At 36.7% G+C, this 57671-nt stretch carries 51 protein-coding genes and 1 tRNA gene (1 of these 52 running past the window's edge); 26 read left to right on the forward strand and 26 right to left on the reverse strand.

Translation table 11 applies throughout. The annotated features are described in order from the left end of the window. A partial coding sequence (locus BUC21_RS12515) for a fibronectin type III-like domain-contianing protein (protein WP_175550521.1) occupies positions 1–471 on the forward strand: 471 nt, incomplete at its 5' end. Between the two features lie 397 nt (positions 472–868). Here BUC21_RS12515 and pulA read toward each other — a convergent pair. Genes pulA through BUC21_RS12530 form a run of 3 tightly spaced genes read right to left on the reverse strand, consistent with a single transcriptional unit; the run spans position 869 to position 3762 of the window. Beyond that, positions 869–2863, reverse strand: coding sequence for a type I pullulanase (gene pulA, locus BUC21_RS12520; RefSeq protein WP_073402937.1), 1995 nt, complete (start codon positions 2861–2863; stop codon positions 869–871). Between the two features lie 30 nt (positions 2864–2893). Next, a complete protein-coding gene (gene ruvC / locus BUC21_RS12525; protein WP_073402939.1) occupies positions 2894–3460 on the reverse strand; it encodes a crossover junction endodeoxyribonuclease RuvC in 567 nt (188 codons plus the stop codon). After that, entirely contained in the window at positions 3457–3762 is a 306-nt protein-coding gene (locus tag BUC21_RS12530; RefSeq protein ID WP_073402941.1) for a DUF4286 family protein, read from the reverse strand. Before BUC21_RS12530 ends, ruvC begins: the two co-directional genes overlap by 4 nt. Before the next feature lie 71 nt (positions 3763–3833). On the opposite strand from BUC21_RS12530, the gene BUC21_RS12535 reads away from it, so the two are divergent. Continuing rightward, positions 3834–3907 (forward strand) — tRNA-Ala (locus BUC21_RS12535). Between the two features lie 13 nt (positions 3908–3920). Here the strand turns inward: BUC21_RS12535 and BUC21_RS12540 are convergent. Together BUC21_RS12540 and BUC21_RS12545 are read right to left on the reverse strand one after the other, a co-directional pair. Next, complete coding sequence (locus BUC21_RS12540) at positions 3921–5555, reverse strand: leucine-rich repeat domain-containing protein (RefSeq protein WP_073402943.1); 1635 nt, start codon at positions 5553–5555, stop codon at positions 3921–3923. Positions 5556–6014: 459 nt separating this feature from the next. Further along, positions 6015–6200 (reverse strand): hypothetical protein, encoded by a 186-nt coding sequence (locus BUC21_RS12545; protein WP_073402945.1) that lies wholly within the window; start codon positions 6198–6200, stop codon positions 6015–6017. Positions 6201–6297: 97 nt separating this feature from the next. On the opposite strand from BUC21_RS12545, the gene BUC21_RS12550 reads away from it, so the two are divergent. Then, positions 6298–6891 (forward strand): DUF4468 domain-containing protein, encoded by a 594-nt coding sequence (locus BUC21_RS12550; protein WP_073402946.1) that lies wholly within the window; start codon positions 6298–6300, stop codon positions 6889–6891. A gap of 46 nt (positions 6892–6937) precedes the next feature. On the opposite strand, the gene galB is transcribed toward BUC21_RS12550, so the two are convergent. The 3 genes from galB to BUC21_RS12565 all read right to left on the reverse strand — a co-directional run bounded on the left by galB (position 6938) and on the right by BUC21_RS12565 (position 13321). Then, positions 6938–9433 carry a beta-galactosidase GalB gene (gene galB, locus BUC21_RS12555; protein WP_073402948.1) on the reverse strand — a complete coding sequence of 832 codons (2496 nt, stop codon included), beginning with the start codon at positions 9431–9433 and terminating at the stop codon, positions 6938–6940. 356 nt (positions 9434–9789) lie between these two features. After that, positions 9790–12291 carry a sodium-translocating pyrophosphatase gene (locus BUC21_RS12560; protein ID WP_083547707.1) on the reverse strand — a complete coding sequence of 834 codons (2502 nt, stop codon included), beginning with the start codon at positions 12289–12291 and terminating at the stop codon, positions 9790–9792. A 325-nt stretch (positions 12292–12616) separates the two neighbouring features. Beyond that, on the reverse strand, positions 12617–13321 hold the full coding sequence (locus BUC21_RS12565) for an SIMPL domain-containing protein (RefSeq protein WP_073402950.1): 705 nt from the start codon (positions 13319–13321) through the stop codon (positions 12617–12619). Positions 13322–13461: 140 nt separating this feature from the next. On the opposite strand from BUC21_RS12565, the gene BUC21_RS12570 reads away from it, so the two are divergent. Beyond that, positions 13462–14181 carry a hypothetical protein gene (locus BUC21_RS12570; protein ID WP_073402952.1) on the forward strand — a complete coding sequence of 240 codons (720 nt, stop codon included), beginning with the start codon at positions 13462–13464 and terminating at the stop codon, positions 14179–14181. On the opposite strand, the gene BUC21_RS12575 is transcribed toward BUC21_RS12570, so the two are convergent. From BUC21_RS12575 to BUC21_RS12600, 6 genes are all read right to left on the reverse strand, one after another. Beyond that, positions 14175–14837 (reverse strand): B3/B4 domain-containing protein, encoded by a 663-nt coding sequence (locus BUC21_RS12575; protein ID WP_073402954.1) that lies wholly within the window; start codon positions 14835–14837, stop codon positions 14175–14177. The genes BUC21_RS12570 and BUC21_RS12575 overlap by 7 nt on opposite strands. A 9-nt stretch (positions 14838–14846) precedes the next feature. Further along, the gene (gene pgeF / locus BUC21_RS12580) at positions 14847–15659 is read right to left on the reverse strand and encodes a peptidoglycan editing factor PgeF (RefSeq protein WP_073402956.1); all 813 of its coding nucleotides are present in this window, start codon (positions 15657–15659) and stop codon (positions 14847–14849) included. Positions 15660–15661: 2 nt separating this feature from the next. After that, positions 15662–16816: a GTPase ObgE gene (gene obgE, locus BUC21_RS12585; protein WP_073402958.1), complete on the reverse strand. Its 1155-nt coding sequence runs from the start codon at positions 16814–16816 to the stop codon at positions 15662–15664. Positions 16817–16836: 20 nt separating this feature from the next. Beyond that, positions 16837–17406, reverse strand: a complete 570-nt coding sequence (locus BUC21_RS12590) for an adenylate kinase (protein ID WP_073402960.1) — start codon at positions 17404–17406, stop codon at positions 16837–16839. A gap of 25 nt (positions 17407–17431) precedes the next feature. Then, positions 17432–17968: a hypoxanthine phosphoribosyltransferase gene (hpt, locus tag BUC21_RS12595; protein ID WP_073402962.1), complete on the reverse strand. Its 537-nt coding sequence runs from the start codon at positions 17966–17968 to the stop codon at positions 17432–17434. A gap of 112 nt (positions 17969–18080) precedes the next feature. Beyond that, complete coding sequence (locus tag BUC21_RS12600) at positions 18081–19619, reverse strand: peptide MFS transporter (RefSeq protein WP_073402964.1); 1539 nt, start codon at positions 19617–19619, stop codon at positions 18081–18083. A gap of 129 nt (positions 19620–19748) precedes the next feature. Here BUC21_RS12600 and BUC21_RS12605 point away from each other — a divergent pair, with 129 nt between their 5' ends. The 4 genes from BUC21_RS12605 to BUC21_RS12620 all read left to right on the forward strand — a co-directional run bounded on the left by BUC21_RS12605 (position 19749) and on the right by BUC21_RS12620 (position 25933). Beyond that, positions 19749–21272 (forward strand): bifunctional ADP-dependent NAD(P)H-hydrate dehydratase/NAD(P)H-hydrate epimerase, encoded by a 1524-nt coding sequence (locus BUC21_RS12605; RefSeq protein ID WP_073402966.1) that lies wholly within the window; start codon positions 19749–19751, stop codon positions 21270–21272. 79 nt (positions 21273–21351) lie between these two features. Continuing rightward, positions 21352–22419 carry a DUF4831 family protein gene (locus BUC21_RS12610; RefSeq protein WP_073402968.1) on the forward strand — a complete coding sequence of 356 codons (1068 nt, stop codon included), beginning with the start codon at positions 21352–21354 and terminating at the stop codon, positions 22417–22419. Between the two features lie 1505 nt (positions 22420–23924). Further along, positions 23925–24530, forward strand: a complete 606-nt coding sequence (locus tag BUC21_RS12615) for a YqiA/YcfP family alpha/beta fold hydrolase (protein WP_073402970.1) — start codon at positions 23925–23927, stop codon at positions 24528–24530. A 182-nt stretch (positions 24531–24712) separates the two neighbouring features. Then, the gene (locus BUC21_RS12620; protein ID WP_073402972.1) at positions 24713–25933 is read left to right on the forward strand and encodes a PD-(D/E)XK nuclease family protein; all 1221 of its coding nucleotides are present in this window, start codon (positions 24713–24715) and stop codon (positions 25931–25933) included. Positions 25934–26128: 195 nt separating this feature from the next. Here BUC21_RS12620 and BUC21_RS12625 read toward each other — a convergent pair whose 3' ends face one another. The 5 genes from BUC21_RS12625 to BUC21_RS12645 form a co-directional block, all read right to left on the reverse strand. Continuing rightward, a complete protein-coding gene (locus BUC21_RS12625) occupies positions 26129–26476 on the reverse strand; it encodes a PqqD family protein (RefSeq protein WP_073402974.1) in 348 nt (115 codons plus the stop codon). Between the two features lie 3 nt (positions 26477–26479). Then, a complete protein-coding gene (locus tag BUC21_RS12630; protein WP_073402976.1) occupies positions 26480–28504 on the reverse strand; it encodes an OPT family oligopeptide transporter in 2025 nt (674 codons plus the stop codon). Between the two features lie 200 nt (positions 28505–28704). Further along, a complete protein-coding gene (locus BUC21_RS12635) occupies positions 28705–29706 on the reverse strand; it encodes a class II fructose-bisphosphate aldolase (RefSeq protein ID WP_073402978.1) in 1002 nt (333 codons plus the stop codon). A 245-nt stretch (positions 29707–29951) separates the two neighbouring features. Further along, entirely contained in the window at positions 29952–30983 is a 1032-nt protein-coding gene (locus BUC21_RS12640) for an endonuclease/exonuclease/phosphatase family protein (protein WP_073403082.1), read from the reverse strand. 298 nt (positions 30984–31281) lie between these two features. Beyond that, on the reverse strand, positions 31282–33672 hold the full coding sequence (locus BUC21_RS12645; RefSeq protein WP_083547703.1) for an endonuclease: 2391 nt from the start codon (positions 33670–33672) through the stop codon (positions 31282–31284). Positions 33673–34036: 364 nt separating this feature from the next. Here BUC21_RS12645 and BUC21_RS12650 point away from each other — a divergent pair, with 364 nt between their 5' ends. Next, positions 34037–34291 (forward strand): type B 50S ribosomal protein L31, encoded by a 255-nt coding sequence (locus tag BUC21_RS12650; protein WP_073402981.1) that lies wholly within the window; start codon positions 34037–34039, stop codon positions 34289–34291. A 396-nt stretch (positions 34292–34687) separates the two neighbouring features. Here the strand turns inward: BUC21_RS12650 and BUC21_RS12655 are convergent, their stop codons facing one another. The 4 genes from BUC21_RS12655 to BUC21_RS12670 are packed head-to-tail and all read right to left on the reverse strand — an operon-like array spanning position 34688 to position 37693. Then, positions 34688–35326, reverse strand: a complete 639-nt coding sequence (locus tag BUC21_RS12655) for a DUF3256 family protein (RefSeq protein WP_073402983.1) — start codon at positions 35324–35326, stop codon at positions 34688–34690. A 9-nt stretch (positions 35327–35335) separates the two neighbouring features. Then, positions 35336–36235 (reverse strand): DMT family transporter, encoded by a 900-nt coding sequence (locus tag BUC21_RS12660; RefSeq protein WP_073402985.1) that lies wholly within the window; start codon positions 36233–36235, stop codon positions 35336–35338. A gap of 1 nt (position 36236) precedes the next feature. Further along, positions 36237–36989: a tRNA pseudouridine(38-40) synthase TruA gene (gene truA / locus BUC21_RS12665; protein WP_073402987.1), complete on the reverse strand. Its 753-nt coding sequence runs from the start codon at positions 36987–36989 to the stop codon at positions 36237–36239. A 53-nt stretch (positions 36990–37042) separates the two neighbouring features. Further along, positions 37043–37693 (reverse strand): DUF5715 family protein, encoded by a 651-nt coding sequence (locus BUC21_RS12670; RefSeq protein ID WP_073402989.1) that lies wholly within the window; start codon positions 37691–37693, stop codon positions 37043–37045. Positions 37694–37943: 250 nt separating this feature from the next. Here BUC21_RS12670 and BUC21_RS12675 point away from each other — a divergent pair, with 250 nt between their 5' ends. The 16 genes from BUC21_RS12675 (at position 37944) to miaA (ending at position 53568) form a co-directional block, all read left to right on the forward strand. After that, complete coding sequence (locus BUC21_RS12675; RefSeq protein WP_073402991.1) at positions 37944–38927, forward strand: PhoH family protein; 984 nt, start codon at positions 37944–37946, stop codon at positions 38925–38927. Continuing rightward, a complete protein-coding gene (locus BUC21_RS12680) occupies positions 38927–39871 on the forward strand; it encodes a phosphoribosylaminoimidazolesuccinocarboxamide synthase (protein WP_073402993.1) in 945 nt (314 codons plus the stop codon). The genes BUC21_RS12675 and BUC21_RS12680 overlap by 1 nt, the downstream gene beginning before the upstream one ends. Before the next feature lie 101 nt (positions 39872–39972). Next, positions 39973–40710, forward strand: coding sequence for a bifunctional demethylmenaquinone methyltransferase/2-methoxy-6-polyprenyl-1,4-benzoquinol methylase UbiE (ubiE, locus tag BUC21_RS12685; protein WP_073402995.1), 738 nt, complete (start codon positions 39973–39975; stop codon positions 40708–40710). A gap of 20 nt (positions 40711–40730) precedes the next feature. Then, the gene (locus BUC21_RS12690; RefSeq protein ID WP_073402997.1) at positions 40731–41471 is read left to right on the forward strand and encodes a shikimate dehydrogenase family protein; all 741 of its coding nucleotides are present in this window, start codon (positions 40731–40733) and stop codon (positions 41469–41471) included. Positions 41472–41479: 8 nt separating this feature from the next. Next, complete coding sequence (locus tag BUC21_RS12695; RefSeq protein WP_073402999.1) at positions 41480–42442, forward strand: alpha/beta hydrolase; 963 nt, start codon at positions 41480–41482, stop codon at positions 42440–42442. Positions 42443–42634: 192 nt separating this feature from the next. Next, complete coding sequence (locus BUC21_RS12700) at positions 42635–43561, forward strand: TPM domain-containing protein (protein ID WP_073403001.1); 927 nt, start codon at positions 42635–42637, stop codon at positions 43559–43561. A 25-nt stretch (positions 43562–43586) separates the two neighbouring features. After that, a complete protein-coding gene (locus BUC21_RS12705; protein WP_073403004.1) occupies positions 43587–44168 on the forward strand; it encodes a LemA family protein in 582 nt (193 codons plus the stop codon). 75 nt (positions 44169–44243) lie between these two features. Then, positions 44244–45410, forward strand: coding sequence for an AIR synthase-related protein (locus tag BUC21_RS12710; RefSeq protein WP_073403006.1), 1167 nt, complete (start codon positions 44244–44246; stop codon positions 45408–45410). A 3-nt stretch (positions 45411–45413) separates the two neighbouring features. Continuing rightward, positions 45414–46529: a peptide chain release factor 1 gene (gene prfA / locus BUC21_RS12715; RefSeq protein ID WP_073403008.1), complete on the forward strand. Its 1116-nt coding sequence runs from the start codon at positions 45414–45416 to the stop codon at positions 46527–46529. A 13-nt stretch (positions 46530–46542) separates the two neighbouring features. Then, entirely contained in the window at positions 46543–47367 is an 825-nt protein-coding gene (pyrF, locus tag BUC21_RS12720) for an orotidine-5'-phosphate decarboxylase (RefSeq protein ID WP_073403084.1), read from the forward strand. 8 nt (positions 47368–47375) lie between these two features. Next, positions 47376–48602: an HD domain-containing protein gene (locus BUC21_RS12725; RefSeq protein WP_073403009.1), complete on the forward strand. Its 1227-nt coding sequence runs from the start codon at positions 47376–47378 to the stop codon at positions 48600–48602. A 139-nt stretch (positions 48603–48741) separates the two neighbouring features. Next, complete coding sequence (lpxD, locus tag BUC21_RS12730; protein WP_073403011.1) at positions 48742–49782, forward strand: UDP-3-O-(3-hydroxymyristoyl)glucosamine N-acyltransferase; 1041 nt, start codon at positions 48742–48744, stop codon at positions 49780–49782. A gap of 3 nt (positions 49783–49785) precedes the next feature. Continuing rightward, the gene (locus BUC21_RS12735) at positions 49786–51171 is read left to right on the forward strand and encodes a bifunctional UDP-3-O-[3-hydroxymyristoyl] N-acetylglucosamine deacetylase/3-hydroxyacyl-ACP dehydratase (RefSeq protein ID WP_073403013.1); all 1386 of its coding nucleotides are present in this window, start codon (positions 49786–49788) and stop codon (positions 51169–51171) included. Between the two features lie 8 nt (positions 51172–51179). Next, the gene (gene lpxA / locus BUC21_RS12740) at positions 51180–51947 is read left to right on the forward strand and encodes an acyl-ACP--UDP-N-acetylglucosamine O-acyltransferase (protein WP_073403015.1); all 768 of its coding nucleotides are present in this window, start codon (positions 51180–51182) and stop codon (positions 51945–51947) included. Between the two features lie 155 nt (positions 51948–52102). Further along, positions 52103–52663, forward strand: a complete 561-nt coding sequence (locus BUC21_RS12745) for an IS1096 element passenger TnpR family protein (RefSeq protein ID WP_073403017.1) — start codon at positions 52103–52105, stop codon at positions 52661–52663. Continuing rightward, on the forward strand, positions 52663–53568 hold the full coding sequence (gene miaA, locus BUC21_RS12750) for a tRNA (adenosine(37)-N6)-dimethylallyltransferase MiaA (protein WP_073403020.1): 906 nt from the start codon (positions 52663–52665) through the stop codon (positions 53566–53568). The genes BUC21_RS12745 and miaA overlap by 1 nt, the downstream gene beginning before the upstream one ends. 9 nt (positions 53569–53577) lie before the next feature. Here miaA and BUC21_RS12755 read toward each other — a convergent pair whose 3' ends face one another. The 3 genes from BUC21_RS12755 to BUC21_RS12765 form a co-directional block, all read right to left on the reverse strand. Continuing rightward, a complete protein-coding gene (locus BUC21_RS12755) occupies positions 53578–54102 on the reverse strand; it encodes a DUF1648 domain-containing protein (RefSeq protein ID WP_073403022.1) in 525 nt (174 codons plus the stop codon). 168 nt (positions 54103–54270) lie between these two features. Beyond that, on the reverse strand, positions 54271–55233 hold the full coding sequence (locus tag BUC21_RS12760) for an SPFH domain-containing protein (protein WP_073403024.1): 963 nt from the start codon (positions 55231–55233) through the stop codon (positions 54271–54273). Between the two features lie 372 nt (positions 55234–55605). Further along, positions 55606–56103 (reverse strand): hypothetical protein, encoded by a 498-nt coding sequence (locus tag BUC21_RS12765; RefSeq protein ID WP_073403026.1) that lies wholly within the window; start codon positions 56101–56103, stop codon positions 55606–55608. Between the two features lie 198 nt (positions 56104–56301). Here BUC21_RS12765 and BUC21_RS12770 point away from each other — a divergent pair, with 198 nt between their 5' ends. Further along, on the forward strand, positions 56302–57671 hold the 5' portion of the coding sequence (locus tag BUC21_RS12770) for an AAA family ATPase (protein WP_073403029.1). 643 nt of this gene lie beyond the right edge of the window; 1370 of the gene's 2013 nt are visible here — the first part of the coding sequence; its start codon is at positions 56302–56304; the stop codon falls past the right edge of the window.

The following is a 57671-nucleotide window of genomic DNA, read 5'->3' on the forward strand; positions in this document are numbered from 1 at the left end:
CCGGGCGATGGTAAGGAAGAGACCTATAAAGAAGATATTTTTGTGGGATACCGTTGGGCTGATAAGCAGAAAGCCAAACCATTGTTCAGCTTTGGCCATGGACTGAGTTATACAACCTTTGCTTATGGAAAAGCAGAAATAGACAAATCAAAAATATCTGCAGATGAGCAGCTTACCGTTAGTATAAAAGTTAAAAACACAGGTAAACGTTCCGGTTCGGAAGTTGTTCAACTATACATTAGTGATTTAAAATCCTCTCTTCCTCGTCCGGTAAAAGAGTTGAAAGGCTTTAAGAAGATTCAGCTAAATGCAGGCGAAGAGCAAAAGGTTTCATTTACTATCTCTAAAGAAGAGCTAAGCTTCTTTGATGATGCTAAGCATTCATGGATAGCCGAACCAGGAGTGTTTGAAGCCCTTGTAGGAGCTTCTTATACAGATATCCGATCAAAAGTTTCTTTTGAATTGAAGTAATGATTATTAATGAAAGCAAGCTATAAAGCTGCTTAGAATTGCAGAGAAAAGTAAAATAGCAATAAACTAGTGGTACAAGTTTATATAATAAAAGAATCAAGGGTTATTAGATGTTTTTTCAAGGGTACTAAGATTTTTATTCAGGTTAATTTATTTATTTTACGTACAGCTAAATTATAAAAGGTGTACAGCTTATATAATTAAACTGTACTACTTATTATATTTAGCTGTACTCTATTTAAATATTGTAATCTGAGCCGCTTGTTTAAATTAAGCCATATATTACTTAAACCTTTTTGTAGCATATACTACTTCCATAAATGGAATAAAAAATAGGAGACTGTTTTCGCAGTCTCCTATTTCTATTTAATATTGCAATAATTATTCTAAATAAAATCTATTTATGGAATATCAATGCCGAAAGACCGGGAACATACACTTCTCCGCCATACATTGTTCCTAAGCCATATTGATTAATTATTCCATTCTTGCATACAACGGTGTATTTACCTGGGTCAACTGCAAACTTACGGGGAGCTCTGTCTCCATTCAATGCCACATAAATATCATCCCAGCTATCACCGTTACTATATCCCTTTAAGCGGAAAACAATAAGATTGCTTCCGGCAACCGGAAGGAACTCCATGTTTTTACGGACTAAGTCAGCATTTCCCATGTGGAAGGCTGGATGTGCTTTGCGCATGGCAATAAGTCCTTTATAATAATCAAAAACATCCTTATAAAGCGTCTTATTATTCCAGTTTATTGCATTTACAGCATCGGGGCTTTCAAAGCTGTTATGTACCATTTTCTTATCCCTCATAATTTCTTCACCGGCATATATAAACGGTACACCTTGGGAAGTAAAGACAGCCGTAACAGCTAATTTATCAATTGCGGCAATAACTGCAGGCGAAGCATCTGGCATAGACGATTTTATACGGTCTACCAAACACATATCGTCGTGACAGCTTACATAGCTAATCATCTGAGTGGGTTGCAAAGCCCATGGAGCTTTACTGTAATTAACAGAATCGTTCAGTATCTGCGGATGCTTGATGGCTCCTACCAAACCGAACTTCACACTCATTTCTTTGCGAGAAATACCTGTCATAAAACCACCTTTCTTGTCATCATTGAAAGGTCCGCGAAGACCGTCACGAAGTTCATCACTAAAGGCTGCAATACGCGGCATCTTAGTAATGTTTTCCTTCATTGCCAGTTTTTCTTTTGGTAACTGAGGTTGTTCGGCAGCCCATCCTTCACCATAAATATAGATGCTAGGGTCGACTTTATCCAGAGCTGCACGTATCTGATTCATGGTTTCAATATCGTGAATTCCCATCAAATCGAACCGGAAACCGTCAACATGGTATTCCGTTGCCCAATAAACAACCGATTCAATCATGAACTTACGCATCATTCCTCTTTCGGAAGCCGTTTCATTACCACATCCTGAACCGTTTGCCCACTTACCATTCTTCTTCATGCGATAGAAATAGCCGGGAGCAGTCAGTTCGAAATTGCTGCCTTGAATACTGGAAGTGTGATTATAAACCACGTCCATCACCACACGAATGCCGGCTTTGTGCAGACTTTGTACCATTTTTTTAAATTCAACAATACGTACTGCAGGTTCTTTGGGGTTTGTTGAATAAGAACCCTCGGGTACATTATAGTTTAACGGATCGTATCCCCAATTATATTTATTAGCTTTCAAATTTGATTCATCGATTGATGCAAAATCAAACGATGGCATAAGGTGCACATGGGTAACACCAAGCTCTTTTAAATGATCTATTCCGGTTGCATCACCAGCAGTATTCTTTGTACCTTTCTCAGTCAATGCCAGGAATTTCCCCCGATTCTTTATGCCCGAAGTAGTATCCACCGAAAAATCACGATGATGCATCTCGTACAGAATAATATCGGCGTCACTCTTTAAAGGCGGACGTTGATCGGACGACCATCCTTGTGGATTGGTATCCGCCAAATCTATAACAGCTGCTCGTTTACCGTTCAGTCCCACAGCTTTTGCCATAATACCTGGAGTTTCTCCCAGCCATTTTTCTTTGATCTTCACATTAAATGCATAGAACTTACCTTTAAGGTTCTGGTTTACAGAAGCACTCCAAAGACCATCTTCCTTAGGTTCGAGCGTAACCGACTGATAAGCCGAGCCCTCGTCGCCCGAATCAAATAACATTAATTCCACCTGCTCGGCCGTTGGTGACCAAAGCGTAAAGGTTGTCTGAGAAGGCGTGTAAACCATCTCATTAATAGGTGCCGAAGGAACCGGATATTCATCAAACGATTTATAGGCTCTCTTCTCCGGTGTACAACTCATTGCAAAAATAGCTAATCCCATCAGGACAATTGATTTTAACTTCATAATGGTTGTTTTTTATAAATATCTCACTCTTTATTTTACTCTGTCGGGATTCTTACTAATAAAATCCTTCCAGCCATGATAAGCATTATCCAGCTGAGGACGGCCGGATTGTAGAAAATGACAATAAGCTGCAGCCAGTCCATCCGTAGCATCCATGTAAGGAAGCATATTATCATTGGAAATTCTGAGCATTCTTTGCAGCATATCAGCTACCTGCTCTTTGCTTGCCTTACCGTTACCGGTTATTGCCATCTTAATTTTAAGCGGAGCATATTCGGTTATCGGGATATCCCTTCCAAGAGCAGCTGCCATAGCAACACCTTGTGCACGCCCAAGTTTAAGCATAGACTGCACGTTTTTTCCAAAGAAAGGTGCTTCGATAGCCAACTCATCGGGCAGATAAGCATCAATAATTCCAATTACACGTTCATAGATATGACCCAGTTTAAGATAATGATTTTTATATTTCCGCAAATCGACTATTCCCATGGCAATCATCTCCGGTTTTGTGCCAACAATTTTCAGCACGCCATATCCCATCAGATTGGTACCTGGGTCGATTCCCAGAATAATCTTTTCCTTTACCGGTTTAATCATTCCATTACCTCCAGTAATGTAGGGAATCCAACGACTTTATTTCCGAACATTTTTGTTAGTTCTCCATTCAGCCTGATTCCTATTTCCGTATGCCAACGGTGCAGCAGAGCACTACTTTCCACTTCCCATTGAATAGAAAAGCATTCAGTTGTCTCGTCTCTATGACTCAGCACTCGCAGTAACCTATGATTCTTTAAAATTCCATTATTTTCGGTTTCAGGAACATAAACCTCGTTTATCCAGATAAGAAAGTTACTTAAAACTTCTTCGTCAATATTGTAAGTTGTATTATAAACCAGCATATTCTAATATTCTTTTTGGCAAAGATAGTTTATAATTCGAAATAAATATCTATATTCACACCGTAATTATTGGGGTATTAGCTCATCTGGCTAGAGTGCGACACTGGCAGTGTCGAGGTGATCGGTTCGAGTCCGATATGCTCCACAAGAAAAGGATGTTACAACAACTGTAAATCCAGATCCTTCACAAAGAGAACAGATAAAGTGGCTGAGCTATTAACTGAAGTTGTTTTAAAGTTGCCATTTTGCAACAATCCGGTAACATCTTTCTCATTAAAAATAACTTTTCCAATATGATAACCTTTTTTGGGAGAGATATTAAAAGTAAGCTCTTCACCGGCAGGCACTGTTATTGCTTGTCCACTCAACAGAGTATTGTTTTCACAGAGTACAACTCCCCCTGGATTCTTCTTGATTGTTAAAACATACTCGCTCTCAATTCTTTGTTCTATTACATCCGAAAATTTGCCCCACACTTTATTTGTCATATAAACTGTAGATGAATTCTCGGGCACAATTAGTCTGCAACTTTTTCTATCTACACCTTCCCAAACATCATCCAAAATCATCTGAGGAACTGAGTTGAAATTTTTAATTTCGGATATGCTGCTGCAATTTTTAAAAGCAGAAGGGTTTATTTTTGCAACTTTAGCCGGAAGAGTAATCCTGGTAAGACATGTACAATCGGCAAATGCTTCTTTACCGATGGTAGTTAGCGTAGATGGGAAATTAAGTTGTTTCAAACCTCTGCAATTTTTAAAGGCACAATTTCCTATTGAAACCAATGACAATGGAAGATCAATATTCAACAACTTTTTATTAATAAAAAGAGAATCTGGTATAGTCAGCATCTTAGCCGCACTTAAATTAATAGAAATCAAATTGGGCATATGAGATTTTATCACATGAAAATCATTCTTATCCAGCTTTCCTTCCAGAATAAGGGAATTCACCTTATTAAGAACAACGCCAGCAGCAAATATTTCTGAAGCCAGTGTTCCGGCTTTATCAATATTTAAACGAAGCGCATTCCCATCACCTTCAACAATGGCTTTTCTATTCCAGTAAAAAGCCGACTGATAAAGGTCTCCCGCTCCATCCGGAACATATATTGCAACCACTCTTTTATCCAAAGAACCAGAATGCATAATCGGAGGAGTAGTAGCCTTTATTTTACAGGTTGAAGCACTACAGCCATAAAACGTATCATCACCTAACATAGACAGAGATTTAGGAAGAGTTATACTAGTCAGACTAGAGCAACCATAAAAAGCACAATCACCTATGCTTGTAAGCGCATCAGGAAAAGCCACATCAGTTAAATTAACGCAACCATCAAAAGCATAATTACCAATATTCTTTAGAGTAAAAGGGAACGTTACTTTGGTTAATGACGTACATCCTGAAAAAGCACTAAATTCAATTGAAGTTATTGTGAATGGTAATTTTATTGATTTAAGGGAAGTTTTCCCTCTAAAGTTTCCATCATTACTACTAAAAGCATATCCAGGAATAACATTTGCATTATAATCTAGACTATTAGAAATAACAGTGGTAGCCTCAAGATCAATGTTTGCAAGCGCAGGCATGCTATCTCTCATTGTTTCAAAGTCTCTTTGGTCTATTTTACCAACCAAAGTTAAATTAGTTATAGTTTTTAATTCTTGAGGAGTAAGTAGACTACTCAATTTCCCCGAAGTAGCTATATAAACTGTTTTATTTACTTGTGCACCAAGTGGTAACACAAAAGTTATTTGTACTAAAACAGCAAATAAGTATTTAAAATTAATCATCTTATTATATTCAATATTTCCTTTCTGAAATCAAATAATTTGCAAAACTAATTTATTTAATTGGATAAAAGAAATATTCTTAATCCTTTAACTTAAAAAAGATAGACAAATTTACCAATATAACTAGAGTGAAATTTTAAATACAACCTATTTTCAGGAATAATCCACTATAAAACCCGAATATATACAATTGATATACTGAATATTAAAAGCAAACATATATAAAGTAGAGAACAAACAGCTTAATAGATAAAAGTAGTCTATAAATAATTATATCAATTTCTATTTATACAATAATCCAATAAAAAATATGATTAATCAACATTAAACTTAATAATATGTAATTTATAAATCAATATAACAATCTTTCAAATACACACATTTAAACTCAAATAAAATAAGTTACAAAAATTAATTATTTTATTTACTAAATTATAAATCAAGCTATTAGAGCATTTTTTATTGAATTTCAACAATCGATTTAAGACGTATATCAACTGAAGAGGCACCAACCTCCAATACAACTTTTCCTTTCGTAAGAACAAAAGAATGGTTCTCCTCACTCCAATGCATCAATTCCGTTGCAGCAACCAACAAAGTAACTTCTTTCCGATCTCCTTTTTGGGTTAGTTTTTTTATCGACAATTCATAAAACTATTCATTAAAGTAGATTGTTACATATAAAAATAGTATAAGTAACAGAATCATTTAAATAAAGGAAGAATATAAAATGATATCAGTGATGAGAAAGTTATTACTTCTTGTATTATTCTTGCCGGTTATGGTTTTTGCACAAACAAAACAAGACCTATTCTACCTGATTGATAAATTTCCGGTTAATAAATCAGGAGATGTAAATTTCTGTATAATCGATTCAATTAAAAACTCAAGTAAAGGAGTTATTTATATAAAAGCTATTCAGGCTACTGATTATAGCTTTAAAAATGCGCCATCAACAACTATACCTCTTTATGATGACGTAAATAATATAATAATATATAAAGGAAAGTTTATTCGCATTGACAGAATACAAAAAACATTTTCAACAGTGCTGAATACATACATATATCGTTTTACAATAAAAATTGAATGTATGGATAATGCTTACAAATTAAGTATTTACGATATTTCTGAAAGTGAAGGAGACTTCACAATTATGCTGTCCGACTTGCTTAAAAAAGAATATTACGAGAAGATGAAATTATCTGCCGGTTCATTAAAAGCAAAATACAATTCTATTTTATTCATTTATAACTATCTGACGAGCAAAATTAAATCTGTGCGCGAATATATGCTAAAAGAAAATGTGCAAATAAAAAGCAAACAGCCGGAATAAGATTTTCATTCCGGCTGTCTCTTTTTAATTCGTATATTAAATCTGCTTATTTACTATTCAGAATTACTTTTCCATTCTTTAAATCTTTTGATGTTGCTTCAAGAATAATCTCACCAGCTTTATCTGTTGTTTGAACAATTGCAGTAAGCATTCCATTAAACAAAGTCATCTGAGGTAAATGGAACAAATCCATAGATATAGGATCGCCATTCGCACCGGCACGATAAGTTCCGGCACCTTTCACCTTAATTTTTACCAATTGATTGACATTCGGACAAAGATTTCCATCTTTATCAACCACTTTAACTGTAACATAAGCCAAGTCTTTTCCATTAGCTATTAATGAAGTTCTATCGGCTACCAACTCAATATGATGAGGTTTACCTGCTGTATGAATTTCTTTTTCAGCTACAGCTTTACCATCTTTATCATAAGCTACAACCTTTACAGTTCCCGATTCATATTTAGTATCCATCCACATCAGACGATAACGTTTCTGACGTTTCAGTTCCTTCATAGAAGCATCATCACCACTGTTATCAACAGTAACCGACATATCTTTTGTTCGTTTACCCTGACTTTTACCGTTAATAAATAACTCTGCAGAAGGATAATTGGTATATACAAATATTGGAGTAACCTCTCCTTCACGACCTGCCCAATTCCAGTGAGGAAGAATATGCAAAGTCTCCTTAGTAGGATTCCAATGACTACGATACAGATAATATCTGTCTTTTGGAAGACTGGCAAGATCTACAATTCCAAACAATGAACTATGACTTGGCCAGTTTGTATAATACGGAGTCGGCTCCCCTAGATAATCAAAACCGGTCCATACAAATTCACCCATGCAGTAAGGTAAATCATCATGCTGAATAAAATCATCTTCCGGAAGATTTGACCAGCTACAATATTCCACATCGTATGAAGAAGACTGATGATCATCATATACTGCCATAGCTTTACGCTCAACCGGGAATTTATAAGTACCACGAGAACTTACTGTTGAAGCAGTTTCACTACCTAAAATAAGCTCCTGCGGAAGCTTATCGTAGCTTTCTTTGTATTTAAACGGGCGATAATTAAATCCGGCAACATCCATAATTGCCGCAAAGTTATTATTAACAACAGCTCCCGGATTATCCATTCCTTGAGTAACAGGACGGGTAGGATCTTCGCGATGACAAATATCCTGCAAGAAACGAGCCACCTTAACTCCACCCTTAGAACCTTGTTCAGGAACCTCATTACCAATACTCCACATTACTATACTAGGATTGTTACGGAAATTATGTATCAGATTGACCAAATCCTTTTCAGCCCACTCATCAAACAGATGATTATAGCCATTCTGACATTTAGCAATCTTCCATTCATCGAAAGATTCGGCCATAACCATCATACCCATCTCGTCACAAACCTTAATCTGCTCAGGAGAAGGCATGTTATGGGAAGTACGAATTGCATTACAACCCATATCTTTTAATATTGTAATCTGGCGACGAAGTGCAGCTTCATTTATTGCTGCGCCCAAAGGACCTAAATCATGGTGCAAACAAACACCTTTGAATTTAGTAAGCTTCCCATTCAGAAAGAAACCTTTACCTGGAATAATTTCAATAGAACGAATACCAAATGTTGTAGTATATTCGTCTTTCAAAGAAGATCCATCATAGAGTTTAGAGACAGCCTTGTAAAGATATGGATTTTCAGTATCCCATAACTTTGGTTGATTTACAATTAAGTTCTGTTCAAAAACGTCACCATCATATTTTGAGAGCTTTTCTTCACCTGTTGCTACAACTCTATTATTAGCATCCTTTATTTCAGTAACCAGACGAAAGTTATCAACTTTAGAATCAACGGGACGCACTACCTTAGTCTTTAAATTCACTTTTGCAAATTCAGAAGTAATCTTAGGAGTAGTCAATTGAGTTCCCCAAACAGGAATATGTGCATCTTCTGTAACAATGACATGAACGTTTCTATATAACCCAGCTCCGGGATACCAGCGTGAAGACTCTGTGAGGTTTTCCAAACGAACAGCCAGCAGATTTTCTCCACCTTCAATTAAATAAGGAGTAATATCAAATTTAAAAGAATTATATCCGTATGGCCAATATCCAACTTCCTTTCCATTCAAATAAACACGAGCATGACTCATTGCTCCATCAAAAAGGATTGCAGCCTTTTTACCATTGTTGAATTCGGGCACTTTAAAGTTTATTCTGTACCAACCAACACCAACAAAAGGAAGTCCACCGGTACGTCCCGCATGTTCCATTGCTGCTTTCTGGCCATCTTGTGTAATAGCAACTTTTTGCATATCGTTCTTAGAACTAAACGGACCGTAAATTGCCCAGTCATGTGGTACAACTACAGATTGCCATTTGCTATCATTAAAACCGGTGAGATACGATTCGGGATTGTCTGTTCTTGCAAACTTCCAACCTTTCTCCAATAAGAATTCGGTTCGGGTTTGCGCTGAAATTAAACAAAGAGAACAACACCATACCGACAATAGAAACAAGAGTTTTTTCATAAGTCTTCGTTTTAATTTTATAATTTGAAGCAAAAATAAGAAATAAAAAGGAATACTAAAAGTTAAGATTACCCAATACCAGAATAAACATATAAAATACAAAATAAGACTATATTAAAAAATATATTTCCTTTATTTAATTAAAGTATAATATATTTTTAAAAAGACATCCACACAAATATAAAATTTCACTTTTCATCCGACCAATTTAGATATAAAAACAAGTGATAAAAACGTTCAATTCAGAGATGTCTTTTTTAATAATTTAATAAGGTTAATTCTATTTCAAGACATATATCAACAAAAAAGGCTCCTTGTTCAGAAAAACAAAGAGCCTTCAAATTATAAATAATGTTTTATGGTTTTACTTCCTCTCTACATGGAGCCACAACTACAGAATCGTCAGCTATAGCCTCATCAACAGAAGATTCATCTGTAACACTATCATCAGCAGTATCAACACTTTCCACAGGGATTCTCATTCCGTAGAATGAACGCCATACAAAAACAAGACTTAAAATCAGGAACGGAACAGCTATATACATAGAGTAGTCCATAGCAGGATTCATTTTCATCTCAATACAAATTTCTGTAGCCAGAAGTCCAAATAAAGTAGAGAACTTAATAATTGGATTTAACGAAACAGATGATGTGTCCTTAAACGGATCGCCTACAGTATCGCCAACAACAGCAGCTTCATGAAGCGGAGTATTCTTTGCTTTTAAATCAACCTCAACTACCTTCTTAGCATTATCCCAGCTACCTCCGGCATTTGCCATAAAGATTGCCTGGAACAAACCAAATACAGCAATAGATACCAGATAAGCTACAAAGAAATTAGGATCCATAAATGCAAAAGATAATGTGAGAGAAATCAGTGCAATGAATATGTTCCACATACCTTTCTGGGCATATTGAGTACAAATCTTCACAACCGATTTAGAATCTTCAATATCCGCCTCCTTCTTGCTCATATCAAAATTCTTCTTGATAAACTCAACCGCACGATATGCACCAGTTGTTACAGCTTGCATAGAAGCTCCACTGAACCAGAAAACAACTGCACCACCACAAATAAATCCTAGAATAACAGGTGCATCAGTAAGAGAAAGCTTTAACATTCCCACCTTTTCCAATAACAAAATAATGGAGAAAATCATTGTTGTAGCCCCTACTACAGCTGTACCGATCAGTACTGGTTTAGCAGTAGCCTTAAATGTATTACCAGCCGAATCATTTGCTTCAAGGAAATGCTTTCCTACTTCAAAATCTGGTTTAAAATTAAATTCTTTCTCAATTGATTCACTAATTCCTGGAATTTGTTCTATTTGTGAAAGTTCAAATACAGATTGTGCATTATCAGTTACCGGACCATAACTATCAACCGCAATAGTAACAGGACCCATACATAAGAAACCAAAAGCAACCAATCCAAATGCAAAGATAGAAGCATGAGGACCTAGAATTTCAACCAATCCTTGCTCTGAAGTAAAATATGCAATTGTCATTAAACCAACAATTAGCAAACCTGTCCAGAAAGCACTCAAATAACCAGTAACAATACCTTCAAGTATATTTAAGGATGAGCCACCTTCGCGTGAAGCTGTTACTATTTCCTGCACATGGTTTGATTTTGAACTGGTAAATAACTTAGTAAATTCAGGAATCAACACAGCAGCCAATGTTCCACAACTGATTATGATAGCCAATTTCCACCAAAGAGTTGTATTAGGCAGATCACCTAGCAGCAAATGACTCATAAAGAAACTAACCGAAATACAAAGAATTGCAGCGATCCAAATTAATCGCATAAGCGGGTTCTCAAAGTTGAAATCCTTTTTATTTGCATATAGTTTTTTAGAAATAGCCTGGTTGATAAAAAAAGAACATCCGGAAAGGAAGTCCATCAAAAAACGCATACCAAAAATCCATACTATCAACTTAGCTTGTATTGTAGGATCATTTATAGCCAATGTTATAAATGTGATTAAAGCTACACCAGTTACACCATAAGTTTCAAAGCCATCGGCAGTAGGACCTACACTATCACCTGCATTATCACCAGTACAATCGGCAATAACACCTGGATTACGAGGATCATCTTCTTTAACTTTAAATATAACTTTCATCAAATCCGAACCAATATCTGCAATCTTGGTAAAAATACCACCGGCAATACGCAAAGCACTTGCACCTAAAGATTCACCAATGGCAAATCCAAGGAAACAAATACCGACTCTGTCTCGTGGTACAAACAACAAGATAATCACCATCATCACTAATTCCAGAGAAATAAGGAATAAACCCACACTCATACCGGCTTTCAAAGGAATATTCACCACATCCAGTGGTTTTCCACGTAAAGAAGCGAAAGCAGTACGCGCGTTTGCAAAGGTATTTACACGTATACCATACCATGCCACACAGTAAGATCCGCCCATACCAACAATAGAGAATAGCAGAACCTCCAGAACCACTTCAAGTGGTTTCCCCAATAATCCAAAGAAATATATACATAGAATAGCAGCAACAATAGCAAAAAGCATCAAAAGAAATCTACCTTGCTGCAACAAATAAGTTCGGCATGTTGCATAAATTGTAGCAGCTACTTTTAGCATAGAATCATGAGCCTTTAACTTTTTAATCTGATGGAACAAGATCAAGCTGAATCCCAACGTTCCGACAATAATTAAAGCTCCATAGAAAAGAAAATCCCAAGAGGAGACAGTTCCACCAAAAATGTGGTAAGTACCTTGATGCAGATCAGGTATAGCTAAATCAGCTTCACTCGCCTGCATATTCAAACAAAGTCCAAATAACGAAAACGTTAAAAAGAAAAATTTCATGAGTTTATTCATGGCATTCATTGTTTAAGATTTAAGATTCGTGTTTCAAAAAAACAGCCTAATATACATATTTTTTAATTTAAAGATAACATTTTAATTAAATTTAATTTTTGCCTACATTAGTAAATATTTGTTTATATATCGAATCTATGTTTAACGACATAAAAGCATAAATAAAAAACCGGTCAGGAATTAAAATCCAAACCGGTTACAGTTTTATATATCAGGAAAACTAACTATCATAAAAAGCCTTTCTATAAATAGAAATATTACAGTTACAAATCTGATAGTCTGTAAGTAACAAGAATATTATCAAAAGAAATAAGTATACTACATACTAATCCTGCAAATAATAATCCACAGTTGTTACTACACGAACACTTTTAATATAAGGAGTGTTTGCATCACGATCTACAATAGAGAATTGTCCTTGATTAGCAGTCTTGATTTTTCCCAGTTTACTATCAGAATCCTTGGCAAATTTTTCAGCTGCTATTCGTGCATTTTTAGTTGCGTTCTCTATCATCTGAGGTTTAATTTCATTCAGTTTAGTAAAATCATAAGTCACATTATACCGATAGTCTCCTCCTGTAAGAGCGATACCTTGTTTCAGTAATTCGCTCTGCTCAGCCATCAAGCTTCTTACTTTATCCACTTTTTCAGAAGTGACAGTAATAACGGATGTTATATTGTAACGATATGGAGAAGTGTTATTACCAGTATATCGTTCTGCTTGCATATCTATGATTTCAGGAGCTGAAATGCTAATTTCCTTTTCTGTAATACCTTTTAATTTAAGAAAGTTCACAATAGTATTATTCTTAGCTTTAATATTATTGTAAAGGGTAGGAAGATCATCCCCCAAATCTTTAAACATCAATGGCCATGTAACTTTATTAGCCGGAGCTTCCATTTCAGCTAAACCTTTAACCGAAACGACCCGATCCTTATCTTTAAAATCATTTATACCAGCTCTAATACAAATGCCCAATAAAAATAGTCCAAGTGCCACAATAGCAGCTTCTTTCATCCAATTTTTCATAATTTACATCTTTTTAGTTAGATCTAATATTTTGTCAAACGTAATGAATTGAAATGATATTTCCAAATAAAGAAACATTAAGATTAAGATACATGAATAATTTATTTAATTATATTTGCATATAACTAAACATACTAATTATGAATACAGAATATAATGAACACAACGAAAAAGAGAATTCTGAAATTCAGGTTATGATTGACGAAAATTCTTCAGCCACTAAAAAGTGGAAAAATATAGTGATTGGAGTATTATGTATACTTACTCTATTCTCTGTATGGGCCGGATACCTTATTATAAATGGTTCTCTCACTTATATTACAAATCCACTGAGCATAAATATACTCGATGATGTGGCAATTCTTTGCATCCTGTGGTTTGTTGGTGTATTCATAGCATTGGCTCACAGACTGGGCATACTTGGATTTGGCAAAAAAGAGGTAAAAGAAGATATTTTGCCAGTTACAGACGACGAAACAGAACCGGAAGAAGAAAATAAAAGCAAACTTAAAAAATATCTTTTTCCCGGATTGACTATTTTAGTAATAATACCTGTTATATCGGCAGTAGCATTATACTACATAATATATTTCATCGTATTCCTGTTCCTGGGGATTCTTCCTTATCTGGTAGGGGTAGGTATGATTACAGGATTGATAATCTCCATAATTCGTTTGTCGAGAATGGTATATAAGCCTAAAAGAGCTAAGAAAATAATGACATACTCAACACTGATGATTCTTGCTTACGCATTTGTTATCTTTATGATGTACGAGTTCGATTCAAAGACAAAAGGAAATCAGCCCGGTCCTGCAATTGATCAACAGGAGGTGAGAGATAGTACGCTTGTTAATCAGTAATAAATAACCTCACCACCATCGGATTCAGTAAATTCCCTGAGCAGAGATTGCATGTAATCCACAGCTTCGGCCAATCCTTCACTTCCGCTGTAAGCATTGATTATAGCTAATAACTGAGTTGTTTCAACTGAAAGCTTTGTACGCTCATTATCACTGGTTGGTGTGCCAATTCCGCCAATTGCGTCACGGTAAACAGGTAACCCCTCAATATTAAGCATACCTCTGCCAATGCCTTCGAAAGGTTCATCAGCTTTACCAACACCTAGTTCCACGGTATCTCCTACTATCTTCGAAGCGTCAAAGCCACCTATTGAATATCCGGTGCGGATAGAAACCAGATTTATGAGATCCACCAAGGTATCTATTCTGTAAAGAGGTAAGTCCCTGACAATTCTTCTGCAAAGAGCTTCAGCCGACGGACGATAACGATTTGGGTCCTTACCAAATTTCTTATATGCATTACGCGTTGCAAGAATATGAGGATTATTCTTCACCTCGTCTATCTTGTGAGAAGTCTTGTACTCTGCAGCTACGGCATCTATCTGTTTCCACAAATCCTCGTTGAAAGATGAATTCTTTACCGTTGCAAGTATAGCCGCACCGTTATAATCAGGACAAGCCTTACGGACTTCTTCAGATACTTTGAGAATAAACATCAGATCTTGTTATTTTTTCAACATTATACCAGACAAAACACGTCCGGACTTAGTACCCAGACGTCGGGCTGAGAAAAAGCGTTCATGTTGTTCGTAGGTACAAACACCCGATACCTCAATATTATCCGGTAACACTCCGGCTTCAGTCAATTGAATTCGATTAGCTTCCCATAAATCAATATGATGCTTCTGAGTATCTTCGTTCCAGGAAGAAATCTTCGTCATATCATATCCAATCTTAAGAAAAGCACTATAAACTTCTTCACCAACTTCAAAGGCATCAAAAGAAATACTTGGGCCAATTGCAGCTAAAACATCCTTCGCATCAGTATTATATGTATTATCCATAAAGTCGAGAGTCTGTTTAACAATTTTAGCAACAGTACCTCTCCATCCTGCATGAATTACAGCTATCGCCTTATTAACCGTATCATATAAAAGAACCGGAACACAGTCGGCTGTAGAAACACAAAGACAATAACCCGGTATGTTGGTAATTAAAGCATCCACACCATGAAGTCTGCGCTGTTGTTCTTCCAAAGATAAGCTCACATAGAAAGGATCAATTGCCCTGATTGTATTTCCATGAGTCTGAAATGGAATTACCAACTGCTGTGGTTGGATACCCACTTTAGAACATAACACTTCCTGATTACGTTTTACCTTCTCTGGATCATCACCCGAAAAAGGCGCACAATTAAATGACGCGAAAGTATCTTCGCTATAACCACCTTTACGTGTGGTTACAAAATGAGAAATATTGGGAATTGAACATAGTTGTTCAAAACCCAATATTACTTTATCTTCTGTTAATTCTGTCATGATTATTCCCAGTCTTCTTCTTCATAATCATCGAAGATTTCCTCTTCTTCATCCTCATCTTCATAAGAATACTCGAAGTCTTCGTCTTCACCCATTTCCTTTAATTCAGCCTGAAGTTTATTCACATCTTTAGGACGGTGAACAATACTTTCAATCTTGTTTCCCTCTTTGTTCAGTTCTTCCCAAAGAATATCCTTCAAGGCTGCTACACCAAGGCCAGTGATTGACGAGATAAACACATGCGGAATAGATTCCGGAAGCGTTTTTTCTATTTCATCCATCAGTTCCTGATCCAGCATATCACATTTAGTTATGGCAAGAACACGTTGTTTATCGAGCATCTCCGGATTAAAGGTAGAAAGCTCGTTGAGCAGAATTTCATATTCCTTCTTAATATCATCTGCATCAGCAGGAACCATAAAAAGCAAAAGAGAATTTCGCTCAATATGTCGAAGGAAGCGGAGTCCCAGTCCCTTACCTTCACTTGCACCTTCTATAATACCTGGAATGTCAGCCATCACAAAAGATTTCCCATCGCGATAAGAAACAATCCCCAGATTAGGTTCAAGTGTAGTAAACGGATAATTGGCAATTTTTGGCTTAGCCGCCGACACAACAGATAGTAGAGTAGATTTACCCGCGTTAGGGAAACCAACAAGACCAACATCCGCCAGCAACTTCAGCTCCATAATAATTGTAAGTTCCTGCATCGGTTCACCAGGCTGAGCAAAACGAGGAGCCTGACGAGTAGCTGTTTTAAAATGCCAGTTACCCTGACCGCCTCTACCACCTTTCAGTAACATAACCTCTTGTCCGTGTTCCGTTACATCACAGATATATTCGCCGGTTTCTGCATTATAAACTACAGTACCGCAAGGAACTTCAATATATTTATCCTCACCGTCTTTACCGAAACTACGTTGCTTACCACCCGATTCACCATGTCCGGCCATAATATGACGGTCATATCTCAGGTGAAGCAATGTCCAGTAATTACGATTACCACGCAATATAATATGACCTCCTCTTCCGCCGTCGCCTCCATCGGGTCCGCCGTTAGGGATATATTTTTCTCTACGCATGTGCGTAGAGCCCCTGCCTCCCTTACCGGAGCGGCAATAGATCTTAACGTAGTCAACAAAATTCGATTCAGCCATAATAATATATTCTTCTTAAATTATAATTTTTCAACAGCAGTAACAATATCACCAAAGATGCTTTCTAATGTGCCAAGACCTTTGATGTACTGATATTTACCTTCTTTTTTATAGTAATCTTTCAATGGAGAAGTCTGAGTATTGTAAACAACCAAACGTTTTTTGATAGTTTCCATGTTGTCATCCGCACGACCACATTCTTGTCCACGTTTAATCAGACGAGTAATTAATTCTTCTTCTGGTACGTCAAGATCAAGCATGATAGAAACATCTTGTCCTCTTTCATTAAGCATAACTTTCAAAGCTTCAGCCTGAGGAATAGTTCTTGGGAAACCATCAAAGATAACTCCTTTGCTTTCTTTCAAATTATCAAGTACACTAGCAAGGATATCAATAATCAAAGAATCCGGAACCAATTGTCCCTGATCGATATACCCTTTAGCAGTTTTACCAAGTTCTGTATTGTTTTTGATTTCTGCACGAAGTACATCTCCAGTAGAGATATGATTAACACCAAATTTCTTAATAATAAATTCACTTTGTGTTCCCTTACCAGAACCGGGAGCACCAAAAATAACAATGTTCAACATTTCTTTTACCTTATTTTATTTATAATTATTCTGCTAAAGTGTAGATATCAGGATAATTTCTGCCATATCCATCATAATCCAGACCGTATCCTACAATAAAATCATTAGGAATTCTCATTGCGCAATATTTAATATCCAGTTCCACCTGTAGTTTGTCAGGCTTCACAAGTAAAGTTGCAATATGAATAGCTTTAGGATTTCTTGTTCCAAGTGTTTCAAGTAAACGTTGCATGGTTAGACCAGTATCAACAATATCTTCCACAATAACCACAGTTTTACCCTGGATATCTTCTGATAAGCCAACGACTTCCTTGATAACTCCGGTAGAAGCAACACCTTCATAAGAAGCAAGCTTCACAAAAGTTACCTTGCTAGGGATATTGATTTGTTTCATTAAATCAGCAGTAAACATAAAAGATCCGTTAAGAACGCTAATAAAAATAGGGTTCTCGTCTTTCAGGTCACGACAAATTTCGTCAGCAACACGAGTAACTTCTTTTTGAATGCTCTCTTCGTTAATAGAAAGAGCAAATGTTTTATCTTTTATCTGAATTGTTTTCATAACAATTGTTTTATTATATAATTGAAAGCGCAAAAGTACTACTTTTTATGGAAAGGGATGCAAGAATATACCCTCTTTTTCCATAAGAGATTCCTGTGAAATCTAAAAGTAACTATTTTACTCCATGCATTAACTTCTGCAGCCATTTACACAACAAGAATAATATTACAGCGGAAATTCCCGACATTACAACAAATACCATAAAGAAATCGTATAAAGAAACCACCTCGAAGCCTAAGATAACTTTAGATTTGCCTGCCTCCGGATATAAGCCGCTAAGTATACCTGCAAGCTTATTTGCCGCTGCATTCGAAAGATACCAAACACCCATCATTAAAGAGGCAAAACGAACCGGAGTTAATCTGTTAACCATGGATAAGCCGATAGGAGACAATGCCATTTCACCCATTGTATGAATAAAATATAAACCTGTAAGCCAAAGCATACTTACTTTAACACCTGGTTGAAGGTCTTTTACGCCAATGGCTATAAATAAATATCCTAAAGAGAGGAGGAACAAACCTATTGCTTGCTTCGCAGGAGAAGATGGTTCCATTTTTCTCTTGCTCAGGAAACCCCAGATAAACGGCATCACAAAAGCCAAAGCTACAACAAAAAGAGGATTAAATGCCTGAAAATAAGAAGCGGGCATTTCCCATCCAAAAATAGAACGGTTTGTTTGTTCATCAGCAAAGAGAGTAAGCGAAGCACCAGCCTGTTCATAAGCAGCCCAGAAGAAGATTACAAAAAAGGCGATGATATAAATAACAATGATTCGTTCTCTTTCTATTCTTGTAAGTGAACTGTCGAAAAGGATGTATGCCGGGATCCCAATACATGCAGCAAAGATACCTGCACTAATATATTCAGCATCAAAAACCCATTTAAATATAGCAAACAGAATCACTGTAACTCCGGCAAAGAAAAGAGCTTTCTTTATTGCATCTTCCTTAGAGATAGTTAACTGTTCTTGTTTATCTTCATCCTTCTTATGGTTTTGCGCATCAGGTATAATACCAATTTGCTCTCCTGAAGGTGAGACAAGATATTTATTTTTCTGAGTTTCAAATACTATAATGGTAAACAACACACCGATGGCTGCTGCCAGGAATCCCCATTTAAAATCTTCCGGAGTACCAGTATCGCCAAAATATCCACAAACAAGCGGAGCAATAAACGCACCCACATTTATCCCCATATAGAAAATTGTATATGCTGCATCCAAACGACTGTCGTTAGGCTCATATAATTGTCCTACCAAAGTAGTAATAGTGGGTTTAAAGAAACCATTTCCAAAAATAAGAAATCCCAAGCCACCATACATCAGCCAGTGAGACATCTCAACCGAATTTAAGAACGAGGCACTCAGGAATAAAAGGAACTGACCAAGCCCCATCATCACAGCTCCCCAGAATACAGAACGTCTGATTCCCCAATATTTATCGGCAACATAACCACCAATCAGGGGAGTCAGGTAAACCAGACCTGTATAACTACCATAGATAGACGAAGCAAGAACTTTATCCATCAACAAGGCTTTAGTTAAAAACAAAATGAAAATTGCACGCATACCGTAGTAGCTGAAACGTTCAGCGGTACCTGTTGCAAAGATGAGGTAAAGACCTTTGGGATGCCCTTTAGATTGACTCATAAATATTATATTATTCTTTATTTTTATTAATTGGATGCAAAAGTAGTGATTTTACATTTAGTTTAAGGTGAAAGAGTTGAGTTTTTTGAGAGCTTTTAGTACTTTTGCGCGACTAATAAAAAATAAGCAATGAAAATATTTCCAAGCATACAGATTAAACAGTTAGATGCTTACACTATACAGAATGAGCCAATCTTGTCCATAGACCTTATGGAACGTGCTGCCGTAGCATTAACAGGTGCAATTATAAAATATTACAGTAAGGAAACTCCGGTTATTGTATTTGCTGGTCCGGGCAATAATGGTGGTGACGCACTTGCTGTTTCTCGTCTTTTGGCAGAACAGGGCTACAAAGTGAAAGCATACTTGTTTAATACCGGCGACCATATATCGGAAGATTGCGAGATAAATAAAGAACGTCTGTTGCAAAACTCAGATGTAGAATTCACAGAAATCACCAGTGCATTTGAGCCTCCTGTGTTGAGTGAAGATTGCCTGGTTATTGACGGACTTTTTGGTTCCGGACTCAAAAAAGCATTATCCGGAGGTTTTGCCGCAGTAGTAAAATACATTAACTCATCACCATCAAAGGTGGTTTCTATTGATCTACCATCCGGATTAATGTGCGAAGACAATACTTATAATATCAAGAATCATATAATTCGCGCCGAAAGAACGCTATCTTTACAATTACCTAAACTTTCTTTCTTTTTCGCTGAAAATGAAGATTATTTGGGTGAATGGGAACTTTTAGACATAAATTTAAGTCAGGAAGGAATTGAAAACAATTTTACATCATGGCATCTTACAGAAGAGAGTGATATTAAGAAACTGATTAAGCCACGCAAGCGTTTCGCTCACAAAGGAAACTACGGACATGCACTGCTAATTGCAGGATCGTATGGTATGGCTGGTGCTTCTGTACTAGCTGCTAAGGCTTGCCTGAAAACCGGTGTTGGTTTATTAACCGTTCATACACCTTTAAAGAACAACGACATACTTCAGACTGCAGTTCCCGAAGCAATGGCTCAGCATGATATGCACGAAAACTACTTCACCACGCCCGTATATCCAGATAGTTATACTTCAATAGCCATCGGTCCGGGATTAGGACAATCGGAAGAGACTGCTGCAGCCTTAATGGAACAAATAAAACTTTGTCAGGAGCCAATAGTGCTCGACGCCGATGCCCTGAATATTATTGCAGAACACCGTCAGATTCTGCCTTCTATTCCAAAAGGTTCCATACTCACTCCTCACCCTAAAGAGCTGGATCGCTTGGTGGGTAAATGCGAAAGCAGTTTTGCAAGGATGATTAAGGCACGTGATTTGGCAACAAATTGTAAAATCTACATCGTACTAAAAGGAGCATACACCATTGTTGTTACTCCCGAAGGTAACTGCTTCTTTAACCCAACCGGAAATCCGGGAATGGCAACAGCCGGCAGTGGTGATGTGCTGACAGGAGTTCTGCTCTCTTTATTATCGCAAGGCTACACATCCGAAGAAGCATGCAAACTGGGAGTTTATTTACACGGACTCGCAGGAGATATTGCTAAGGAAAAGCTGGGAGAAAGAGGATTAACATCGGGCGATATAGCCGATAATATTCCATTCGCATGGCTTAAATTAACCCAAAACACAGATAAGTAACGCAAATAAATATGTTCTTAGAGAATTTTTCTCTACATTTGTGGTTTAATATATAGGTAAAGTTAAAACAGAGATTTATATGAAAAAATCAATAGCATTATTGAGCCTTCTTCTTCTTTCTGCAAATACATTCGCGCAGACAGAAGTTACTAAATATGGAGGAAAGGATCAGGAGTATGGAGTTACATACACACTCCCTAAAAGTGTAATTGAAATAGAAGTCGAAACTGTAAAATCCACTTATATACCAGGCGAATTCTGCAAATATGCCGACCGCTATCTCAGATTATCAAACATTTCCGACACAAAAGAAGAGCATTGGGAAATAACTGACGTAAAAGCTAAAAGCATTGGCATTCCGGATGCCGAAAAGACTTACTTCATAAAGCTGAAAGATAAAACTCTGGCTCCTTTAATGGAATTGACAGAAAATGGTATTATTAAAACTATCAATCTTCCGTTGAGCCCAAAGGTTGCTCCGGTAAAAGAGGTACCTGTTGAAAAGAAGGCAAAACCAAATGCACGCGACTTTATGACGGAAGAAATCCTGATGGCTGGTTCCAGCGCAAAAGTTGCCGAACTTGTAGCTAAAGAAATCTATAAAGTTCGTGATAGTAAAAGTTCACTTCTTAGAGGTGAAGTAGAAAGTATGCCAAAGGACGGTGCTTCACTGAAACTAGTACTTGAGAAACTGGACGAACAAGAAAAGGCACTAACAGAACTCTTCTCGGGAACAGTAGAAAAAGAGACCAAGAGCTATAAGTTCACCATCGCTCCTACTCAAGACGTAAACAAAGCAATTGCATTCCGTTTCTCAAAGAAACTAGGAGTTCTTGGAGTAAACGACTTAGCAGGATCTCCTGTTTACTATACACTGACTAATTTAAAAACAGTTCCAGAAAAAACACCTGAAACAGGTAAGCCTAAAAAGATTGAAGGAGTTGTTTATAATGTGCCAGGCAAGGCTCATTTCTCAGTATTTACTTCACAAACTAATTTGTTCGACAGTGATTTCATGATTACTCAATTCGGCAGTACCGATACATTAATGAAGGAATTATTCGAGAAGAAATCTGTAGTGAAGGTTACATTCGATCCTTCTACCGGAGGTTTGATTAAAATAGATAGGGAGACTCTTAGCAAATAGAATATTAAATAGGATATTTATTTTGTGCCGGCATTCAAGTATATTTGGTTATACCTTAATGCCGGTTTTTGTTTAAAAAACAATCATAAAAAACACTGAAAAGAATAACATTGTAGAAAAGCACAATCAGCAACGTAGACATAGAATTATTATATGATTACTACCGTAAACCGGAAGCTGATGAAGAAGGAATTTATCTTTCTGCAGCAAAACTGCGGAATCTATTTAAAGCAAGACGGGGATTGCAATTAGTAAGAAGATGATCGTCAAGCTTGGAAGGAACTTAAAATCAGTTAATTACAAGTTTAGAACAGATAAAGAAACCACTCAATACAAGGTTATTTTAAAAGACTGGGGTGGAGAGGGTGGAGAGAAATAGTCCTTTTTTCGTTTCCAGAAATTATTTTTTGAAAATTCCGCAATTTGCAGAATTTTCAAAATTTAATTTTCAGAAAGCAAAAACACTCTTTTTTACCCCACCCTCTCCACCCCAGAAATTACTTTTGAGAAGAAAGAGGCTATAAATCAGCCTTTAATAAAGAGAGTTAAAGACATTAGCAATCAAACATAGTCTATTTAATAAATGTGACTAAACAAATTAGTAAAAACAAAACGAGACATCAGCCCAAACATGTACAAGATTGCTCCAAAACATGTACATGATTGGATTCAAACATGTACATGTTTACCAAAACCATTAACCAATAAAACATTAATAATCTGAAGCATACCATATAAATCCAAGGGGATTAACGATAACTTGAGTAGAGACACAAACGAAAAAGGCGGTGTTCATCCCATAGTGAAAAGTCGCGAACAGTTAGACACAATGTCACTTGCCGAATACATTGCCGGAAGCAATACATAGCAAAGATATGAAGTAGGACAAGCAAAAGCCAAAACCTTCAATGCAATAGAAAGAGCTTTAAGTAATGGTTATACTGTTTCCATTACCAATTATGGTTCTTTTCCACTTTCTACTCAATCCGTGAAGATTTTGATCCCGAAAAATCTCATCGTGCCGAGAGTCTTGAGGTTAAGAGTGTGAATTTTCAGGCTTCTACCAAGATGAAGAAGTGGATTGAGGTGGCTGGGTTTGAGAAGAGTGAGAGGTGAAACGCATAATCTTTAGCACCCAACAAAAACTGTTACAATAAAAAACATTAACTTGATAAAATAGCAGTAGTTGTCTTTGTTATTAATCAGCCAATAGATAAAATTTAGCTATAAAAGTCTAAATTTTATTGACGGAAATTATCTTCTAACAATATAAAATTTGATCTTTATAAGAAATAAATTCTGTTAAGATGAAATTTATCAATTATTCTGTATATAATTTATCTGCATATTTATTGAATGTATTATTACCAGAGGAGCTGAAGGAGCAGATATCCTTGTGGCTGAATTTGCAAAAAGACATCTACTGCAAATAATTAAGTATATGCCCGAATAGGAAAAATATAAACCATTGATTATTACACCACAAGAACAATAAATAAAAAAATATGATAAATATACTTTATATTCATGGCTATAATAGCAATAGTGAATCCGAAACGGCAAGGGTGCTTGCATCAGAATTAGGTTCGTACGCTACAGTGTATCATCCAACATTTGAGGGTGATCCCTATAATATAGAGAAACAGATTAATGAGTATATAAAGGCTCATCACATCAATCTGATTGTAGCTTCATCACTAGGCGGATTCTTTGCATTGCGTATGAATAGTTATTTCAAAATTGTGATTAACCCCTGTATGGAGCCACATAAATGTTTGAATCAATCCCCTTTTGTGGATAAATACAAAGAAATGGAAAAGATGTTATTCACACTCGTTGATTGTGAAGAACGAGCATCAACTTATGGTATTTTCTCCAGAGCCGATGAGCTATTCTCATACTACGATGTATTCTGTAAGCATTATATGAAACAACATACAATACAAATCAATGATCGACATCAAATTTCAGCTCGTAGTATTAAGAATGTATTGTTACCATTAATTCATCAGATATTCGAAGTGAATTTCCCTATTCTAAAGAAACAGTTGGAATGTACTCCATTTCCAGCAAATCTATATGGCGAAGAAGACCTAGAACAAGGTGTATGACTTTCAAAAGGCGATAATTTTATTGAATTGATTTGATATTTATATAACAGTAGTCCGTTCAGTCGTTTTTTACTGCTATTAATTAGTTTATCTTATCAATTATATTTTACTTTATGGAAAAGTTTCAAAACTATGTGAGTTAATTAAATATATACCTTTTTAAAACCTCTAAACTAATTATTATGAGTAACTTTTTTAACCGAATAGGTTTAGCTGATATGGAGAAAATGCATTCAGCTATAATTGGATGGATTTTTTCAGATGAAAATAAAGCTTTTACTAAAAAAGAAAAATCTTCAATACTTAATTCTCTTTTTTATCAAAAGAGTTCAGAAGAATCTTTAGTAGAATATAATGAAATAAATGTTCTTGTTGAAACTGATAATATTGATATCCTTTTTCTTCTGGAGGATGTTTCTGGAAACAAGAAGGTCATAATCGTAGAAAATAAGATAAAATCTTCTCAACACAGCGATCAACTTAAGAAATACCAAAGTATAGTGAAAAAAAAATATCCGGAGCATAATCAGAAGAGATATATATTTCTAACTTATTCAAACGAAGAGGCAAAATGTGATAATAAAGAAATAGATTCTGAGTCATGGACGGAAGTAACATACGATAAAATTCATGATAAATTAAGATCTGTTTTACAGCCAAAATTATATGCTGATGCAATTATCTTAGATGAATATCTAAAATCAATAGAATCTTTCATTACAATAAAAAATAAGTTTTTAAAAGATCACACATCGTTTACTTCTGTTTTTACAGATGCTTCAAAAAAGAAATCAGTTAAACAAAATGAAGAAAAAGATAGTGATGATGCAAAATTTATTTCAGAAAATCAGTTGGAAACAATACTCCAAAAAATGCTAATCCAAGATATTGCTAAAAATGTAAGTTTTGGGACGCATAAATTTAATATAAGTGAAACACATGGAAAAGCACAAATCTCTATATTCTTAGGTTCCAATTTGGATAGCACTGACTCTGAAAATGAAAAAATCTATTTTGATTTTTCATTTCAAGATGGATCATTTAAAATAGCTATTTCAAAGAATTACTCTGGTAGTGAAGAAGAACAAAGACAAGGATTTAAAATTATTGAAAATAACTGGAAGCCTATAATGGAAAAATATTATAAAGAATTTAATTATAAACGATTTAACAACTCTAAAGGAAAGAAGCCTCGAATCTCCATATCACAAAAGATTGAGAGTGAATGGTATAAACTTAAAAAGGAAAAACTAATTGACCTATTCCAAGAAAAATTTGATGAAGCAATTGAGATTAAAAAGGAATTAGAAAATAGATACAATAAAGAACGTATACAAAAACAAATTATGCCAGATTCTGGGTTAGCCATAAGTATTGCATGTAATAACCTTCAAGAGAATTAAGGTCTTTAACTATGTATTTATCGCACTAAATATAAACTTACAATTCCGTCTGAGCCACATTTAAAATTGAGGAGGGCAATAAGTTTCATGATGAATGAAAAGATAGTACATGCTATAAACTAGCATAAACGCGAAAAAGAGGAAATGAAACAACTTCATTTCCTCTTTTTACATTTCAAAGCTCTTATATTTTATTTAAAGAGCCGTTTTATATTTTATAAACCCATTGGTATACAACTGAGATATATACGTGGTAATGCGATACTCATAATTTTCTTCATAATTAAAATGTTCCGCTAGTTGCTCCGTAATCTCTCTTACTGTACGATTTCCATCTATCAAACTCCATACCGCCGTACCATGCTCTTCGAGCTTTACATGAAGATTGGCCGACTTTCCGCATGGAGCAAAAACTTTCTGCATAAACTTATTACGAAAGCGAGGAAATACAATCACAAACAAATCGTCTTCCTTTTCCGTCGTAACATGTTCGCTGATATACGGAATTACATCAAATAGGTTTACTTGTTCTTTTTTCTTCATAAATTATTCTTTGATAGAATCGGCTTTCTTAAGTGGTACACGAACAAAGAAGTAACCGATTACCAACATAATAACCAAACCAACTACGTAGTTAGGACTAGCAAATGGAAGCATATCAGCGAAGAAGATGTTGAACATTGCAAAAATGGCAACTACCAACCCCATCAATGCTTCGCCGGCAATCAATCCGGAAGCAAGAAGCACCCCGGTATTTTCCACGGTAGCCAGCTGACCAACACTGTATTTGCGACGTGCTACATATAGATCGAGAACTCCTTTAATCAAGCCACCCACAAAAATAGCAAATACTGTGTTAAATGGAAGATACATTCCCACAAAAATTAGCATCGGACTTGTAATTCCCATTAAAATAAATGCTACTGCCATAACCATTCCGGCAATAATAAGTACCCAAGCCATTTGTCCGCCAATAATTCCTTGTGAAAGAGCTGCCATTAAACCAGCCTGTGGAGCAGAAAGGTTCTTGCTTCCGAAACCACCTTCGTAACCTTGCTGAAGTCCCATATTGATATCTCCCTGATTAAGGATAATCAAAACGCCGAACATTACAAAACCGGCAATAACAACACCAATCAAGTCGCCTACCTGCATTTTCCATGGTGTACCGCCAAGGATGTGTCCTGCCTTTAAGTCCTGGAACATTTCACCACCTACGGCCGCTGCCACACAAACAATGGCTGCAATTCCCAATACTGCTGCAACACCACCATTGTGAGAATCTACACCACAAGCTACAAGAATCAATGCTGTAACAACTAAAGCAGTAAGAGTCAATCCACTGATAGGGTTATTACTTGAACCGATGATACCAACCAAGTAACCAGAAACTGCTGCAAAGAAGAATGCAAGCACTATCATTATGGTTGAAGCAACAATGGCTACAAGGATACTTGTGTTGAAGATGAAATATGTAATTACGAATGTAGCGATGGCAGCAAAACAAATACCTAAAAGAATCCATGATGATTTAAGGTCTTTTTCAGTACGTTCTACATCAGATGCACTTCCCTGAGTTGCACGTTTCAAATCCTTTACAGAACGTTTCAATCCTGTTCCAAGACTTCCACGCATTCTGTACAAAGTAAAACATGCTGCAACCAACATACCACCGATAGCAATAATACGAACTACTTCTTTCCAAACTACATTTGCCGCATTCATCCATGCATCAGGAGAATCAACCGGCAAAGCTGCATTTTGAGGAAGAGATCCTACAAAAGAAGAGCCTAGTACGGTAAGCAACATAGGAACCATTAATCCCCATGCCATTACTGAACCACTAAAGTTGAGCGCTGAAAGGCGTGGACCGATAATGTAACCTACACCTAAATATGCAGGGCTGATAGATGGTCCGCCAGCAAGGAAACCTCCATCGAGTGTTTTGCCACCGGCAAACTTAGCGATAGATGATTTAAAGAAGGTAGTCCATTCTGTTGCAAAAAGGCGAAGATCACCGGCTATTTTAACAACAGCACCAACAATCATTGCAGAGAATAAATATTTTGAACCACCGGAACCGCTACGGCCACTTTTGTGAATTTCGGCTGCTGCCACACTTTCTGGGAAAGGAAGTTCTTTATCTTCCACCATTACCCTGCGAAGTAAAGCTACGAAGAGCACACCAAGAATACCACCGGTGATAAGAATCAATGAAGCAATAAAGTAACTGCCTATTGAACTGAATTGTTCGCCACTCCACACACCGGAAATATAAAATGCCGGTAAAGTAAAGATTGCACCTGCTGCAACCGACTCGCCAATGGAACCTACGGTACGGGTTATGTTTTCTTCCAGGATTGTTCCTTTAAAGAAACGCAAAATTGCCATACCAATTACTGCTGCCGGGTAAGTAGCAGCAATTGTCATACCGGCTTTAAGGCCAAGATAAGCATTCGCTGCTCCCAAAATAACGGCCAGTACCAAACCGATGAGCACTGCTCTACCGGTAAATTCTCTCATGCTTGCATTCGCCGAAACGAAAGGCACGAACTTTTTTTCATCCGCCATATTCTGCTTTTGTGATTAAATTGTATAATAAATTAAACTTATTTTTCTGTCCATAATTCACAAAGATACAACTTATACCTTTTTTAGCAATTAATACTTTCGTTTTTTATTTAATTAATATACAGGAGTAATCAACAAAAAAAAATCCTGCCCGAATAGTTTCGGACAGGATTCTGTCAATGCTATAATCTGTTAATTGATTACTTAGCTAATTTACCAGCTGAACCAAGAACATTTTCTAGTTTCAGTTTATAAAGAGCTTTCAAAGTATCACGAGCAGGACCAAGATATTTACGTGGGTCGAATTCTCCTGGTTGTTCTACGAATACTTTACGTACTGCAGCTGTCATTGCCAAACGACCATCAGAGTCGATGTTGATCTTACATACAGCAGAAGAAGCAGCTTTACGAAGTTGTTCTTCTGGAATACCGATAGAGTCAACTAACTTACCTCCGTATTGGTTGATTTGAGCAACCAAATCCTGAGGAACTGAAGAAGAACCGTGAAGAACGATTGGGAATCCAGGGATTTCTTTTTCAATTTCTTCAAGGATATCGAAACGCAATGGAGGTGGGATCAAGATACCATTAGCATCACGAGTACATTGAGCTGGAGTAAACTTGTTTGCTCCGTGAGAAGTACCGATTGAAATAGCTAATGAATCAACACCTGTGCGAGATACGAAATCTACAACTTCAGATGGTTGAGTATATGTATGGTGTTCTGCAACAACATCATCTTCAACACCTGCCAATACACCAAGTTCACCTTCAACTGTTACATCAAATTGGTGAGCGTATTCAACAACTTTCTTAGTTAATGCAATATTTTCTTCGTATGGGAAATGAGATCCGTCAATCATTACTGAAGAGAATCCCATATCGATACAAGACTTACAAAGTTCAAAAGAATCTCCATGGTCTAAGTGAAGAACGATTTCAGGATTTTCACAACCTAATTCCTTTGCATATTCCACAGCTCCCTGAGCCATGTAACGAAGTAAAGTCTGATTTGCATATTTACGAGCGCCACTTGAAACCTGAAGGATAACAGGAGATTTTGTTTCTACTGCAGCCTGAATAATAGCTTGCATTTGCTCCATGTTATTGAAGTTAAACGCTGCAATGGCATACTTTCCAGCGATAGCTCTCTTAAACATATCTTTTGTGTTTACGAGGCCTAAATCTTTGTAATTAACCATGTTTTTTTAATATTTATTGTTAGTGAATTAAAATTCTTCGCAAAATTAAAAAGAATAGTTTGAATAAAAATGTTCTGCGAAAGATTTTATCTTATAAAACGTTATATTTCATTACTAATGACACTTTTTCCCTATGAATAAATATCATATTGTAATCTCTATATGGCAATAAAAACAAAAAGGGCAAATTTTAGTTCAACTGAATCTGTTCCTTTAATATTTATTGAGCAATCAAAATTCTTTTTTTATTTAACCTCTTTAAGAAAGTAAATAATAGTTGGCAAGTGATCGCTATAACCATTTAGCCATACACTACCTCCAAAGGTTCTTTTGGGCGAGCCTTTATAATTACCTTCTTGCTGAATCATGAAATCACGATAGAATATCTCATTTTTACAGAATTTCAATGTGCTTCTGTCATCACCTAGCAAGTTGGATGATACTACAATCTGATCGAAAAGATTCCACTTTCCCCTGTAGGTTAGTGTTCCCATTCCTTTTACCTGCAAAGTATTCCACCATGGATTATACAATCCACCTACTTCTACGTCTGCAATTTCTCTGTGTGCACCTAAGGCTTTGCTCATACTTTGATCCATTGGGTCGTCATTCATATCTCCCATAATAACAATCTTTAAAGCTGGATTTTCTCGAAGCAAAGAGTCTTTAATGGCACGAACTTGCTTGCCAGCCAATATGCGGGCTGGAGAATCGGCTCCACGTGATGGCCAGTGATTAACAATCACAGTAACATTTTCGTCGGCCATTACTCCGTTTACAACCAAGAACCCACGTGTTTTATGAACTGTATCATCAGGATTTACATAAGGGAGAAGCTTGCTTGTTTTAACGTTAAACAAAGCAGGATTGTACAAAAGCGCACAATCAATGCCACGTTGATCTGGCCCTTCATAATGAATAAACTGATAACCAGTAGAAGCAAGTGCCGGTTGTTTAATCAAATCTTCGAGCACATGTCTATTTTCTACCTCGGCCAATCCGATAAAAGCCGGACCTTCGGGTTGTTTATCACGTGCCAGCATGCCAAGCACTTCTGACATATTCTTTAGCTTGGATACATATTTGGTTGAATCCCAATTGTTTTTGCCTTCGGGTAGATATTCATAATCATCTTTACCCTGATCATGGGTGTAATCAAATAAGTTTTCCATGTTATAAAAAGCTACGCTATAAAGCGCATACTTCTTTTTCTCCTGTGCATTAACTGATAAGGAAATAAGAAGAATTAAATTCAATGCTATCAGCAGTTTCTTCATATTAAATCTATTTTTATTATATTTATATATCACTAAATTTATAAAAGAAGGGCAATATGCCATTCACAGACAAAAGTCTTAAAAAAAAACGAAACAAGGACATATTCATAGAACTTTTATACCTAAAAAACCATAAAGCATTTAACATAAACAATATTTTATATTAGCGTCAAAAAAGAAATGCTTAAAAACAAAATAAGGCTAGAGAGGACAAATAAGTACTCTCTAACCTTATACAGTTATTTATATATTCCCCCTATTGTTCTAGAAACTAAAAGGAAATAAATCAGTTCTCTTATTACTTAATAATAATTTTCTTCACTACCCCATCTCCATTAAGTATATATATACCTTGAGGAAGTGCGACAGAAGTTACTCCGGGATTCAGTTTATGCTTATATACAATTTGCCCGGAAATATTATAGATACTAATATTCTGAACCTTATCATTCTGAATAACAAGCTGGTTACTTTCTACATAGAAACGGAATGAGTCGCTTTCATTCTTGGAAATAGCAGTTGAAGTATAATCTGTCATAGAGATATTATCAACATTTACACGAGGCTTTGTTCCAGAAGTTGTTAAATTTGCAACTTTGATTCGTATCGGACCAGATATATTTATTGAATACTTATACTCCTTTAATGAGTTAGATACAGCTACATTTTCAGCTACTGTATTCCATGTAGTTCCCGCATCAGAAGAGTAGTAAATTCCTATTGTAGTAGCTACATCTGTACCATAAGTTCCTGCATATAATGATAATGTACCTACACCATTCGCTTTATCTGATTTCATAGAAATTGCCCCAGCAGGTTTTATACGGGTAGACTTACTACCAATCTTCAAATCGCCTAAATCATTAATCATGATCAATGTATTAACAAAAGCCCAACTTCCTGTTGTACATATAGCATCACCTGTTGTATAACCATTTGTTACTTCCTTCTCAAAATCCTCTAAAAATGTTTTAGCCAACTCAGCAGCCCCAGTTACCGGTATTTCCTGATCGTCTGAAATTTCAGTGCACGAAAGAGAAAGTGTTGACTGATAACTACCTGCAGCAGAAGAGGCCATACGAACGTAGAACGTTCCTCCGGCAGAAGCAAGAGTGATAGCATTTGACCACGTCTGTTGATCTGATGACAATTCAAAAGGTGTACCAACCTTAACGGCAATATTACTATTGATATATTCTGTTGAAACTGTTACGCTTTTTACTGATGATGCAGCATTTGGTAATGTTACAAAATCAAGGTTTCCACCCTGCAAAGTTGCTGTTACAGCAGGTACAGCAACTAATGTTTTTGCACCAATAAGATTTGAAGAGAGTCCACCACCGGTAAGCTTATAATAATATTGTGTATCCGGTGTAAGATTTGTAACAGTTTGAGTCTCTGAAGAAGCATCAACGCTTACCGGATAACCTGTAACCAATGTTGTTTTATCCGATTGATAAAGACTAAAGTCGTATTTAGTAGACGCGTCGCTCACATTTTTCCATGAAGCAACGAACGATTTTGAAGTTACATTTGAAGCCGCGAGTACAGGTATGCCATCAACAGCTTCAGCCTTAAGATTTACAGAAACAGTTACTCCGCCTCCTGACAAGGTAAGTGTACCTGTTGCAGTTGCAGCTGAAGCAGAATTATACTGAACAGTAACTTTTGCACCGGCAGCCACCTGATCTTTCGTTAAAGAAGATGCATTAACAGTAAATCCGGTTCCGGAAATACTTATAGACAAATCGCCAGTCAGATTTTTTCCGCTTACAGAGACTTCTTTCTCTAGTGTTTTACTGATCGAAGTAACCCCCAAATCCAAAGTAGAATTATTTGTTGGTGAATACAAAGCAGGATCAGTGCTCTCACTCCATGGGGTTTCCGTCTTAGCTCCCCAAATATATTCGGCCAATTCCGGATAATCAATAAACGGATTACGGTTTCCCTGTATTTTATAAACAGCATTGTTTCTGTTTACTTCCTTATCACTTACCGGATCTTCCTGACTCCATTTCAGAAGAAGCTGGTAAGCCCATTGCTGAAAGGTAGGATAGGTATTTTTTTCGAGTTCGTTAAGAGCTGATGTAGTAGTCCAGTCACTTGAATAGTCTTCATAGCATGTTACCATATACATATATGCACGTGCAAAATCGCCTTTGTATTCATCGTAAGGTTCCCAGGCATCAATTAAACCTCCGGGGCGGCTATTTGATTTTCCAACTTTTATCACTCCATTTGAATATGTAACAGTACCGTCAACAACAGCCATTGGATAATTACTCTTTGCAGAATTAGCTGCAATGTCCGACGGATTCAGATTATAAAGATCTTTATAAGCCTGACGTTCATCACCTCCCCACCAGCTTTTGGGAAATGAATGTTCAATATTCATTCCTGATGCTGCATAATTGCCGTTTACTGGAACCCTATTATTTGAGTACATATCCCAAACGGTTCCATCGGTACGAACATCTGTCTTTGCAAATCCCGACCATGTTTTACCATCTCCACTACCATAATTAAGCACCGTTGCATTCATAATAATGGTATGCAAAGCCGTTTTCAATTCTGCTTTTTTCTTCCCTACTGCGGGTGTGTAATAGCCACTCGGGATCTGTGCCATTAATTGTCCACCTATACAGACAATTAATAATTGCATTAACAAATGCAGGAAAAATTTTCTCATTCTATCGTTTTTTATTGACCAATTTAAATACACTTCAATATTATCCTTTCATAGTATATAAAAAAGTAGTTCATAGACATTTAGCCCATCAAGGAGTACAAAGTTAATAATTATACAATAAATAATCTGCCATAAGGGTTAATTTTATTTGTCAGTTATATTACAATCTGATTATCGGTCCGTTTTTTCATTTAAAAAATTAACAATTAACACAAAACAAACATTATTTTATTATCATACGAAAAAGTTCCTCAAATAATTTTCCAATTTAAAGAAAAGCATTATCTTTGCGCTCTGAAATAGACCATTACACTATTCTTACCAAATAGTACAAAGTAATAATAATTAAAAAACAAATACTGAAATGAAAAAAGGTATTCATCCAGAATCATATCGTCCAGTCGTATTTAAGGATATGTCTAATGGCGATGTATTTTTATCTCAATCTACTTGCAACACTAAAGAAACTATCGAATTCGAAGGTGAAACTTATCCATTGGTTAAGCTTGAAATTTCTAACACTTCTCACCCTTTCTACACTGGTAAATCTACAATGATTGATACTGCCGGTCGTATTGATAAGTTTAAAAGCCGTTACGGAGATCGTAGCAAGAAATAAGATATTTCAGATTATATCTGATAAAAAAGCTCTGATACAATTTTGTATTGGAGCTTTTTTTATTGCTTGTACACCCGGGTGTACAATGCCCATCCATCCGGATGTAGAGAACCTCTACACCCGGGTGGACCAATATCCTACACCCGGATGGAATAAGAATTTATTGGTTTACTTTTAATAATCTGATAAGGGTTTGATTTAAAAGACAAAAACATAGTCTGTCAAAATCAGACGAGACAAGTGCTAGACTACTAGATTACCGCTAGACTTTCTTGAAGAAGTCTAGCGCCTCCATTACATTCATTCACAACACATTAAATGGTTACTGCTAGACTGCAAGACTTTTTTTGCAAAAATATTATTTTTAGAGAGAGAAATCTAAGATTTTACTTTAAGTTACATTTTCAAAGTAAATCGACCTTCTTTCCAAACATAGACAAGTGCCTTTTTTACGAAAGATGCTAAATCCTTTGCTGCTGTTTCATCCAGATATTCGGAAGAAGCAAAAGTAAAAGTAATATCACTGCTATCCTTTGAAAGATCTGATTTCAACAAATAAAAATCCAATGCAGCCCGTGCGTTATTAAACGCTTCGAGTTGAGTAGAATCGGGAGTAATAAAGAATTGCTCCATCTTAGGCAATTCTATATAATCTTTCACTGGTAGTTCTTTCCATGCTGTAGTATAAAAAAGGATGCGACTATCGCAAGCCGGACCACAGACGGTATTAACTACACAAATAATTTTTGTTGTATCGTTCAACTGAAGTAATTTCATCTGAAAACTACTCTGAGGGGTAGTCTGCAAATAAACATAATCTTTAGTCAGAGTTTTCATTTCCGACATTTTATCCATCTTATTCTTGACTTGCGCTTTCATATTACTTTCGAGAAAATCCGCAAAATCTTCCCGGTTTACTTTTGTGAGCAAAGGCGACAAGGAATCAGGCATATTAATAAATACCGATTTGGCATCCTGTGCATGCAAGGAGATGACAGAAGCCATCAAAAAACAAAGAAGGATTATCTTTTTCATCTTATTAATTTATTTTGAGCCCAAATATAAGAATATCATTCCAATTAGCACCAGAATAAGATCGATTGCTTTGCTTTTTAAATTCTTTTCACGGAAAAACATTGCACCAAAGATGAACGAAACAATTACACTGCTTCGGCGAACCATAGATACAATAGAAATCATGGAATCGTCATAACTAAGTGCATAGAAATAAACAAAATCGGCTGCACCTAGAAAGATTGAAATAAGTATAATACTCCAGTGCCAGCGAAAAGGAGTAGTTTCTTTTCGCTTTGGCCACCATAAAAGCATCAGTACTCCGCCCATAATAAAGAGCTGATAAACATTATACCATGATTGGATAAGCATGGGATTAAATTGCTTCATCAGGTATTTATCATAAAGTCCGCTGATAGCTCCTGTTAAGGCTGCCATCACAATAAAGAATATCCATTTGTTGCTTTTAAAGTCTATCCCTTCTTTTTTACCAGAGCGACTAAGCATAAAGAATGAAGCTACAGCAAGCAGCACCCCAATCCATTGATAAAGATTTAGTCGTTCGCCAAATACAAGCATTGCTCCGACCAATACCATAACCGGGCGGGTTGCATTGATTGGTCCTACAATGGTAAGCGGCAAGTGCTTCATTCCAAAATAGCCAAAAATCCAGGAAGAAAGTACTATTACCGATTTAAGCAACACATATTTATGAACTTCCCATCCTTCGACAGGAACATAAAAAATGGTATTGCTAATCCACTCCTGCCCCATGGCGGAACAAATAATAAACGGCAAAAATATCAGACTGGAAAACAGTGTATTAAGAAACAACACCGGCAATACAGCATTATCTTTTAAAGATCTCTTTTTGAAAACATCATAAAAGCCTAGTAAAAAGGCTGAAGTAAAAGCTAATAATAACCACATATTATATAAAAGTTTCAGCAGGATATTCAATATCTACTAAAAACAATGCATGCCCCGGAACAGAAGCACCTGCTTTGCATCTGTCTTTTAGTTCTATCACTTTACGGAATTCTTCGATACTCATTTTACCTCGCCCCACTTCTACCAGCGTTCCCACAACGGCACGTACCATATTGCGAAGAAAACGGTCGGCTTTCACAGTAAACACCCACGTGGTTTCATCTTCCTGAATCCACTCCGCCTGCATAATTTTGCAATTATTGGTTTTTACATCGGTATGGAGTTTACTAAAACTGGTAAAGTCGGTATATTCAAACAGTATCTTTGCAGCCTCGTTCATCAATTCATAGTTGAGCGATCCATGCATCCGCCATTTCAAGTGACGGTTGAACGGTGATTTCACAGAGGTGATGTAATATTTATAGGTACGAGACAATGCATCGAAGCGGGCATGCGCTTCGGGATGTACTTTACAAACGCGATATACGGAAATATCAGGTGGAAGTAATCTGTTCAACTTATCGGTAAGCAATGCAAGATTAAGATCTTCTTTCTCTGAATCAAAGTGTGCCACCATCAGTTTGGCATGAACTCCGGCATCCGTCCTGCCAGCACCTACTACTTCTGTTTCAACGCGAAGTAGAGTAGAAAGTGCTTTTTGCAAGCATTCCTGTACACTCACACCGTTGGGCTGAACCTGCCAACCGTGATAATTTGTCCCCTCGTAGGCTAAATAAATAAAGTATCGTTGCACGCGTTTTTATTATTTTGGCGCAAAGGTACGTTTTTTTTCTTTTATGTAAGTTGCTATCTGGCAGTAATATGAAAACAACCTTGCTTCAATTCGTACTTTACGTAGCAGGTTTCTGCTTTTCTAAGATCGCGAAGCACTTCGGAAAGAACCAGCTTTAAGGTATCGCGGTTAACATCCTGCATAGGGCGATCATCTTCTACTTTCTTAAAACGCTTCCAACTTACATCGAAAGTTGTTCCATAAAAATGGGCCGATTTTTCGGATGCATTTCCATTACGTTTGCGCAATTTCTTAACATCATCCTGAGTTCTAAGTACTGATGTTACAACAACCTGATTAGGATTTAATCCTTTAGATTCTAAAGAATCAAGGAAATTAGAACCTATACTGGACAATAAATCACCGGCTTTTGGAACAAGGTAAGGAAGCGAATGAGTAAGGGAATCAACTATATAATATTCATTACTTTCAATAAGCACCAAATCGCCTTTCAGCTTTTCGGCATCTTCGCGCGAAGATATAGGACGAATACCGATTGCCTGTGCTGCCGACAAATGCAAATCATTTAAATCACCAAATGAACGTTTAAAGCTTATCACTCCCCGTATGTTTTTAGGATGATTTAGCTTTAAGGTTTTATCCTTACAGGCAGACAAACAGCAAATTAAAAAAAACAAGCCTACAATTGGTATAAGTTTGCGCATCAGAAAGTAAATTATCAGATTTTATATTATGTACTTTGTTTTGCAAATATATATTAAAATGCCTTCCTATAAAAACAATTCCTGAATAAACTCTATTATAAAAGTAAATGATTTCAAGACTGCTGATAAAGTTTCTGCATAATGTAAGAGTACACAGTTTATTTTCATTATACAAGTATATAATTCGAAGTTTTTTATGTAAATTTGCAAGCAATTTAGAAATAAACATTTGATCCTTTAAATTGATTCAATGATAGAAAAACTGATTGTTCTCGAAGACATCGATCCGGTTATCTTCTATGGTGTGAATAACACCAACATTCAACTAATAAAAGCCTTATTCCCAAAATTAAGGATAGTAGCCCGTGGAAATGTGATTAAGGTGATGGGTGATGAAGAGGAGATGTGCGCGTTTGAAGAGAATATATTAGCTTTAGAAAAACATTGCGTTCAATACAATTCGCTAAAGGAAGAGGTCATTATTGATATTATAAAAGGTAACGCTCCCCAGACTGAAAAAAACGGGAACGTAATTGTATTCAGTGTTACCGGAAAGCCTATCATTCCACGTAGTGACAACCAACTTAAATTAGTGGAAGGATTTGAAAAGAATGATATGCTCTTTGCTATCGGCCCGGCTGGTTCGGGAAAGACTTACACCTCTATTGCCCTGGCAGTAAGAGCATTGAAACAAAAAGAAATTAAAAAGATCATTTTAAGTCGCCCCGCTGTCGAAGCCGGCGAAAAACTAGGTTTCCTTCCGGGGGATATAAAAGAAAAGATTGATCCATATCTGCAACCTCTATACGATGCACTTCAGGATATGATTCCCGCTGCCAAGTTAAAGGAATATATGGAACTAAATATTATTCAGATTGCGCCGCTGGCTTTTATGCGCGGCCGTACTCTAAACGACGCTGTCGTTATTCTTGATGAAGCCCAGAACACTACCACTCAGCAAATAAAGATGTTTCTTACCCGCATGGGGATGAATACAAAAATGATTATTACTGGTGACCTTACTCAGATCGACCTTCCGGCTGCCCAAACGTCCGGACTTGTTCAGGCAATGCGTATTCTGAAAGGAGTAAGAGGTATCAGCTTTGTGGAGCTTGGAAAGAAAGATATTGTTCGTCACAAGTTGGTGGAACGAATCGTTGAAGCTTATGAAAAATTCGACGATAAAAAGAAAAAAGAAAAACAATTAGAAGAATCCCAAAAACAAATACAATAATGAGCAAAGCATTAGTAAAAACAGATTTTAATTTTCCGGGACAAAAGAGTGTTTACCACGGAAAAGTACGTGATGTGTATAATATCAACGACGAATTATTGGTGATGGTTGTAAGTGACCGTATCTCAGCATTCGATGTTATTCTGCCTGAAGGTATTCCTTATAAAGGACAAGTGCTGAATCAGATTGCTGCCAAATTCCTGGATGCAACTGCTGATATTGTACCTAACTGGAAGGTTGCTACTCCAGACCCAATGGTTACTGTAGGTATTAAATGTGTTCCTTTTGAAGTGGAAATGGTGGTTCGTGGTTACCTTACCGGACACGCATGGAGAGAATATAAAGAAGGAAAACGTACTCTTTGCGGTGTACCAATGCCTGAAGGAATGAAAGAAAATCAACCATTCCCTACTCCTATCATTACTCCTACAACCAAGGCTTACGAAGGTCATGATGAAGATATCTCTAAAGAAGAGATTATTGCACAGGGTATTGTAAGTAAAGAGGATTATGAACAATTGGAAAAATACACATTGGCTGTTTATGCACGCGGATGTGAAATTGCAAAAAAAATGGGTCTTATCCTTGTTGATACTAAATATGAATTTGGTAAGAAGGATGACAAGATCATTCTGATGGATGAAATTCATACTCCGGATTCTTCTCGTTATTTCTATGCTGAAGGTTTTGAAGAACGTTTGGCTAAGAATGAACCACAAAAGCAGTTATCTAAGGAGTTTGTTCGTCAATGGTTAATTGAAAACGGCTTCCAGGGAAAAGAAGGACAAAAGGTTCCTGCTATGACCGAAGAATACGTAAACAGTGTAAGCGACCGCTACATTGAATTATACGAAAACATTGTTGGAGAAAAGTTTGTAAAAGCTGATCTTGATGATGTAGCTGCAAGAATTGAAAAGAATGTTACTGCATTCCTTTCTAAATAAATAGCATTCAATGAATAACAAGAAGGCTTCTCTTCTTGTTATTCATTACTTTTTTACTGCAACACATAGTTTTTGACTTTTTTATTTATCTATTTTCATTCATGAAATACCCTCAAGAAGAAATAAAGCCTTATAGCTCCGAAGGAAAAAAAACCGAACAGGTGGAGACTATGTTTGATAATATAGCTCATCATTACGATCTGTTAAACCATACCATGTCTTTTGGTATTGACAAGGGTTGGAGACTCAAGGCAATTGCCTGGTTAAAACCTTTTCGTCCTCAGAAAATGATGGATGTAGCTACCGGAACAGGCGATTTTGCTATTCAGGCTTATCGTGATTTATTACCTGAAGAACTGATTGGTACGGACATTTCGGAAGGGATGATGAAAATTGGTAAAGAGAAGGTGCTAAAGTTAGGGCTTGACCAGAGTATATCTTTCGCCAAGGAAGATTGTATGAACCTAACTTTCACTGACAACACTTTTGATGCAATCACTGTTGCTTTTGGTATCCGTAACTTTGAAAACCTGGACAAAGGTTTATCGGAAATGTACAGGGTACTGAACAAAGGCGGGCATTTGGTTATTCTGGAACTGACCACTCCGGATTCTTTCCCGATGAAACAGCTATTTGCCATCTATTCTAAGATTGTGATTCCTACAATGGGTAAGCTTCTTTCAAAAGACGATAATGCTTACACCTATCTACCTGAAACCATCAAAGCCTTCCCACAAGGAGAAGTAATGAAGGGAGTTATTGAAAATGCGGGATTCAAAGATGTTTCTTTCAAACGACTAACATTCGGAGTCTGCACACTTTATACTGCTGCAAAATAATAAAACAAAAAACACAGACTATGCAAAAGTACGGTTTAATAGGCTATCCGCTTAAACATTCTTTCTCGATTGGATTTTTCAACGAGAAATTCAAATCGGAAAACATCGATGCGGAATATGTAAATTTTGAGATTCCTGATATCAATCTTTTTATGAATGTTATCAGTGAGAACTCTGATCTTTGTGGTTTAAATGTCACTATTCCGTATAAAGAACTAATAATACCTTTCCTTGACGAATTAGATAAAGATACCGCTAAAATTGGCGCGGTAAATGTAATTAAAATTATTCGCCAAAAAGGAAAAATAAAACTGGTTGGATATAATTCTGATATTATTGGTTTTACACAATCTATAGAACCTTTACTAAAAGAGCATCACAAAAAAGCACTTATTCTGGGAGCAGGAGGTGCAGCTAAAGCGGTATTTCACGGATTAAAAAATCTGGGTATTACAAGTACGTATGTATCACGCACTAAACAGGCAGACATGCTTACTTATGAGGAACTTACTCCTGAAATTATAGCCGAAAATACTATAATTGTAAATGCGACTCCTGTAGGTATGTTTCCTAATGTAGATGCCTGTCCGGACATTCCTTATGAGTGTCTAACCAAAAATCACTTATTATACGATTTATTGTATAACCCGGACACAACACTATTCATGAAAAAAGGAGCAGAACGGGGAGCTAAAACCAAAAATGGTTTGGAGATGCTTTTGCTTCAGGCTTTTGCTGCCTGGGAAATATGGAATAAATAATTCATTTTATGGTAGCAAAAAAGGTAATCAAAATTATAAAATATTTGCTTCTCTCACTATTACTTCTTTTCGTAGCAAGTACAGTGGGGGGAAGCTTTTATATGCTTGATTACTCGCTTTCATCAAAACATAACAATAATGACGAAGCTGAGTCGTATAAGTATATGTACGACAATTATCCTTATCTGCACCAATGGGTGGATAGCTTGAATAAGGCTTCGGCATTAAAAGATACTTTCATTATTGGCAACGAAAACAATAAACTGCACGCCTATTTCATTGCAGCCAACAAGCCAACAAAAAAGACAGCTATACTGGTTCATGGTTATACAGACAATGCAATCCGAATGATGATGATTGGTTATTTGTACAATCATGATTTGAATTATAACGTTGTTCTTCCTGATTTGCGGGCACATGGAAAAAGTGAAGGTAATACGATTCAGATGGGATGGAAAGATCGTATTGATGTGATTCACTGGATTGATGTAGCAAAAGGTATATACGGAGATAGTATAAATATTGTGGTTCATGGCATCTCAATGGGAGCTGCAACAACAATGATGGTAAGCGGAGAAAACCTTCCTACAAATGTAAAATGCTTTGTGGAAGATTGCGGATACACCAGTGTGTGGGATGAATTTTCTAAAGAACTGGAAGAACGTTTCAACTTACCCGAATTTCCGTTAATGTATGCTACCAGCATGCTATGCGACATAAAATATAACTGGAATTTCAAAGAAGCGTCTCCACTGAATCAAGTGAAGAAATGTCGTTTACCAATGTTCTTTATTCATGGTGATGCAGACACTTATGTTCCTACCTGGATGGTTTATCCGCTTTATGAAGCAAAACCAGCACCAAAAGAATTATGGATTGTTCGGGGAGCTGAACATGCAAAATCATACAAACAAAATCCTCAGCTTTATCTTGCAAAAGTTAAAGCGTTTACTGATAAGTATATTAAATAAGTTATTTTCCAAAATTCTTTTTATATCTTTGTCAATAATAGCCTGTTTAAAGACTAACTATCTGAAAACTCTTTGAATCAGGACTTAAAGACGATATTATTTTCAGAAAAAGAAACAAAACAATGCATCATACGAATATCTTAGATATGTTTTGATGCAAAATAAAATGAATAAATACGATAATATACGATCATGAATTTATTAAAAAAGACAATGCTGTTCTTGCTGTTATGCCTTAGCTTTCAAGCAAAAGCTCAGAATAATGCATATACAGTGGAAAGTGTTCCGAATGTGCATTTAGAAAATAAAATGCGCTACGTGAGCAATCCCGGTGGGCTTATATCTCAGGAAGCTTGTGCAGCTATAGACAGTATGCTTTGGAAACTGGAACAAAAAACGTCTATTGAAGTTGCAGTTATTGCTCTTCCATCTATTGGGAATGAGAATAGCTTTGATTTTGCTCTTGGAATATTTAATGCATGGAAAGTAGGGAAAAAAAGCAAAGATAACGGACTGGTAATTTTGCTTGTAGAAGACCAACGTACAATACGTTTCATAACCGGTTATGGACTTGAAGGAGATTTACCGGATGCCATTTGCAAAAGAATTCAAGTCAAAAAAATGAATCCTTTCTTCCGCAACAACAACTGGGACGGGGGAATGGTTAGTGGTATTCAGGCTGTTTGTGCCCGTCTGGATGGTTCCATGACTAACGATGAATTGAATAATGAGGAAGGCGGAAATATTATGTTTTTGTTCTTTGCTGCAGGCGGATTTATTATATTGTTAGCTTTTATAGGTGGAATTGCTTCCTGGAGAGCGACACGCTGCCCAAAATGCAAACAGCATAAACTGATGCGAACGGATTCCAAACTTCTTTCGTACCGCCATGGAGTAAAAAGAGAAGAAGTGGTGTATACTTGCCAGAATTGTGGTCACAAAATAATTCGTGAAACAGAATCATCAGACGATAATTACCGCGGCGGAAGAGGTGGCCTTGGCGGAGGAATATTCCTGGGCGGCCTAGGCGGAGGCTTAGGTTCCGGAGGCGGAGGATTCAGCGGAGGTAGCTTTGGCGGCGGCATGTCTGGTGGCGGAGGAGCAGGTTCAGATTTTTAACATAACAACAAAAATGAATATAAACATGAAAAAGTCAGTAATTATTGCCATTGCGGTAATTGTTCTTATTGCATTACTTGGTTCAAGTGCTTATAACTCAATGGTAGATAAACAAGAAGGTGTAACAAAAGCTTGGTCGAACGTAGAAAATCAATATCAGCGTCGTTCTGATCTTATCCCAAATCTTGTTAATACAGTAAAAGGATATGCTAAACACGAAAAAACAACTTTGGAAGGAGTTATTGCTGCTCGTTCTAAAGCTACCCAGATAACCATTGATCCTGATAAGTTGACTCCAGAAAAATTGCAGGCTTACCAAAAAGCACAAGGTGATGTTACAACTGCTCTAGGTAAACTGTTAGCTATCACTGAAAACTATCCTGATTTAAAAGCTAACCAGAATTTTCTTGAGTTACAAGCGCAGTTGGAGGGTACAGAAAATCGTATAGCAGTAGAACGCGGACGTTTCAACGAATTAGCAAAAGAGTATAACGCTTATATCCGCAAATTCCCAAGAAATATGTTTGCAGGAATGTTTGGCTTTGAAAAAAGACCGTATTTTGAAGCAGAAGCTGGCTCTGAAAAAGCTCCGGCAGTAGAGTTCTGATACAAAGATTTGTCTACAAGAAAAAAATACAGTACTTTTGCACGCTGTATACAAAATCCTTTTATATAACTAAAAATGAGTAATCAACGATACATGCAGCGTGGCGTTTCTGCATCAAAAGAAGATGTGCATAACGCTATAAAGAACATCGACAAGGGAGTATTCCCTAAAGCTTTCTGTAAAATTATTCCTGATATTTTGGGAGGTGATCCTGAATATTGTAACATTATGCATGCCGACGGAGCTGGAACTAAATCAAGTCTGGCATATCTTTACTGGAAAGAAACTGGCGATATTTCTGTGTGGAAAGGCATTGCACAGGATGCGTTGATTATGAATATTGACGATTTGCTTTGCGTTGGTGCAGTAGACAATATTCTGGTATCTTCTACTATCGGCCGTAACAAGTTATTAATTCCAGGAGAAGTTATCTCAGCTATCATCAATGGAACAGATGAATTACTTGCCGAACTTCGTGAAATGGGTGTGGGTGTTTATGCTACCGGCGGTGAAACTGCAGATGTTGGTGATTTGGTTCGTACTATCATCGTGGATAGTACTGTAACTTGCCGCATGAAGCGCAGTGATGTAATCGACAATGCCAATATCCGTCCAGGAGACGTTATTGTAGGGCTTGCTTCTTATGGACAAGCTACATACGAAAAAGAATACAACGGAGGTATGGGTAGTAACGGACTTACTTCTGCCCGCCATGATGTATTTGCCAAATATCTTGCAGAAAAATATCCTGAAAGCTATGATGCTGGCGTTCCTGAAGATCTAGTTTATTCCGGGAATTTAAAGCTGACCGATCCGATCGAAGGTATCAGCCTTGATGCAGGAAAAATGGTTCTCTCTCCTACCCGTACTTATGCTCCGGTTGTTAAGAAATTGCTTGATGCTCTTCGTCCTGAAATTCATGGTATGGTTCATTGCTCTGGTGGTGCTCAGACAAAAGTGCTTCACTTTGTGGATAATGTAAGAATTATAAAAGACAATCTCTTCCCTGTACCTCCATTGTTTAAGACTATTAAAGAACAATCTGGCACAGATTGGAGTGAAATGTACAAGGTGTTTAATATGGGCCATCGTCTGGAAGTATATCTTTCACCAGAACATGCAGAAGAAGTTATTGCTATTTCCAAGTCATTCGGAATTGACGCGCAAATCGTTGGACGCATTGAAGAATCTGGTAAAAAAGAGCTGATTATTAAAAGTGAATTCGGAGAGTTCATATATTAAATTATGGCAGAATATAACAATACAATATTAGATAAACTTGAAGGTTTGGTGAGCCGCTTCGAAGAAATATCGACTCTTATTACCGACCCTGATGTAATTTCAGATATGAAGCGTTACGTGAAACTAACCAAGGAATACAAAGAATTGGAAAATATCATGAACGCCCGCAAAGAGTATATACAAATGCTCGATGGAGTTGAGGAAGCCAAAGTAATTCTGGATACTGAACAAGATCAGGAAATGCGTGAAATGGCAAGAGAAGAATTAAATGCCTGCCAATCCCGCATTCCGGAACTGGAAGAGGAAATAAAACTCCTCCTTGTTCCTGCCGATCCTCAGGATGGAAAGAATGCAATTGTTGAAATCCGTGGTGGAACAGGTGGCGATGAAGCTGCCATTTTTGCCGGAGATTTATTCCGCATGTATGTAAAATACTGTGAAGCTAAAGGATGGAAAGTTGAGGTAACAAGTACAAGTGAAGGAACATCCGGAGGATTCAAGGAAGTTGTCTTTACCGTAAGCGGTGAAAACGTATACGGAACTTTGAAATATGAATCGGGCGTACACCGTGTGCAGAGAGTTCCTGCCACTGAAACTCAAGGGCGTGTTCATACATCAGCTTCTTCCGTAGCTGTACTTCCAGAAGCTGAAGAATTTGATGTAGAAATCAATGAAGGCGAAATTAAATGGGATACATTCCGTTCGGGTGGTGCTGGTGGTCAGAACGTAAACAAAGTAGAATCAGGTGTTCGTTTGCGTTATATCTGGAAGAATCCGAACACGGGTATTGCAGAAGAAATTCGAATAGAATGTACTGAAACCCGTGACCAACCAAAGAATAAAGAAAGAGCACTTACACGACTTCGTTCTTTCATTTACGACAAAGAACATCAGAAATATCTGGATGATATTGCTTCCAAGCGTAAAACAATGGTTTCTACAGGTGACCGTTCGGCTAAAATTCGTACCTACAACTATCCGCAGGGGCGTATCACCGATCACCGCATAAACTATACTATCTATAACCTTTCTGCCTTTATGGACGGAGACATTCAAGATTGCATTGACCGTCTGATTGTAGCGGAAAATGCTGAACGAATGAAAGAAAGTGAATTATAAAATTGATTTTCCAATGAATAAACAACAATTATTTGAAAATATAAAACGCAAAAAATCGTTCCTTTGCGTTGGTCTTGATACTGATATCAAGAAAATTCCGGCACATTTGCTGAAAGAAGAAGATCCGATCTTTGCATTCAATAAAGCAATCATTGACGCTACTGCCGATTTATGTATCGCCTATAAACCAAACCTTGCCTTTTATGAAAGTATGGGTGTAAAAGGTTGGATAGCTTTTGAAAAGACAGTTAATTACATCAAAGAAAATTATCCTGATCAGTTTATTATTGCCGATGCTAAACGTGGCGATATTGGTAACACCAGTGAAATGTATGCTCGTTCTTTCTTTGATGAACTAAATATTGATTCAGTAACTGTTGCTCCTTATATGGGCGAAGACAGTGTAAAACCATTCCTTATTTATCCTGAGAAATGGGTTATTCTACTTGCATTAACTTCTAATAAAGGATCACATGATTTTCAGCTTACAGAAGATGTCAACGGAGAACGTTTGTTCGAAAAAGTTTTAAAGACTTCTCAACAATGGGCTTCTGACGAACAAATGATGTATGTAGTTGGAGCTACTCAAGGAAAGATGTTCCTGGACATTCGTAAACATGTACCAAATCACTTCCTTCTTGTTCCGGGAGTAGGTGCTCAAGGAGGTTCACTTGAAGAAGTGTGCAAATATGGTATGAATAAAATGTGTGGACTAATTGTAAATTCTTCACGTGGTATTATTTATGCTGATAAAACTGAAAAATTTGCAGAAGAAGCAAGAAAGTCTGCTAAAGCTGTTCAGACTGAAATGGAAGAGCAATTAAAAGCTATTCTATAAAAATACACATGACAAACGAACGAAAGATAGTCAACGACCCGGTTTTCGGATTTATCAATATTCCGGGGGGATTATTATATAATATAATCAGCCATCCATTATTGTACAGGTTAACCCGTATAAAACAGATGGGGCTATCTTCGGTTGTTTATCCTGGTGCACAACACACTCGTTTTCAACATTCACTGGGAGCTTTTCATCTAATGAGTGAAGCTATCGCTCAACTTCGGAGCAAAGGAAACGAAATTACTCAGGAAGAATCAGATGGAGTACTGGCTGCCATTTTACTGCACGACATTGGTCACGGTCCGTTTTCGCATGTATTGGAAGATACAATTGTAAAAGGAATCTCACATGAAGAAATATCTCTTCTTTTTATGGAGAAGATGAATAAAGAGATGAATGGGCAACTCGATCTGGCAATCAGCATCTTCAAAGACGAGTATCATAAAAAATTTCTTCATCAACTGGTAAGCGGTCAGTTAGACATGGACCGACTCGACTACTTACGACGAGACAGCTTTTATACCGGAGTTATTGAAGGAAACATAGGTTCTGCGCGAATTATAAAAATGCTCGATATAAAAGATGATCACCTGGTTGTAGAATCAAAAGGCATTTACTCAATTGAAAACTTTCTTACCGCCAGAAGGCTAATGTACTGGCAGGTATACCTGCACAAAACATCTGTAGCCTATGAACAAATGCTGATAAATTCTCTTTTACGTGCAAAAGAATTAGCAAGTAAAGGAATAGAATTATTTGCATCTCCTGCCCTTCGTTTTTTTCTTTATAACAACATAGATTCAAAAGAATTTTATAGAAATTCAACTTGCCTTGAAAACTTCGGGCAACTTGATGATAATGATATATGGACTGCACTAAAAGTATGGAGTAATCATTCCGACAAAGTACTTTCTACATTAAGCCACGGCTTAATTAACAGGAACATCTTTAAAGTTGAGATTTCTTCAGATCCGGTTAGTGAAGAAAGAATGGAAAGTTTAGTCGATAAAATTAGCCAGTCAGTCCAAATTAACAAAGAAGAAGCTGTTTATTTAATTTCCACTTCAAGCATAGAAAAAAACATGTACGATCCTGCCGATGATAGCATTGATATTATCTATAAGGACGGTACAATAAAGAATATAGCTGAAGCATCAGATATGCTAAACATTTCGCTGCTTTCAAAGAAAGTAAAGAAATACTACCTTTGTTATCAGCGTTTAGCTTAAAAAAGAACTAAATATTTAGCCAACTGTACGGAAATCTAAAAAAAAAACACGAACTTTGCGCCCCAATGGTCATATACATAGGAATGTAATCTCCATTTTACAATATTGAAAAATACTAGAATCAATCAACAATAAAAACATGGAATTTTCGGCTAAGCAAATTGCAGAATTTATTCAGGGAGAAATAATCGGAGATGAGAACGCTAGTGTTCATACCTTTGCTAAAATAGAAGAAGGTGTGCCAGGAGCTATTTCATTCCTTTCTAATCCAAAATATACTCATTACATATATAGCACACAATCAAGTATTGTATTAGTTAATAAGGACTTCACTGCCGAACATGAAATCAAGACAACTCTTATAAAAGTAGAGAATGCCTATGAAAGTTTGGCAAAACTGCTTAACTTATATGAAATGAGCAAACCTAAAAAAGTGGGTATTGATCCACTAGCTTTCATTTCACCTACCGCTAAAATAGGTAAAGACGTATATATTGCTCCTTTTGCATGCGTAGAAGACAATGCCGAAGTAGGCGATAATACAATACTTCATCCTCACGTAACAATTGGAAGCGATGCTAAAGTGGGAAACAACTGTATCTTATATCCACATGCAACTATCTATCATGACTGCCGTGTAGGCAATAATTGCATTTTGCATGCAGGAAGTGTAATTGGAGCTGACGGATTTGGATTCGCTCCTACTCCAGAAGGATATTCAAAAATACCTCAGATTGGTATTGTTGTTCTGGAAGATGATGTAGAAATTGGTGCTAATACCTGTGTAGACAGAGCAACTATGGGAGCTACAATTATACATAAAGGAGTAAAACTGGACAATTTGGTTCAGATTGCTCATAATGACAAAATTGGTTCTCACACAGTAATGGCTGCTCAAGCTGGTGTTGCTGGTTCAACTCAAGTGGGAGAATGGTGTATGATTGGTGGTCAGGTTGGTCTAGCCGGACATATAAAAATTGGAGACAAGGTAGGTATGGCAGCACAATCTGGCATTGCTGGCAATATTCCATCAAACACAAACGTAATGGGAGCTCCAGCATTTGATGCAAAGAAATATTTCAAATCATCTGTTGTATTCAAGAAATTACCAGAAATGTATACTACTCTCAATAATTTAGAGAGAGAATTTAATGAACTTAAGAAACAATTAAATAAGTAACCAATGTTGAAACAAAAAACTCTAAAAGATAGCTTTTCACTAAGAGGAAAAGGTCTTCACACTGGACTAGATCTTACTGTAACCTTCAATCCTGCTCCGGATAATCACGGATACAAGATTCAAAGAATTGATCTGGAAGAACAACCTATTATCGATGCAGTAGCTGATAATGTTATAGAAACTACTCGTGGCACTGTTCTTGCAAAAAACGGAGTTAAAGTTAGTACAGTAGAACATGGAATGGCTGCTCTTTATGCTGCAGGGATAGACAACTGCCTGATACAGGTTAACGGACCGGAGTTTCCAATCCTTGACGGTAGCGCAGTATCCTATGTAGAAGGAATTGAGAAAGTTGGTATTGTTGAACAAACAGCTGTTAAAGATTTCTATATTATCAAGCATAAGATTGAGTTTAAAGATGAAGAAACTGGTTCTTCTATAATGGTTCTTCCTGATGAAGATTTCAGCTTAAATGTTCTAATATCATATGATTCTAAGATTATACCTAATCAGTATGCTACATTAGATAGTATGAACGATTTCTCAAAAGAAATTGCTGCAAGCAGAACTTTTGTTTTTGTCCGCGAAATTGAACCTTTACTTTCTGCAGGTCTTATTAAAGGAGGTGATTTAGATAACGCAATTGTAATTTACGAACGTCAGGTTTCACAAGAAAAGCTTGATGCACTGGCTGATGTTATGAAAGTGCCTCACAAAGATGCAAATCAATTAGGATACATCAATCATAAGCCACTAGTATGGGACAATGAACCAGCTCGTCACAAATTACTCGACATCATTGGTGACTTGGCTTTAATTGGAAAACCAATCAAAGGCCGTATCATTGCAACTCGTCCAGGACATACAATTAATAATAAGTTTGCCCGTCAGATGAGAAAAGAAATCAGAAAGCACGAAATTCAGGCTCCTGGTTACAATTGTAATGAAGCTCCAATCATGGATGTAAACCGCATCCGCGAACTGTTGCCTCACCGTTATCCTTTCCTTTTGGTTGATAAGATTATTGAAGTAGGTCCAAACCACATTGTAGGAGTAAAGAATGTTACAGTAAACGAGCCATTCTTCCAGGGACATTTCCCACAAGAGCCTGTTATGCCGGGAGTATTGCTGGTAGAAGCTATGGCACAAACCGGAGGATTACTTGTACTGAACTCTGTAGATGAACCAGAAAGATATTCTACTTACTTTATGAAGATTGATGGAGTTAAATTCCGTCAGAAAGTAGTACCAGGAGATACACTTATCTTCAAACTGGAACTATTAGCACCAATCCGCCGTGGCATATCAACAATGAAAGGATATGTATTTGTTGGTGAAACAGTGGCTTGTGAAGCAGAATTTATGGCTCAAATAGTTAAGAACAAATAAAATTACAAATGATTAGTCCATTAGCATATATACATCCCGAAGCAATAATTGGAGAAAATGTAGAAATTGCACCTTTTGTTTATATTGATAAAAATGTTGTTATTGGTGATAACAACAAAATCATGTCCAATGTAAGCATATTATACGGAGCACGCATTGGAAACGGAAATACTATTTTTCCTGGAGCAGTAATTGGTGCTGTGCCACAAGATTTAAAATTTCAGGGAGAAGAAACTACTGCAGAAATAGGCGATAACAATACTATTCGTGAGAATGTAACTGTTAACCGTGGAACTGCAGCCAAAGGAAAAACTGTTGTTGGAAGCAATAACCTTTTAATGGAAGGAGTACACGTAGCACATGATGCTATTGTTGGCAATAGATGTATTATTGGTAATTCCACAAAAATGGCCGGCGAAATTATCATAGACGATAATGCGATAGTCAGTGCCGCAGTATTGATGCATCAATTCTGCCGTGTAGGTAGTTATGTAATGCTTCAAGGTGGTTCACGTTTCAGCAAAGACATACCTCCATACATTATTGCAGGAAGAGATCCTATTGCTTATTGTGGGATTAATATTGTTGGTTTGCGTAGACATGGTTTCTCAAATGAATTAATTGAGAATATCCACAATGTATACCGTATTATCTACCAAAGCGGGTTGAATGTAAGTGAAGCTTTGGAGAAAGTTAAAAATGAAATTCCGTCAAGCCCGGAAATTGAATATATTATTGAGTTTGTTCAAAACTCAAAACGAGGAATAATAAGATAAACATTGCTATAGTAAGGTTTATATTCAGCAGAAAAGGGAAGATCATCGAATTGATGGTTCTTCCCTTTTACTTTTTTTATAAACGAATAGAACTTAATTATTGTACATTTTGAGATTTTTACTACTTTTACGCCATCAATAAATTAAAAAAGAATATGGTATACAGATTCACAATCATATCTGATGAAGTTGATGATTTTGTCAGAGAAATACAAATTGATTCAGAAGCAACCTTCCAGGATTTACACGAGGCTATTCTAAAATCAGTTGACTATTCAAATGATCAAATGACCTCTTTCTTTATTTGTGATGAAGATTGGGAAAAAGAAAAAGAAATCACCCTCGAAGATATGGACAACAATTCAGAGGAAGATAGCTGGGTTATGAAAGACACACTATTAAGTGATTTAATTGAAGATGAAAAACAAAAGCTGATTTATGTTTTTGATTACATGACAGAACGTTCATTCTTCATTGAATTATCGGAAATCATCACAGGTAAAGACTTGGACAAAGCTATTTGTTCCAAGAAATCGGGTATTGCGCCTAAACAAGTCATTGATTTTGAAGATATGACAGCAACTAATACTACCATTGATTTAGACGAGAACTTCTATGGCGATGAAACTTTTGATACTGAAGACTTTGACACAGAAGGTTTCGACATAGACATTAATAGTATTGCTGATGATTCTTTTGACAAAGGGAGCTTTTAATGGCTAAAACCTTACTAGTTCTCATAGGGCCTACAGGTGTCGGAAAGACGGAGCTGAGTTTACGCTTGGCCGAAAAATTTGGTTCACCAATTATTTCTTCCGATTCCCGACAGCTGTATGCCGATCTTAAAATAGGAACTGCTGCTCCTACTCCCGAGCAACTAAATAAAGTTCCACACCATTTCGTTGGCACACTTAAACTCACTGATTACTACAGTGCCGCACAATACGAAGCAGAAGTATTAAAGCTTCTGGAAAAGCTTTTCCAATCCAAAGATGTTATTGTTATGACCGGCGGATCAATGATGTATGTTGATGCCGTTTGCAAGGGTATTGATGATATACCGACCGTAGACAAGGAAACACGCGAACTGTTGATTCACAGATATGAAACAGAAGGATTGGAACGTCTGTGCAGTGAATTAAAGCTTCTCGACCCAGAATATTACAAGATTGTTGATCTGAAAAACCCCAAACGGGTTATTCATGCGCTGGAGATTTGCTACATGACAGGAAAGACTTATACTTCTTTCCGTACTCGCTCTACTAGAGAAAGACCATTCCACATCATTAAAATAGGACTAACACGCGATCGGGAAGAACTTTACGAACGAATTAACCGTCGTGTAGATATTATGATGGAAGATGGCTTGTTGGAAGAAGTAATGGCAGTTTACCCATACAAGCATCTTAACTCCCTGAATACGGTTGGCTACAAGGAGTTATTTAACTATCTCGATGGTGTTTGGGATTTACCTTTCGCTATAGAAAAAATCAAGCAAAACTCACGTATCTATTCTCGCAAACAGATGACCTGGTTCAAAAGAGATAATGATATTACCTGGTTTCACCCTGATCAGGAAGAGGAGATAATGGATTATATTAATAAGAAGCTTAATTCTTAGCTGATAACATTATCTATATCTCCTGGCCAGAATATTATAAATAACCGCAGAAAGTAATAGTAGTGCCACGATAATTACCATCAGAATTTCAAATCCTCCATTTCCAATTGAAAGAAAGAAATCGGAAAGACTGAATAACATATTAACAAGCAACATGCCAACCAAAACATTCACAACCCGAAGGTAACGGGCTATCAAGGCATATTGAATAAGCATATTTTGCTCAGTTATCTGCACAGGAAAACGAGACATCCTTGAAGGGAAGAATGATCTGTATCCGGTTAAAGCCATAACAAATGTTGCTATTCCAGCCAGAACAAGCAACGTATCTTTGCTTCCTATCCTGTCAGCTTTTCCATAAATATTAATATGAGTAGGAATTACATCGGGGGCCTTATTATATAAAATAAAAGCAACCACCCATATTCCCAATAAAAGAAGCACGGCCATTGCCTCAAGAATCTTATCACCGAAAGTTCGTGGGACACTAACTTCAGGCAACTTTTGCCTTCTAACTGAAAAGAATTTAATCATAAAACTGCTTTTCTTACTAGAACAATCCAATAAATAAATAATAAGGCAAATGAATAAATGCCTTATTTACCTTATTAACGAGTCAATATAAATATTAAATTGACAACGAATGCTACTATACCGACAACAATAATCATACCTTTAGTCTTTATTTAAATTTAAAATTAGTTAGTTATTTGGAGTTCCGGCATTTACAACCGGCTGAGCAGCCTCATCGGCACAAAGAACAACCAGAAGATTGCTCACCATTGCTGCTTTTTTCTCTTCGTTCAGTTCTACAATCTTTTCATCAGAAAGCTTTGTCAGAGCCATTTTCACCATAGATACAGCACCTTCTACAATCTTTTCTCGAGCAGAAATAATAGCAGAGGCCTGCTGACGGCGAAGCATCACTGCTGCAATCTCAGGCGCATACGCCAGATAATTAAGTCTTGCTTCAACAACCTCAATCCCAGCCATTGCCAGGCGCTCATTCAATTTCTGTTCGAGCTGATTATTAACCTCTTCCCCACCCGAGCGAAGAGTAAGTCCGCTAGTTTCTCCTTCATTATCATCATAAGCATACTGTCCGGCCACCTGGCGCAAAGCAGCATCGCTCTGTATTTTAACAAAATTCTCGAATGCAGTCATACGTCCGGCTACAGAATTTCCTAGACTGACAGCCGCATTAGGAGAAGTTGCCCCAGCCTCTGCCAATGTCTGAGAATCAATCTCGAACATAGCTTTATATGTATCCTTAAGCTTCCATACCAAAACCAATCCAATCATTATCGGATTACCGGTTTTATCATTTACTTTAATAGGCTTCACATCAAGATTCCGGGCACGTAATGAAAGTTTCTTTTTATCAAGAAAAGGATTTACCCAAAAAAAGCCGGTTTCTTTGAACGTTCCTTTGTATTTTCCAAAAAAGACCATGGCCCGTGCCTGATTTGGTTCCAATTGCATGAAACCTGCCAAAATAAAGAAACAGGAAATTATTCCTATCACTCCTAAAATAATTCCTAAAGTTCCTAATACGTCATAATAGATAAACATTGCCACACTTACAAATATCAAACAGATATTAAGAAATAGCATCATAAATCCATTCATTTTAAATCCTTTGAAATCAAATTCAGCAGTTTCCATGATATTTTCTTTTTTTTTAATTTTTCATTTCACAAATATTGTTGATAATTTTTAAGATAAACAAATGTTTTGTGATAATTTATTAAGGTACTTAACATCATTTATCAATTAAGCTTGATAATTTATTCAGTATATATTTTATCTTTATTTTAGAGCTTTTTTAAAATAGGTGTAGACCTTAATAGCACATAGTCTACTCTTTATATTATTATAGTCTACACCTTATTATAAACATATAGTTAATAAATTAATTAGCTTTCGGGAATAAATAATTAAGTTATGCTGAAAGTCTTTTTTAAAAACATCCAATTACAAAAAAAGAGCCTTATTTCTAAAAATGAAATAAGGCTCTTCGCTGAAAAAATAAATTTATTACAGTTTAATAGTAAGACCTATTTTACCTCCGCTAAATTCATTGCCGCCACCAACTTCAAGATTAATACCAACCTTATTGTTGAAGTAATAACGACCGCCGATCTGTGCTCCAAGACCTAATCCCGAGGTGTGATCTCCATGGTAACCATCTGGTGCATTCCAAACGTAAAACCCAACATTTAGTCCTGCATAAAAATCCCAGTTTCTTGGAATATTAAGAATGCTATTAAAGTGATAATTACCATTACCCGAAATACCCCATGAGTCTAGATGGTAATCGTAATAATCATGATCATTATAACCGCGGTAAGATAATTCTCCACCTAGAGTAATATCTGGGTGAACAGCGTGGTCGAAACCTACATATACTGGCAAACCGTAGTCTGACAATCCAAGACCGACATTAAGTTGAGTCTGTCCTACACGAAGAGGACTCTGTGCATACCCCATTGAGACTAAAAACATTAGTCCTAATGATAAAAATAGTTTTCTCATTTTTTTAATCGTTTAGTTTTTAATACAAAAAAATATAAGTGTCTGCGAATTTAGTTTAGCTTTCATTTTAATAATGAAATTTATGCAAATATATTTAATATTTCATTTTACACATCATTCATTAGTATTTAATAAAATCATTTATTGTATTTTCGTAATATATCTTATCTTTGTAATATACTAATAACAGGTAAAAACGTGAAATTTACTATCGATACGGATAACAAAGAGTTTCAGGATGCACTGAACTTAATTCAATATACCCGACAATCCGTCTTTTTAACAGGAAAGGCTGGTACGGGAAAATCTACATTTCTGAAATATATTTGTGAAAATACCCGAAAAAAGCATGTAGTCCTTGCCCCAACAGGCATAGCAGCAATCAATGCCGGTGGTAGTACACTTCACAGCTTTTTTAAACTTCCCTTTTACCCTCTCCTGCCCGATGATCCAAACTTTAGTCTTCAGGGCGGACGAATTCACGAGTTCCTGAAATATCGTTCTGCACACCGCAAATTAATTAAAGAGGTTGAGCTGATTATCATTGATGAGATATCTATGGTAAGGGCAGATATTATCGACTTTGTAGATCGTGTGCTGAGGATTTATTCTCATAACATGAGGGAACCGTTTGGTGGTAAGCAAATACTTCTGGTGGGTGATGTTTACCAGCTGGAACCGGTTATAAAGAATGACGAACGGGAGATTTTGAATCGTTTTTATCCTTCGCCATTTTTCTTTTCGGCAAGGGTCTTTGGTGAAATTGACCTGGTATCAATCGAACTTAAAAAGGTTTATCGACAAACTGATAAGGTTTTTGTAAGCGTACTTGATCATATCCGTAACAACACGGCCGGCGCTGCCGACTTGCAATTGCTCAATACAAGGTACAATACTCGTATAGAGGAATCTGAAGAAGATATGTACATTACTCTGGCCACGAGACGGGATAATGTAGACTTCATCAATGAAAAGAAACTAGCCGAGTTGCCTGGCGATTCTGTGATATTCAGAGGCGAGATAACCGGAGACTTTCCGGAAAGCAGCCTGCCTACCCAGAAAGATCTGGAGCTGAAAGTGGGTGCTCAGATTATATTTATCAAGAACGATTACGAACGCCGCTGGGTAAACGGTACCATTGGAGTAATTTCTGCCATCGACGAAGAGGGCACAATCTATGTACTTACTGATGATGGAAAGGAATGCGACGTAAATAAAGACTGCTGGCGAAACATTCGCTATGTATATAATGAGAAAGAAAAAAAGATAGAAGAAGAAGAACTTGGTGTGTTTACGCAATATCCCATTCGGTTGGCATGGGCTATTACTGTTCACAAAAGTCAGGGCCTGACTTTTAGCAGAGTGGTTGTTGACTTTAGCGGAGGGGTATTTGCTGGCGGACAAGCATATGTAGCACTTAGCCGGTGTACTTCCTTGGAGGGTATTCAGTTAAAGAAGCAAATTTCCCGCGGAGATATATTCGTGAGACAGGAAATAGTAGACTTTGCCACACGTTTCAATAACCAGCTGGCAATTGAAAAAGCGTTAAAGCAGGCTCAGGCTGATAT

The organism is Bacteroides luti, from assembly GCF_900128905.1.
Taxonomy (GTDB): Bacteria; Bacteroidota; Bacteroidia; order Bacteroidales; family Bacteroidaceae; genus Bacteroides; species Bacteroides luti.

Bases quoted from the DNA above. Each gene is read 5' to 3' on its own strand.
- BUC21_RS12640 (WP_073403082.1), bottom strand. From the start codon at position 30,983: ATGAAGAAACTGCTGATAGCATTGAATTTAATTCTTCTTATTTCCTTA.
- BUC21_RS12645 (WP_083547703.1), bottom strand. From the start codon at position 33,672: ATGAGAAAATTTTTCCTGCATTTGTTAATGCAATTATTAATTGTCTGT.
- BUC21_RS12760 (WP_073403024.1), bottom strand. From the start codon at position 55,233: ATGGAAACTGCTGAATTTGATTTCAAAGGATTTAAAATGAATGGATTT.
- BUC21_RS12725 (WP_073403009.1), top strand. From the start codon at position 47,376: ATGACAAACGAACGAAAGATAGTCAACGACCCGGTTTTCGGATTTATC.
- BUC21_RS12530 (WP_073402941.1), bottom strand. From the start codon at position 3,762: ATGCTGGTTTATAATACAACTTACAATATTGACGAAGAAGTTTTAAGT.
- BUC21_RS12540 (WP_073402943.1), bottom strand. From the start codon at position 5,555: ATGATTAATTTTAAATACTTATTTGCTGTTTTAGTACAAATAACTTTT.
- BUC21_RS12565 (WP_073402950.1), bottom strand. From the start codon at position 13,321: ATGAAAAATTGGATGAAAGAAGCTGCTATTGTGGCACTTGGACTATTT.
- BUC21_RS12635 (WP_073402978.1), bottom strand. From the start codon at position 29,706: ATGGTTAATTACAAAGATTTAGGCCTCGTAAACACAAAAGATATGTTT.
- BUC21_RS12670 (WP_073402989.1), bottom strand. From the start codon at position 37,693: ATGCGCAAACTTATACCAATTGTAGGCTTGTTTTTTTTAATTTGCTGT.
- BUC21_RS12610 (WP_073402968.1), top strand. From the start codon at position 21,352: ATGAAAAAATCAATAGCATTATTGAGCCTTCTTCTTCTTTCTGCAAAT.
- miaA (WP_073403020.1), top strand. From the start codon at position 52,663: ATGGCTAAAACCTTACTAGTTCTCATAGGGCCTACAGGTGTCGGAAAG.
- BUC21_RS12680 (WP_073402993.1), top strand. From the start codon at position 38,927: ATGAGCAAAGCATTAGTAAAAACAGATTTTAATTTTCCGGGACAAAAG.
- BUC21_RS12710 (WP_073403006.1), top strand. From the start codon at position 44,244: ATGAGTAATCAACGATACATGCAGCGTGGCGTTTCTGCATCAAAAGAA.
- BUC21_RS12630 (WP_073402976.1), bottom strand. From the start codon at position 28,504: ATGGCGGATGAAAAAAAGTTCGTGCCTTTCGTTTCGGCGAATGCAAGC.
- BUC21_RS12695 (WP_073402999.1), top strand. From the start codon at position 41,480: ATGGTAGCAAAAAAGGTAATCAAAATTATAAAATATTTGCTTCTCTCA.
- BUC21_RS12600 (WP_073402964.1), bottom strand. From the start codon at position 19,619: ATGAGTCAATCTAAAGGGCATCCCAAAGGTCTTTACCTCATCTTTGCA.
- BUC21_RS12650 (WP_073402981.1), top strand. From the start codon at position 34,037: ATGAAAAAAGGTATTCATCCAGAATCATATCGTCCAGTCGTATTTAAG.
- BUC21_RS12605 (WP_073402966.1), top strand. From the start codon at position 19,749: ATGAAAATATTTCCAAGCATACAGATTAAACAGTTAGATGCTTACACT.
- pgeF (WP_073402956.1), bottom strand. From the start codon at position 15,659: ATGACAGAATTAACAGAAGATAAAGTAATATTGGGTTTTGAACAACTA.
- pulA (WP_073402937.1), bottom strand. From the start codon at position 2,863: ATGAAGTTAAAATCAATTGTCCTGATGGGATTAGCTATTTTTGCAATG.
- BUC21_RS12620 (WP_073402972.1), top strand. From the start codon at position 24,713: ATGAGTAACTTTTTTAACCGAATAGGTTTAGCTGATATGGAGAAAATG.
- ubiE (WP_073402995.1), top strand. From the start codon at position 39,973: ATGAAATACCCTCAAGAAGAAATAAAGCCTTATAGCTCCGAAGGAAAA.
- BUC21_RS12755 (WP_073403022.1), bottom strand. From the start codon at position 54,102: ATGATTAAATTCTTTTCAGTTAGAAGGCAAAAGTTGCCTGAAGTTAGT.
- BUC21_RS12705 (WP_073403004.1), top strand. From the start codon at position 43,587: ATGAAAAAGTCAGTAATTATTGCCATTGCGGTAATTGTTCTTATTGCA.
- BUC21_RS12675 (WP_073402991.1), top strand. From the start codon at position 37,944: ATGATAGAAAAACTGATTGTTCTCGAAGACATCGATCCGGTTATCTTC.
- BUC21_RS12660 (WP_073402985.1), bottom strand. From the start codon at position 36,235: ATGTGGTTATTATTAGCTTTTACTTCAGCCTTTTTACTAGGCTTTTAT.
- prfA (WP_073403008.1), top strand. From the start codon at position 45,414: ATGGCAGAATATAACAATACAATATTAGATAAACTTGAAGGTTTGGTG.
- BUC21_RS12550 (WP_073402946.1), top strand. From the start codon at position 6,298: ATGAGAAAGTTATTACTTCTTGTATTATTCTTGCCGGTTATGGTTTTT.
- BUC21_RS12735 (WP_073403013.1), top strand. From the start codon at position 49,786: ATGTTGAAACAAAAAACTCTAAAAGATAGCTTTTCACTAAGAGGAAAA.
- lpxD (WP_073403011.1), top strand. From the start codon at position 48,742: ATGGAATTTTCGGCTAAGCAAATTGCAGAATTTATTCAGGGAGAAATA.
- BUC21_RS12570 (WP_073402952.1), top strand. From the start codon at position 13,462: ATGAATACAGAATATAATGAACACAACGAAAAAGAGAATTCTGAAATT.
- pyrF (WP_073403084.1), top strand. From the start codon at position 46,543: ATGAATAAACAACAATTATTTGAAAATATAAAACGCAAAAAATCGTTC.
- BUC21_RS12655 (WP_073402983.1), bottom strand. From the start codon at position 35,326: ATGAAAAAGATAATCCTTCTTTGTTTTTTGATGGCTTCTGTCATCTCC.
- ruvC (WP_073402939.1), bottom strand. From the start codon at position 3,460: ATGATTAAACCGGTAAAGGAAAAGATTATTCTGGGAATCGACCCAGGT.
- lpxA (WP_073403015.1), top strand. From the start codon at position 51,180: ATGATTAGTCCATTAGCATATATACATCCCGAAGCAATAATTGGAGAA.
- BUC21_RS12700 (WP_073403001.1), top strand. From the start codon at position 42,635: ATGAATTTATTAAAAAAGACAATGCTGTTCTTGCTGTTATGCCTTAGC.
- obgE (WP_073402958.1), bottom strand. From the start codon at position 16,816: ATGGCTGAATCGAATTTTGTTGACTACGTTAAGATCTATTGCCGCTCC.
- galB (WP_073402948.1), bottom strand. From the start codon at position 9,433: ATGAAAAAACTCTTGTTTCTATTGTCGGTATGGTGTTGTTCTCTTTGT.
- hpt (WP_073402962.1), bottom strand. From the start codon at position 17,968: ATGAAAACAATTCAGATAAAAGATAAAACATTTGCTCTTTCTATTAAC.
- BUC21_RS12765 (WP_073403026.1), bottom strand. From the start codon at position 56,103: ATGAGAAAACTATTTTTATCATTAGGACTAATGTTTTTAGTCTCAATG.
- BUC21_RS12745 (WP_073403017.1), top strand. From the start codon at position 52,103: ATGGTATACAGATTCACAATCATATCTGATGAAGTTGATGATTTTGTC.
- BUC21_RS12615 (WP_073402970.1), top strand. From the start codon at position 23,925: ATGATAAATATACTTTATATTCATGGCTATAATAGCAATAGTGAATCC.
- BUC21_RS12575 (WP_073402954.1), bottom strand. From the start codon at position 14,837: ATGTTTATTCTCAAAGTATCTGAAGAAGTCCGTAAGGCTTGTCCTGAT.
- BUC21_RS12625 (WP_073402974.1), bottom strand. From the start codon at position 26,476: ATGAAGAAAAAAGAACAAGTAAACCTATTTGATGTAATTCCGTATATC.
- BUC21_RS12590 (WP_073402960.1), bottom strand. From the start codon at position 17,406: ATGTTGAACATTGTTATTTTTGGTGCTCCCGGTTCTGGTAAGGGAACA.
- BUC21_RS12690 (WP_073402997.1), top strand. From the start codon at position 40,731: ATGCAAAAGTACGGTTTAATAGGCTATCCGCTTAAACATTCTTTCTCG.
- BUC21_RS12560 (WP_083547707.1), bottom strand. From the start codon at position 12,291: ATGAATAAACTCATGAAATTTTTCTTTTTAACGTTTTCGTTATTTGGA.